At 65.5% G+C, this 44,191-nt stretch carries 38 protein-coding genes and 2 pseudogenes; 21 read left to right on the top strand and 19 right to left on the bottom strand.

All coding sequences use genetic code 11. The features are described 5' to 3' along the window. Positions 1–689: 689 nt before the first annotated feature. Positions 690–1,568 (bottom strand): hypothetical protein, encoded by an 879-nt coding sequence (locus tag ASG52_RS12650; RefSeq protein WP_056243473.1) that lies wholly within the window; start codon positions 1,566–1,568, stop codon positions 690–692. Between the two features lie 127 nt (positions 1,569–1,695). Between ASG52_RS12650 and ASG52_RS26305 the strand changes: the two genes are divergently transcribed. Further along, the gene (locus tag ASG52_RS26305; RefSeq protein ID WP_156383922.1) at positions 1,696–2,799 is read left to right on the top strand and encodes an AAA family ATPase; all 1,104 of its coding nucleotides are present in this window, start codon (positions 1,696–1,698) and stop codon (positions 2,797–2,799) included. Positions 2,800–2,815: 16 nt separating this feature from the next. Beyond that, complete coding sequence (locus ASG52_RS26300; RefSeq protein WP_082552527.1) at positions 2,816–5,065, top strand: S8 family peptidase; 2,250 nt, start codon at positions 2,816–2,818, stop codon at positions 5,063–5,065. Between the two features lie 252 nt (positions 5,066–5,317). Here ASG52_RS26300 and ASG52_RS12640 read toward each other — a convergent pair whose 3' ends face one another. Beyond that, positions 5,318–5,536 carry a hypothetical protein gene (locus ASG52_RS12640; protein WP_156383921.1) on the bottom strand — a complete coding sequence of 73 codons (219 nt, stop codon included), beginning with the start codon at positions 5,534–5,536 and terminating at the stop codon, positions 5,318–5,320. Between the two features lie 296 nt (positions 5,537–5,832). On the opposite strand from ASG52_RS12640, the gene ASG52_RS12635 reads away from it, so the two are divergent. The 6 genes from ASG52_RS12635 (at position 5,833) to ASG52_RS12610 (ending at position 9,319) form a co-directional block, all read left to right on the top strand. Further along, on the top strand, positions 5,833–6,684 hold the full coding sequence (locus ASG52_RS12635) for a universal stress protein (RefSeq protein WP_056243467.1): 852 nt from the start codon (positions 5,833–5,835) through the stop codon (positions 6,682–6,684). Between the two features lie 52 nt (positions 6,685–6,736). Next, on the top strand, positions 6,737–7,030 hold the full coding sequence (locus ASG52_RS12630; protein ID WP_056243465.1) for a hypothetical protein: 294 nt from the start codon (positions 6,737–6,739) through the stop codon (positions 7,028–7,030). A gap of 43 nt (positions 7,031–7,073) precedes the next feature. After that, entirely contained in the window at positions 7,074–7,721 is a 648-nt protein-coding gene (locus ASG52_RS12625) for a BON domain-containing protein (protein WP_056243463.1), read from the top strand. A 76-nt stretch (positions 7,722–7,797) separates the two neighbouring features. After that, complete coding sequence (locus tag ASG52_RS12620; protein ID WP_056243461.1) at positions 7,798–8,511, top strand: hypothetical protein; 714 nt, start codon at positions 7,798–7,800, stop codon at positions 8,509–8,511. Between the two features lie 32 nt (positions 8,512–8,543). After that, on the top strand, positions 8,544–8,981 hold the full coding sequence (locus ASG52_RS12615) for a GlcG/HbpS family heme-binding protein (protein ID WP_056243458.1): 438 nt from the start codon (positions 8,544–8,546) through the stop codon (positions 8,979–8,981). Positions 8,982–8,992: 11 nt separating this feature from the next. Beyond that, positions 8,993–9,319 (top strand): hypothetical protein, encoded by a 327-nt coding sequence (locus ASG52_RS12610; protein ID WP_056243456.1) that lies wholly within the window; start codon positions 8,993–8,995, stop codon positions 9,317–9,319. 91 nt (positions 9,320–9,410) lie between these two features. On the opposite strand, the gene ASG52_RS12605 is transcribed toward ASG52_RS12610, so the two are convergent. Further along, entirely contained in the window at positions 9,411–9,824 is a 414-nt protein-coding gene (locus ASG52_RS12605) for a hypothetical protein (RefSeq protein WP_056243453.1), read from the bottom strand. Between the two features lie 248 nt (positions 9,825–10,072). Here ASG52_RS12605 and ASG52_RS12600 point away from each other — a divergent pair, with 248 nt between their 5' ends. Together ASG52_RS12600 and cysQ are read left to right on the top strand one after the other, a co-directional pair. Further along, positions 10,073–11,983 carry a potassium transporter Kup gene (locus ASG52_RS12600; protein ID WP_056243450.1) on the top strand — a complete coding sequence of 637 codons (1,911 nt, stop codon included), beginning with the start codon at positions 10,073–10,075 and terminating at the stop codon, positions 11,981–11,983. 631 nt (positions 11,984–12,614) lie between these two features. Further along, entirely contained in the window at positions 12,615–13,433 is an 819-nt protein-coding gene (cysQ, locus tag ASG52_RS12595; protein WP_082552526.1) for a 3'(2'),5'-bisphosphate nucleotidase CysQ, read from the top strand. Here the strand turns inward: cysQ and ASG52_RS12590 are convergent. Beyond that, positions 13,386–14,954 (bottom strand): bifunctional aminoglycoside phosphotransferase/ATP-binding protein, encoded by a 1,569-nt coding sequence (locus ASG52_RS12590; RefSeq protein ID WP_082552522.1) that lies wholly within the window; start codon positions 14,952–14,954, stop codon positions 13,386–13,388. The genes cysQ and ASG52_RS12590 overlap by 48 nt on opposite strands. Before the next feature lie 161 nt (positions 14,955–15,115). After that, the gene (locus ASG52_RS12585; protein ID WP_056243447.1) at positions 15,116–15,934 is read right to left on the bottom strand and encodes a universal stress protein; all 819 of its coding nucleotides are present in this window, start codon (positions 15,932–15,934) and stop codon (positions 15,116–15,118) included. Between the two features lie 287 nt (positions 15,935–16,221). On the opposite strand from ASG52_RS12585, the gene ASG52_RS12580 reads away from it, so the two are divergent. Next, a complete protein-coding gene (locus tag ASG52_RS12580) occupies positions 16,222–17,040 on the top strand; it encodes a universal stress protein (RefSeq protein WP_056243445.1) in 819 nt (272 codons plus the stop codon). Between the two features lie 113 nt (positions 17,041–17,153). Beyond that, positions 17,154–17,684 (top strand): DUF1003 domain-containing protein, encoded by a 531-nt coding sequence (locus ASG52_RS12575; protein WP_056243443.1) that lies wholly within the window; start codon positions 17,154–17,156, stop codon positions 17,682–17,684. A 48-nt stretch (positions 17,685–17,732) separates the two neighbouring features. On the opposite strand, the pseudogene ASG52_RS12570 reads toward ASG52_RS12575, so the two are convergent. The 5 genes and pseudogenes from ASG52_RS12570 to ASG52_RS12550 form a co-directional block, all read right to left on the bottom strand. Next, positions 17,733–19,125, bottom strand: a pseudogene (locus ASG52_RS12570) (TAXI family TRAP transporter solute-binding subunit). Positions 19,126–19,320: 195 nt separating this feature from the next. Further along, complete coding sequence (locus ASG52_RS12565) at positions 19,321–19,557, bottom strand: hypothetical protein (protein WP_056243440.1); 237 nt, start codon at positions 19,555–19,557, stop codon at positions 19,321–19,323. A 78-nt stretch (positions 19,558–19,635) separates the two neighbouring features. Continuing rightward, entirely contained in the window at positions 19,636–19,953 is a 318-nt protein-coding gene (locus tag ASG52_RS12560; RefSeq protein WP_056243438.1) for a hypothetical protein, read from the bottom strand. 263 nt (positions 19,954–20,216) lie between these two features. Beyond that, positions 20,217–20,534: a c-type cytochrome gene (locus tag ASG52_RS12555; RefSeq protein WP_056243481.1), complete on the bottom strand. Its 318-nt coding sequence runs from the start codon at positions 20,532–20,534 to the stop codon at positions 20,217–20,219. A 119-nt stretch (positions 20,535–20,653) separates the two neighbouring features. Beyond that, entirely contained in the window at positions 20,654–23,188 is a 2,535-nt protein-coding gene (locus tag ASG52_RS12550; protein ID WP_082552521.1) for a phosphoketolase family protein, read from the bottom strand. 138 nt (positions 23,189–23,326) lie between these two features. Between ASG52_RS12550 and ASG52_RS12545 the strand changes: the two genes are divergently transcribed. After that, on the top strand, positions 23,327–24,505 hold the full coding sequence (locus ASG52_RS12545) for an acetate/propionate family kinase (protein WP_056243477.1): 1,179 nt from the start codon (positions 23,327–23,329) through the stop codon (positions 24,503–24,505). 64 nt (positions 24,506–24,569) lie between these two features. Here the strand turns inward: ASG52_RS12545 and ASG52_RS12540 are convergent, their stop codons facing one another. The 6 genes from ASG52_RS12540 to ASG52_RS27135 form a co-directional block, all read right to left on the bottom strand. Beyond that, positions 24,570–25,886 carry a hemolysin family protein gene (locus tag ASG52_RS12540; protein WP_056243436.1) on the bottom strand — a complete coding sequence of 439 codons (1,317 nt, stop codon included), beginning with the start codon at positions 25,884–25,886 and terminating at the stop codon, positions 24,570–24,572. Between the two features lie 76 nt (positions 25,887–25,962). Continuing rightward, entirely contained in the window at positions 25,963–28,683 is a 2,721-nt protein-coding gene (locus ASG52_RS12535) for a cation-translocating P-type ATPase (protein ID WP_056243435.1), read from the bottom strand. Beyond that, positions 28,680–29,327: a BON domain-containing protein gene (locus ASG52_RS12530; protein WP_056243433.1), complete on the bottom strand. Its 648-nt coding sequence runs from the start codon at positions 29,325–29,327 to the stop codon at positions 28,680–28,682. Before ASG52_RS12530 ends, ASG52_RS12535 begins: the two co-directional genes overlap by 4 nt. A gap of 100 nt (positions 29,328–29,427) precedes the next feature. Continuing rightward, positions 29,428–31,770: a glycoside hydrolase family 65 protein gene (locus tag ASG52_RS12525; protein WP_353612480.1), complete on the bottom strand. Its 2,343-nt coding sequence runs from the start codon at positions 31,768–31,770 to the stop codon at positions 29,428–29,430. Further along, positions 31,734–32,435 carry an HAD family hydrolase gene (locus ASG52_RS12520; RefSeq protein ID WP_056243475.1) on the bottom strand — a complete coding sequence of 234 codons (702 nt, stop codon included), beginning with the start codon at positions 32,433–32,435 and terminating at the stop codon, positions 31,734–31,736. Before ASG52_RS12520 ends, ASG52_RS12525 begins: the two co-directional genes overlap by 37 nt. A 29-nt stretch (positions 32,436–32,464) precedes the next feature. After that, a complete protein-coding gene (locus ASG52_RS27135) occupies positions 32,465–32,620 on the bottom strand; it encodes a hypothetical protein (protein ID WP_156383919.1) in 156 nt (51 codons plus the stop codon). 232 nt (positions 32,621–32,852) lie between these two features. Here ASG52_RS27135 and ASG52_RS12515 point away from each other — a divergent pair, with 232 nt between their 5' ends. From ASG52_RS12515 to ASG52_RS12495, 5 genes and pseudogenes are all read left to right on the top strand, one after another. After that, positions 32,853–33,503 (top strand): BON domain-containing protein, encoded by a 651-nt coding sequence (locus ASG52_RS12515; RefSeq protein ID WP_056243428.1) that lies wholly within the window; start codon positions 32,853–32,855, stop codon positions 33,501–33,503. Between the two features lie 70 nt (positions 33,504–33,573). Then, on the top strand, positions 33,574–33,960 hold the full coding sequence (locus ASG52_RS12510; RefSeq protein WP_056243426.1) for a hypothetical protein: 387 nt from the start codon (positions 33,574–33,576) through the stop codon (positions 33,958–33,960). A 45-nt stretch (positions 33,961–34,005) separates the two neighbouring features. After that, positions 34,006–34,209, top strand: coding sequence for a DUF2934 domain-containing protein (locus ASG52_RS12505; RefSeq protein WP_056243424.1), 204 nt, complete (start codon positions 34,006–34,008; stop codon positions 34,207–34,209). A gap of 104 nt (positions 34,210–34,313) precedes the next feature. After that, positions 34,314–34,424 (top strand): annotated as a pseudogene (locus tag ASG52_RS28325) (VIT1/CCC1 transporter family protein); the annotation flags it as partial. A gap of 241 nt (positions 34,425–34,665) precedes the next feature. Further along, a complete protein-coding gene (locus ASG52_RS12495) occupies positions 34,666–35,226 on the top strand; it encodes a recombinase family protein (protein ID WP_056243421.1) in 561 nt (186 codons plus the stop codon). Positions 35,227–35,472: 246 nt separating this feature from the next. Here the strand turns inward: ASG52_RS12495 and ASG52_RS12490 are convergent, their stop codons facing one another. From ASG52_RS12490 to ASG52_RS12480, 3 genes are all read right to left on the bottom strand, one after another. Continuing rightward, positions 35,473–35,652 (bottom strand): DUF2934 domain-containing protein, encoded by a 180-nt coding sequence (locus ASG52_RS12490; RefSeq protein WP_056243419.1) that lies wholly within the window; start codon positions 35,650–35,652, stop codon positions 35,473–35,475. 90 nt (positions 35,653–35,742) lie between these two features. Continuing rightward, complete coding sequence (locus ASG52_RS12485) at positions 35,743–38,727, bottom strand: hybrid sensor histidine kinase/response regulator (RefSeq protein ID WP_082552520.1); 2,985 nt, start codon at positions 38,725–38,727, stop codon at positions 35,743–35,745. A gap of 1,158 nt (positions 38,728–39,885) precedes the next feature. After that, positions 39,886–41,088, bottom strand: a complete 1,203-nt coding sequence (locus ASG52_RS12480) for a PDDEXK family nuclease (RefSeq protein WP_056243418.1) — start codon at positions 41,086–41,088, stop codon at positions 39,886–39,888. 493 nt (positions 41,089–41,581) lie between these two features. On the opposite strand from ASG52_RS12480, the gene ASG52_RS12475 reads away from it, so the two are divergent. From ASG52_RS12475 to ASG52_RS26280, 3 genes are all read left to right on the top strand, one after another. Beyond that, a complete protein-coding gene (locus ASG52_RS12475) occupies positions 41,582–42,736 on the top strand; it encodes a hypothetical protein (protein WP_056243416.1) in 1,155 nt (384 codons plus the stop codon). 5 nt (positions 42,737–42,741) lie between these two features. Then, positions 42,742–43,326: a hypothetical protein gene (locus ASG52_RS12470; RefSeq protein WP_056243415.1), complete on the top strand. Its 585-nt coding sequence runs from the start codon at positions 42,742–42,744 to the stop codon at positions 43,324–43,326. Positions 43,327–43,898: 572 nt separating this feature from the next. After that, entirely contained in the window at positions 43,899–44,132 is a 234-nt protein-coding gene (locus ASG52_RS26280) for a helix-turn-helix domain-containing protein (RefSeq protein WP_156383918.1), read from the top strand. Positions 44,133–44,191 lie beyond the last annotated feature (59 nt).

Raw genomic sequence — 44,191 nt, 5'->3', positions numbered from 1 at the left:
CGGAGGAGTCGAGAAAATCGGCGGGTTCGCCGGCGTGCCGCTCAAGCACCGCACCGTCGTACAGGAGTTCCGTCGAGAACGTCATGGCCACCGCCCTCACAAGGACGGGGGACGGGCCGGCGGGCGCTTGATGTCCTGCCAACGCGAACGTCCGGCGGGCGAGGCACGCCCCTTCATGCTTCCCGTCGCGGTCRGCTCCTGTGGCCGGATCTCGCTCGGCACGACATCGCGTGACAGTGGCATGTTCGGCCCGTTGGACCGGGCGAGGCGGCCGTCGTTTGAGGCGGCCTGCGCGCACGTCGCGGCGAGGACCGTCCCGAGCGCCGCAAGCGTCGTCATCAATCGGTGGTGTCTCAGTTTGAAAAATTCCGCAGCAGGCCTACCTCATAGGGTGCCCGACAGGGCATCCTTACAAACACACAAGGTAGGCAAACAATGCAAGAGATCACATACAGGATCGGAACATTAAACGACCCGTCCAACGTCGGCCGGACCGCTTCATCGCCGTATTTGGCCAAGCGCGCCGCTATATTGCTAGATAGATCGCAATGCTTGGCTTTAGAGAAGACGTTTTGGGAGGAGCGCGACAGGAAGCTTAAGGCCGTCCTGACTGTCATCGAAGATGCGGAGCACTTCCCCGGCGAGTGGGATTTGGACGAGAGACCTATCTAACAATATTGGAGGGCCGCTCAAGTGGCCCTCTTTTTGTACGGCCCACGCTTACTTGGCGTGGGCGCCGCTGCCTCAACGAGCGCGGCAACGTCTTCCATGCTCCACAGCCGATCTGACACGCCCGCCGCCATGGCTGGACTCATCCGATGCTTCTTGTGCAGCTTCACGAAGTTGTACCAGACGGTATAGAGCGCGACCATATGGGCGTGGTTCTCGAATTTCTTCGAAAAGGCGTTCGTGAGCCGGGTGAAGCGGCGCATCTGCATTCGCATCGTGAGGTTTTGGCGCTCGGCGTAGGATGTGCTGATGTGCTTCCGGTTGGGGCCGCCCTGGACCGGCACCTTGAGCGCGCCGATGCAGTCTGACGGGCTGTAGCGGCCTTTATGGGCCTCCGGCACGTCGCCGTAGATTTTCACGAGCTGCGCGTAGTCAACATCCGCGCCGAATGCCTCTTCCACCGCGTCGAGGTAGGCGCGGTGCCCGTCCGACGTGAGCTGGATGCGGTTGGCGACCCTGTCTTTCAGATCGCCGATGAACGCGTTCGCATACTCGGCATCCCGCCCGCCGATCAGGTACGAGATGATGAGCTTCGTGTCGGCTTCAATCGCCGTCCACGTCCACACGTCGCCCGCACCATCTGGTGCCCTCTTCGCGTCCGCGACGTTGGCCTGCTTCGCGTAGCAGAACGACCAAATCTCATCGACCTGCACGCGCTTGGCCTGCACGCCCCGCACCGTGTCGTCATGGAAGGCCGTACAGGCCCGTCCCGCGTCTTCCAGCAGCTTCGACACGGTGTTGATCGACACGTCCACCACGCGGCTGATGGAGCGCATGGAGGAGCCCTCGCAGAGCATGCTCAGGATTTGGACGCGCTTCGCGAGGGGCAGCTTGTTCATAGTGAAACTATGCTTGAGAGTCGAGACTCGGTCAAGAAGGGTGGACGATTTTTATAAGATCGTCTAAACTCGTCCATCCTAGGCAGTCGATCCTAGCAAAATCAATCACTTAGCAGGGCATATCCTGGTGGACGAAAAAGCGGTCTACGCCAAAGATGTCATCCAACTAGCGCGCCTTGGGCTGGTTGGTGATAGGAAGAACTTGGAGACGTACATCCGTCGTATCATGCGGCAGGCCCGCAATGATGACAGCCGTCTCGCCGACAAGCTCGGGGAGCTATTAGTCGCAAATCCCACACAAGATGCGCCACTGAGGGAGGCGGGAGGGTCATTTGCTCCCGTTGATCGCGATACTAGGTTGCAATTGGTTCGGCACGAGGATCCTGTCGTCCTAGAGTACGCACCAATTTTGGCAAGCAAGGTATATGAACCATTAAAGTTAGTGGTCGGAGAACATAACAACAAAGCATTGCTTGAAAAAAATAACCTCAGCCCGAGCAGGACGCTTCTTTTTACAGGGCGCCCAGGAGTTGGGAAAACACTATCAGCAAAATGGCTTGCCCACACGCTTGATCTCCCGCTTCTGACGTTAGACCTATCAACGGTCATCAGCAGCTTGCTTGGTCGAACGGGCATAAATTTGAAGTACGTTCTTGACTACGCTAAAAGCGTCGAATGTGTTCTTCTTCTAGATGAGTTTGATGCAATAGCAAAGCAGAGAGGCGACAACACAGAACTTGGCGAATTAAAGCGCCTCGTGACTGTCCTTCTACAGGAAATTGATCTTTGGCCATCAAGCAGCATTCTCGTTGCAGCCACAAATCACGGGGAGCTCCTGGACAGAGCTGTGTGGCGCAGATTCGACCAAGTTTTGGAGTTTCCTCTCCCGTCAAACGCAGAACTTGGAAGTATAATCGACCTCTATTTTGGCGAACAGTCAAAGGAATTGGGAAAGTGGAAATCGCACATTGTGTCAATAAGTCAAGGAAAGTCATTTAGCGATATACAGCGATTTGCTCACAGAGTCTTGCGCAAGTCTCTTATCAGTGACATCTCGATAGAAGATGCGGTTCAGTCAATTTTAAGCTCTGAATATGCTGACCTTGGTTTACAACAAAGAAAAGCAATGGCGATAAAGCTCAAGAAAGAAGGAATGTCAGACCGTAAAATCTCCTCAATGCTTGGAATAGCTAGGGACACGCTACGCAAACTAGAGCCGGAAACCAAATAGTACTGGAGAACCAATCATGGCCGAAAGAAATTATCTAATTGGTTTCGGGCAACGCCTAGCGCGCCCAATCAGTCTCAAAAAGGGAGGTGGAGACAAATTCTATCCCTATACTTTTGACGAGGCTAAGGCACGTCTAAGTGATGATCTAACTGAAACTATCGAAAGTATCGAAGCATTGCCTGATCTGGCTTGTCCAAGCGACCGGACAGTAATTTCGATTACGCTACATCCGTCTTTCTTAGCACGTTCCTACTACCCCACAGATTTGCTCCGAGACCTTAACTTGCGCGCGGTTGGTAGTCGCGCCAAGCCAGTTGTTGTTGAAAAAAGCAATAAAAAGCCCAAAGCAGGGCTGAAAGCGTTCATAGCACCTGAGTTGTTCGTCAGCGGACAGAGAGAAGACCTCTCGAACTTCGTTGATGACATGGCGCGATGGTATCCGGCTGCGTCTGTTCAAGATGACTTTCGCAAAATCGAAGCAATTTCCAACCTCAATGATAGTCGGTTGAAAGAGATCGAAACTGAAAATGAGATTGTTCCGCTCGAAGTTGTTCTTCATGCAAGTGAGGCCAATGGAGACGACTATATAATAGATGGATTTCGTAAATTTGCAAAAAAGATCGGAATTAAAGTTGATTTGGATCAAAGGCTGCATGCGGGCGGCCTGTGTTTTATACCGATGCGCGCTCCTCGCGATCTGCTGCATGAACTGACTGAATTCTCATTCATTCGGCTCGTCCGTCAAATGCCTAAACTTTCTCTCAATGAAACGGTTATTAGAACCGCGAGTCTGCCAGGTAGCTTTCAAGCAAAAATTCCAAGAGGCAATCCGGTAAATTCAGAAGTCAAAACTGCGATATTTGATGGCGGGATGCCCGACGAGCATCCGATTGGCTCGTTCGTCAACTCGCGTGACGCCGATGGTGTGGGGCCGGCAGTTCGCGCATACCAAGCGCACGGGTTAGGGGTCACGTCGGCGCTACTCTTTGGGCCCTTGGAACGCGGTAAAGAAGCTCCGCTTCCCTATTCAAAAGTAGACCACTGGCGCGTTCTTGATAGCAATACGCGCGGCGATGACTTTGAGCTATTCGCTGTTTTAAGGCGCATAATGAATGTTCTTAGACAACGGGAATACGATTATGTATGTTTATCAATCGGTCCCGCTCTGCCTATTGACGATGATCCGGTGCACATCTGGACATCTTCTATTGATACGTACTTATCATCTCGTAAGACCTTATTAGTAACCGCCTGTGGAAACACAGGAGAGGATGATTGGGAATGCGGTAAGGCCCGCATACAACCCTGCGCGGACGCTGTAAACGCTGTTGGTGTTGGCTCCGCTAATTCTGAGGGCCCGAAATGGCTGAGGGCGCCATACAGCTCTATAGGGCCTGGACGAACTCCGGGCTTTGTGAAGCCTGATGTAATCTCCTTCGGCGGCTCTGAGGAAGAACCGTTTTGGATCTTAGATGCCAAACGCAGCGGTTATACGGCTGGTAAGATGGGTACAAGCTACGCCGCTCCCAACGCTGCGCGACCTGCGGTTGGTATGCGGTCCTATTTTGGCGAGCAATTCTCTGGCCCTGCTATCAAAGCTCTGATGGTGCATCATGCTGCCAAATCTAGGCATCAACAACGCGAAGTCGGTTGGGGGCGGCTGCCCTCCACTCTCGATAGACTAGTTGTCTGCCCAAATGGCGAGGTTACAATTGTCTTCCAAGGATTGTTGGAGCCCAGTCAATACATCCGCTTTCCCGTTCCGGTGCCGACAGACCCTCTACGGTCCAAAATTCATATCAAAGCGACTTTTTGTTTCTTTTCTCCAATCGATAGCGAAGACTCACTAAACTATACAAGGGCCGGACTTGGGATTGTTTTTCGCCCATCAACTGCCGGTCATCCTGGTAATAATAAAGCTGGAAAGCCTCGCTCCGCTCACGAGGCCAAGCCTTTTTTCAAGAACGATGTATTTCATAGCGATGAATACGAGAAGCGAAGAGATGAACATAAGTGGGAAACCATTCTGCGTGCCGAGAAATCTTTTGATCCTGGGGTCCTTAATCAACCTGTATTTGACGTAGAGCACCACGCCCGCGTGCATGGTGGGCCAGCCGCGAGGCGCACCGACATTGCTTACGCACTCATCATCTCCCTTTCATCATCAACCGAGCCGAATTTATATAATAGAATTTTAGCGGCTTACCCAAATCAACTTGAAATTATGCAGCCAAATATCGAAGTTCCTGTCACTGTTCGACGTTAGACTTTGAACCCCAACGCTTCGCCGCTGCTTTTCTAGCAATGGCGGAGCGTTGTTCTGCGCTTAAAGAAGCCGCTCGCGATGCTCCGCCCTTCGCTCCTCCGAGTTGGCCCCGAAGGACAGCAGCCTCGTCCTTATCGGGCTTGGCCGGTCCGTAATCCTCCGGCTCTTCCTCCGTCGCAATCCGCATCACCTTCACGGCGTTGCCGATGGCGTCGGCGGGGCGCTTCTGGCCTTTAGGTCCGGTGGGCATACTCATTCCCAATTGTCATAGCGGCCTTGGATCGGCGCCAGCAGCACCGTTTCCAGCCTCATCCCGTGAGCCCTATCGCCCAACACGAGTTGGCAAACAATGATACGCCGCGCGATCTGCTCATCGTTAGCTCGGCGGATCGCCTCCCAACGGCTGTAGGCGTCAAAGCTTAGAATGGGACCGTTGCAGGCACGCCCGTATAGATGGGCCTCCCAGCGCATCGCTCCACCCTCCTGCTTGGCGCCAAGCATACGCCAGCGAGAGACGGATCGCGAGGGTACGGGACGGGAACACCGAGCGGGCCGCGCCGGGATCAAATTTCAAACTGAGACACTACCCATCAATCGTGACATTTGGGTTTGTCCCTTCGCAGGCGAGGCATCGACAGGCCCCACTGCGGAAGGGCCCCGTTCGAGTGGCACAATGCCCCCGGCCCTCGGGTCCGGCTTTGCGCTGGATCAAGGACTGAGCCCGGGCCGGGACTAGGGTCCGACCATCGGAAACGAGGACGCCTCCCATGCCGGCACTCCAGAACATCAAGAACGTCATCGTCGGCCTGACCGAGGAAGGTCAACGGGACGAGACCAGCGACGCCATCGGCTACGGCCTGTCGCTGTCCGTCGCCGCCGGGGCGCATCTCACCGTGCAGGCCGCCTCGCGTCGCATCGTCATGAACAGCGCGCTGGCGGGCGGCTTCGGACGGGGCCTCATCTCCGAGGAGAACGGGCGGACCGCCGGCCTGAGCCAGGCGGTGGCCGAGAAGGTCCGTGGCGACGCCGCCAGCGCCGGCGTCGCGTGCACCGTGGACAGCCCGCAGCTGACCCATCCGGACATCCTCGCGACATTCGCGGCCAAGGCGCGCCTTCATGACCTGATCATCCTGGATGCCGAGGAGCGCACCATCGACCTCGACCGCGAGTTGATCGAGGCGTCCCTATTCAACAGCGGTCGTCCGGTCATCGTCGTGCCCGCGGGCCACAACGCCTTCGCGGGCCGGCGCATCGTCATCGCCTGGGACGGCAGCGCCAACGCGGCCCGGGCCGTCAACGACGCGCTCCCGTTCCTGAAGGCTGCCGAGGCCGTTGAGATCGTTTCGGTCATCCGGGGCGAGGACCTTTCGAGATCGGTCGCAGGGGCCGAGCTCGCGCCGCACCTCGCCCGTCACGGCATCGCCGTCACCGTGGACGACCTGGCGATGCGATTGGATGGCGACATCGCAGAGACCCTCCGTGACGCGGCCAGCCGCTACCGCGCGGACATGATCGTCATGGGCGCCTACCGGCACGGCCCCATCCGGCAGTGGATCTTCGGCGGGCTGACCCAGTCCATGATGGCGGCGTGCCCGATCCCTCTGTTCCTGGCGCACTGAGCGCCCACGAACCCAATCGACCCACGAGAAAAGGCAGTCCAAAAAACCGAATCTGAAGCACTTCGCCCTCGCGGCGGGCCTCGCGCTCTCCGCCCTCGCCATGCCCATGTCCGCCGATGCCCAGGGCTTGCCGGGCGGCATGCGCCGCGGCGCGGCCGAGGGCGACCGCGTCGGCGGCCCTATCGGGGGCATCGTCGGTGGTGCGGTCGGCGGGGCCGTCGGCACCGTCAACGGTGCGCTCGGCATCGACCCGGGCCGTCGCGGCTACCGAAGCGGCATGCGCTCGCGCCGCCACTACCACCATCGCGCCTACCGTCACCGTCACCACGACCGCCGCCATCGCTAGGCGCATGCGGCACCCCCTTCAGTCCCCGACCCCGAAGCACATCATGACCATGGACAAAACCTTGCAGACCAACGTCCTCGCCGAGCTCGGCTGGGAGCCGAGCGTCACCGCCGCCCACATCGGCGTGACCGCCAAGGATGGCGTCGTGACCCTGACCGGGCACGTGCAGAACTACATGGAGAAGCACGCCGCCGAGAAGGCCGCCGGCCGGGTCAAGGGCGTACGCGCCGTCGCCGAGGAGATCGAGGTCCGCCTTCCCCTGCACGCCCGGAAGAACGACGACGAGATCGCCATCGCCGTGGTCCAGCGCCTGGACTGGAACGTCTCCGTTCCGGACGGGGCGGTGAAGGTGAAGGTCGAGAAGGGTTGGGTCACCCTGACCGGCGAAGTCGAGTGGCAGTACCAGAAGGCGGCCGCGGAGCACGACATCCGCGGGATGCTGGGCGTCGTCGGCATCATGAACCACGTCACCATCAAGCCGCGACCGAACGCGGCCACCATCGGCGCCGACATCACCGAGGCGCTCCATCGCAGCTGGTACGATCCGAAGACTATCAACGTCAGCACCAACGGCGGCGTCGTCCACCTGACCGGCACCGTCCACAATTGGTACGACCGCCAGACGGCCGGCTGGACGGCCTGGGGCGCTCCCGGCGCCACCACCGTCGAGAACGACATCCGCGTCGTCTGAACCCGCCTCGCACCGCGATGCATCGGGCGGCCATTCCGCGTCGCCCGATGCGACCTCACTCAGGAGCGCCCTCCCGATGATGCAGACCCGGATACACGGCCAGGACCGGACCACCCTGGCGTTGATCTTCAACCATCCGACCAGCGAGAACCTGGAATGGCGGGAGGTCGTGGCCTTCGTCGAGCGGATCGGGATCGCCGAGGAGAAGCCGAACGGCAATTGGAGTCTGAGCCTGGGCGGTCGGGTTTGGACCTTCCCCCAGCCGCCGCACAAGGACATGGATCCCCGCGAGGTCGAACGGCTGCGTCATCTCATGGAGGGCGCCGGACTATCCGCCCATTCCACCGAGTTGATGAGGCCGACCCCGGCCGCAACCGAGAGCGACGCCCTGATCGTCGTCGACCATCACGAGGCGCGGATCTATCGCTTCGATCCGGAGACGGTCGGTGAGGCGACGGAGATTACGCTCCGGCCGTACGATCCCCACGGCCACATCCACCACCTCGCCCACAAGGAGGGTGGGAACTTCCGCGGCCAGCGTGCCCCTGAGGACATGGCCTACTACGACGGCATCATTGCCTCGGTGAGGGATGCGCCGCGCATCGCCATCGTCGGCCACGGAACCGGCAAGAGCAGCGCGATGTCCGTCCTTTCACGACGCCTCCGCGAGCACCACCACGAAACCCGGGGACGCGTCGTGGCGACGGCCAACATCGACCTCTCCGCGGCGACGGACGGGCAGTTGCTCGCGCTCGGCCTCGAGATGCTGACCCGGGACGGCTCGCAGTGACCGCGCCCGTTCCTACGCCATTCGAGGGGGACATGACGCTGGCCGAGGCGACCGCGGTGGTCGGGCATGCCATCGGGGAGGCATCGCGTCTTGGGGTCTCCGTCAGCGTCGCGGTCTGCGGACCCGAGGGTCGACTCGTCGCCTTCTCCAAGATGGACGGCGCAGGGGGCATGACCGCGCGCGGGGCCATCGGGAAGGCCGTGGCCTCCGCGGTCTCGGGCCAGCGGAGCGAGTTCATGCCCCCTCCCGGGGACGACCTCTATTGCTCCGTCGTCGAGGGAGAGGGGACCGCCGCCCTGCACGAGCGCGGCGGCATCCCGTTGCGACGGGGCGGCTCGCTGATCGGCGCCATCGGCGTGTACGGCGATGCATCACGCGAACAGGACCTCGCCTGTGCATTGGCTGCCGCTGGCCTGGCCGGCTTGGCGACGGTCGATCCGCTGCCCCCGTACCTCGTCGCCGAACACTGAGGACGGATGGCATGGCAACCCTGGACGTGGTGTTCCTCGCCCCTGGCAGGCTCGGTTGGATCGACGAGACCCGCCGGCGGAGCATCCCCTTCGCGCCGGGCGAACCCGTGCCCCGCATCGGGGAATGCGTCGTGCTCGCGTTCGAGGCCGACGCCTGCCGCTGGACCGTCGAGGACGTGGCGCACGTCTTCGGAAAAGCCGGCCACGAGATCGCGGTCAGGCTGACATGGACCGCCGACGAGGCACGGAAGCCGGTCTCGGCGGGCCTCCAGGCGGACGCGCTGCCGCCCCACTCGAACGGGACGGTGAGGATCGGACCGAGGCCGGTCGGTCGCTGAACCGCAACTCCGTCCATCTCACACCGGCGGCGCATCAAGCGGGCTGCCGGTGTCCTGAAAGAAGGCACGCCACCGGAGGATGCCGACCCGGTCAAGCCATCTTCGGGCTGCCGTCGAACCATCCCAGTACCGGCTGCTCGTAGCCCCCCGATTCATAAACCTCCTCGTGGAGGGGGCCGACCCGCCCCGGGGAGAACGGACCCACGTCGACCAGGATCGCGACGCTTTCCGGGGCGTGGCGGTTCGGGACCACCACAGCGTCCCTCGCCTTGGAGGCAAGTTGCGACCCGGTGCCGGTGCCGTTCTCGGCGGCCATCTCAGCGGCGAGCCTGCCGACCACGTCCAGGGCGGCGCCGATCCTGTCGGCCTGCAGGCCGACCTCCGCCTCGTCCATCCGGCAGGCGTCGTTGCCGGTCCACCACCGCCCATTGTCGATCAGGCGAAGTAATTCGCCGAGGCGGTCATGCTGCTTGGTTAGGGCCTCGACGGCTCGGGGGCAGGGCATCTAGGGTTCCTTTTCGCCATGGCCGGACGCGGGGCGTCGACCGTGCAGCATGCGGCTCACCCTAAATGCCGGGCCTGCAGTGTCCTTGCGCTGGATCAAGCCAATTGCCGGAGTTCGTCCATACGTCTTGCCTTCGACGGGAGGTTCGGAGGCGACGTACATCGGTTCACCACGAACGAACCGCGAGCCTTGGCCGTTGTAACCCGGTCCGCGGAGTGTCCGGCGGTCCAACAATCGGAACGGAACCCGTGACAGCGAGCGTATCGACCCCCCTCCCGACGCCGGGGACACCCGCGCTCGGCCATGCGCCGCGGACCGGCTTCTGGACCCTCACCCTCGGCTCCGTCGGGGTCGTCTACGGCGACATCGGCACCAGCCCGCTCTACGCATTGAAGGAATCGCTCCACGCGGCCACGGGGGGAGCCGGACACCATGCGCTGACCCGCGAGATGATCTTCGGGGTCACCTCCCTCATCCTGTGGGCGCTCATCCTCATCGTCACGGTCAAGTACGTGCTGATCGTCCTGCGGGCGGACAACGACGGCGAGGGCGGCACGCTCTCCCTCGTCGCCCTGGCGCAACGCGCCCTGGGCCACCAGGGCGGAGCCGTCATCCTCATCGGCATGGTCGGGGCAGCCCTGTTCTACGGCGACGCCATCATCACCCCCGCCATCTCGGTCCTCTCGGCGGTGGAGGGGTTGAAGCTGGTCACGCCTGCCTTCGAGCCGTTCGTGCTGCCCCTGAGCGTGGCCATCCTTGTCGGCGTCTTCGTCGTGCAGAGCCATGGCACCGCCCGGGTAGCGGCCTTCTTCGGACCGATCACGGCCCTCTGGTTCCTGGCCATGGCCGTCGGCGGGTTGATCCATCTCGCCGACGACCCGGGCATCCTGCACGCCTTCAACCCGGCGTACGGCATCGGCTTTCTGCTGGGCCATGGCAGCGCGAGCCTCCTCGTCCTGGGCGCCGTATTCCTCGCCGTCACCGGCGCCGAGGCGCTCTACGCGGACATGGGCCATTTCGGCGGGGGCCCGATCCGCACGGCATGGTTCGGCCTCGTCTTCCCGGCCCTCGCCCTGAACTACCTCGGGCAGGGCGCCATGCTGCTCGCCCATCCGGAGAACATGGAGAACCCCTTCTTCCTGCTCTACCCTTCGTGGGCGCTGATCCCGATGCTGCTGCTAGCCACGATGGCGACCGTCATCGCGAGCCAGGCGGTCATCACGGGGGCGTTCTCGATCACCCAGCAGGCGATGCAGCTGGGGCTGCTGCCGCGCATGAGGGTCCTGCGGACCTCCGAGACCGAGCGGGGCCAGATCTACATCCCGCAGGTCAATTGGTGGCTGCTCGTGGCGGTCGTATTCCTTGTGGTGCTGTTCAAGTCCTCGACGGCGCTGGCCGCGGCCTACGGGATCGCGGTCACCGGCAATATGGTCATCACCACGGCGCTGGTGTTCGTCGTGGCCTGGAAGGCGTGGCGGTGGTCGCCCGTGCTCGCGGCCGTTCTACTCGCGCCGTTCATGCTCATCGAGGGCGTCTTCCTGACGGGCAACGCCCTCAAGCTCCTCGACGGGGGCTGGCTTCCCCTGCTGGTGGGCGCCGTGCTCATGACGATGATGTGGACGTGGCGCACCGGCTCCCTGTTCATCACCAGGGAGATCCACCGCGACCGACTCCCGCTGACCGACTTCCTCGGGACGCCCACGAACGGGTCGATGCAGCGCGTGCCGGGGACCGCCGTCTTCATGACCGGTACGCTCGGCGATACGCCCGGCGCCTTGCTGCACAACGTCAAGCACAACCGTGTGCTTCACGCGCACAGCCTGATCGTGACGGTCGTGACGGAGGACGTCCCGCGCATCGTCGGCGGGGAACGCGTCCGGGTCGAGCGTCTGTCGGAGGCGTTGAGCCGTGCCACCGTCCGTTTCGGCTTCATGGAACTGCCCGACCTTCCGGCGGCCTTGGCGGCCGCGGGCCTGGACTCGGGTGGGCTGTCCTACTTCCTGACCCGGCGCGTCCTCGTGGCGTCCGCCGAGACCGGGATGCCGGTGTGGCAGGACCGGATCTACATCGCGATGGCCCAGGCGGCCACGGACGCCTCGCGCTACTTCCGCATCCCCGTCGACCGCGCCGTGGAGATCGGGTCGCAGATCAGGATCTGACGACAATCGGCGTCGGGGCTCGCTCCTGGTCAATGTCCTCCTCCCCCGGGCGTGCCCGCGGAAGGTCACAGACCTGTCTCGTGACGGCGTTCACCGCATCTCGCCGGACGGGCCGCTGCCGCCCCTGCCAGGCGTGCGGTCAGACTTGCCGATGCGAGACCCTCGCACACGTCTCAAACGCTGAATGCATCCCCGAACTTCGGTGGCCGGTAGCCGCACCAATGATGGATGGAGGACCGACAAGACATCATCGTACAACCGCTGCCATGGGAACGTTTGCGACGAATTCCCGACCTGGGTGTGAACGATGATTAAATCCGCAGAAACCGTCTTTCCCGGCGGCACCGTAAGCTCCATGCGAGAGCACCGCGAGCCGTTGCGCGTCGCCTGGGCGTCACCCGGCACTACGGCGGTCGTGTACGAAGCGACGTTCGGTCCCAGCACTTCATGCCCAGCCCTGGTTTTCCGAAGACGAGAGGCAAACCGACCGTGATCAAGAGCCATCTCGATTGCGGCCATTCCACGAACGCCGAAGCGCCCGAGAGCCAGTGCGCCCCAATGGGCACCTCGTGAAGAACGGGTCCCGATACGATTGCCGTTGCTGATGCGGGTATCCGAGGGGATGGGTCCGATGCCGCCCGACACGCTGGCCCGATCACTGGTCCGTATCGCGATTGCCGCGGGCGGACCCGTGGCTTCCGTTTATTCCCGCGGTTGCGCGACGCGGTGGAAGGTGGACGGGTCCCCTGTCACCGAGGCCGATCTCGCGGCCGAACGCCTGATCCTGGAAAGGCTCTCCGCGGCGTTCCCGGGAATCCCGGTCGTCGCGGAAGAAAGCGTCGCGGCCGGGCACAGATCCGAACTTGGTCCGCGCTTCCTCCTCGTCGACCCCCTGGACGGGACCCGTGAGTTCATCGCGCAGCGCAACGAGTTCACGGTCAACGTCGCCATGATCGAGGATGGCAGGCCCATCGCCGGTGCCATCTACGCCCCCCTGCTCGGGCAGGCATGGTTCGGTGGAACATCGAGTTACACGGTCGCGGCCCCGCCCGGTTCGGAGGTCGCCGACCTGACCAGCGCTCGACGCATCAGGGTTCGCGTGCCACCCGACACGGGTCTCGTCGCGCTGGTCAGCCGCTCGCACGCGGATCCCGCGACCGAGTCCTACCTTTCGTGCCTGCCGCTGGCCGAGCGTCGTCCGATGGGGTCGTCCCTCAAGTTCTGCCGCGTCGCCGAGGGCATGGTGGACGTCTATCCCCGCTTGGGCGGCATCCGGGAATGGGACATCGCTGCGGGGCATGCAATCCTGCAGGCGGCTGGCGGGACCATGACGGCGCCGGACAGGGCGACACTGCGCTACGGCGACCCGACCGAGGGCTTTCGGCTGCCCGGGTTCCTCGCCTCAGGCGGGTTCAGCCTCCCGGCTTCCGATCCTGTCGTTGCCGCGTGAGGGAGAAGACGACAGGATCGCGTCCCTGGTCGTCGTCGGCTCGGCCTCCGCGGCGAGATGCTGCCAATCGATGTCCCCGCAATCGCGCCGGACCTGATCCATGAGCACCTCGGCGGTCGCGTCCGATGGGTCGTTCCGCCGGTCGGCGATCCGCGATGCCAGCAGCCCGGTGGTGGGCGCCTTAAGCCAGACGCCCTGGAACGCGACACCGGATTTCGCGGCTGTCGCCTCTATGGACGCGCGCTCGGAAGGCCGGTCGAACACAGCATCGGCGACGACCGCACACCCGGAGGACAAGGCTTGGCACGCCTCGTCCCGGAGGGAGGCGTAGACCGTTGCGGACACCTCCGGCAGATAGGCGGACGGGGGTAAGCGCGTCTCGGCTGAAACGCCGAAAGCAAGCTTGCGGATACGGTCGCTGTTGAGGATACGGGCGCCGGGCGGCGGACCGAGATGGGAAGCCACGCGGGCCGCCACGGTCGACTTGCCGGATCCGCTGAGGCCCCCGACAGCAAGCAACGTCGCGTTCGAAGGCGCCATCAGCGACAGCGCAAGGTCGTGATACGCCCGCGCCTCGATTAGCGTTCTTGCGGCTTTGCCCGGAGGCTGACCGGCCGCCTGGGCCGCCGTGACATGGGCACGGATGGCGGCGCGGATTGCCATGATGAAGGGCAAAGCTCCGATGCCGGCGGCCTCGTCCGTTTCGTCGAGGTAGCGATTGAACAGGAGATTGGCGAGGTCGCCCTGGTCGCGGTGCCAGAGATCCATCAGCAGGAAGGCGAGGTCGTAGAGGACATCGATGGTCGCGATGTCGTCGTCGAACTCGATGCAGTCGAACAGAGTCGGCACGTCGTCGACGAGGCAGATGTTTCGCAGGATGAGGTCGCCGTGACAGCGGCGCACCTTACCGGTCAGACGCCGCTTCTCCAGCATGGGAGCATGCCGTTCGAAGGCGCTTCGGAAGGCGGCGCGAAGGGCGTCCGCCGCCTCCTCCGGGACGAGCGCCACCGCGCGCAGCGAGCGGTCGTTCATGTCGAGGACCGCGGCGATTCCGGTTGCCCCGCCGTGATCGAGGCTGACCGCCGCACCGTGATGGAACTGCGCGATGCGGTGCGCGAGGTCGGTGATCAGTGCCGGGGTGAGCGCATCGCGCTGCGCCATGTCGTCGAGAATGTCGTGCTGCGCGAAACGGCGCATTTCCACGACCGCGTCGACGAGGAGACCGGTGCCGTCGAAGGCCAGCCGCCCGTCTGCCTCCCGGGTGATCCGGCGGACCCCGAGGTAGAGTGTGGGCGCCGTGCGGCGGTTCAGGACGAGTTCGGCCTCGCAGAAGGCCAACCGGCGCGCGGCTGTCGAGAAATCAAGGTAGGGAAAGCGAACGGGGCGCTTGAGCTTGAACGCACGGTCGCCGGCCATGAGGACGGTCGAGATGTGCGTCGTGATGGTGTCGACCGGAAGCCCCAGGAGGGCGGCCTCGCCTTTGAGGAAAGCGACGGTCTCGGCCTGATCCTCGATGGTCATGGACGCTTCACCGCGGTTGGTGGCGTCACGGTCGGCTCCGATCCCGAGCCGCGGACAGGAGTCCTCGACCGACGGCTCGACTTCATAATGATGAAACGGTCGCGCAACCAGCTCATCCAGGCCATTCCAAGCTCCCCCGCCATCCCTGGGCCTCACTCGGGTCAATGGGACATCAGGCAACAGACCGGGCTGTGATCGAGGAGGTTGCGCGTGACCCCGCCGAAAAACCATTCCCGAAGGCGGCTGTACCCGAAGGCCCCGCTGACGATCAGGTCAGCCCCGAAGCCCTCGGCGGCATCGAGGAGGGTTTCGGCCGTGCCGCCCCCGTTCGATGCCTTGAGGATTCCCGCGGCTTTCACACCGTGCAGGCCGAGAAAGGCCACGACGTCGTCCAACTCGACTCGGTCGCCGTCATCGGTGACCTGCATGACCTGGACCGCCTCGGCGAGCTTCAGCAACGGCATCGCGTCCGAGATCGCGCGGCGGCTCTGGAAGGTGTTCTTCCAGGCCACGACCACGCGGGACGCCGACAGCCGTTCCACGCCGCGCGGAACCACGAGCACGGGCCTGCCCACGGCCATCAGCGCGTCGCCAGGGCCCACGGCGGCCACCAAGTGGGGTCGGTCGTTCGTCCCCTGACGCCCGACCACGACGAGGTCGGCCGCCCGCGATTGCTCTGCAAGGAACGCGACGCTTTCCATGAGTTCGGAACGCCACTCGGTCCGCTCGGCCGGTTCGGACGCAAGGCGGAAGGCTTCCTCCGCCGCCTTCAGCTCATCGAGGGCCTTTTGGCGGATCTCTTCGACCCCGTATCCGGTCGGCACCGAGGTCTCGCCGAAACCCCGCGGGTAGTCCGGCCCCCAGGCCGCGACGCCAATGAGACGAGCATCGAGCCTTCGCGCGAGATGCGCCGCAAGCGTCACGCGTGGCGCCGCCTGCTCCCCGGGGTCAACGGCGACGATGATGCTGGGATACGACACGGGAGGGTTCCGGCAACGAAAGGGAGACCATGCCCGGGCATCGAGCGGTAATCGTTGATCCAGCACAAACCTATCCTCCGACGCAGCGGGCATCCGCAACGCGGGGGAGAAGCACGCGGACGTTGCCTCCCGTATCCCGGCATCGTCCTGGAAGCTGTGATCCATGCCGGGCAGGACCCGTTTCGCGGGGGAGCGGATCGGGGACACCGCGTTTGCGCTGGCTCAAAGACGTCTTCGGCCCGAACGGGCATCCCGAGCGTCCCGTATCCAATCGAGGCACGCCATCCATGACAGTCGCCAGCATCATGGTGTCCGTCGACCTCGCCGGCGACGCAGGCGCCCGGACATCCATCGCGGCCCATCTCGCGGACGCCTTTGATGCCCGGACGATAGGCATCGCCGCGCAGATGCCGGACCATGTCACGGCGCAGGTCGGACCGATGGGCGCCGCCGCGTTCCTTCCGGGCCTGACCGAACAGACCGTCCTCGTTGGGCTCGCCCGAGCACAGGACCTGTTCCGGGCGGCGGCCGGGAGCCGCAGCCGGGTCTCTTGGCGCTCCGCCGTCGAACCCGGGCTCGCCTACCTGGCAAGCCAGGCGCGGGCGGCCGACCTGATCGTGGTCGGTCAGAGGAACGCGAGCGAGGCGACCGGATGCATCAAACCGCTCGATCCTGCATCCGTCGTCCTCGCCGCGGGACGCCCGGTGCTCGTCGTGCCGTCCGGCATCGACTACCTCGAAGTCCGACGCGTGATGGTGGCTTGGAAGGACACGAGGGAAGCGCGCCGCGCGGTCTCGGACGCCCTGCCGATCCTGCGGTTGGCGAGGCGCGTCGACGTCGTCTCGGTCACGGGCGGCGACCAGACTTCCGGCGCCGCTGACGTGGCCGCCTACCTCTCGACGCACGGCATCGAAGCGACATCGTCCGAACATCCCTCGGAGGGCACGGGCGACGCGGATACCCTGCTGTACCTGGCATCGGAGCAAGCATACGACCTGATCGTCATGGGCGCCTATGGCCATGGCCGCTTGCGCGAGATGGTCCTCGGTGGCGTCACTCAAGATATCCTGCGGCACGCCCCGACCTGCAGCCTCCTGAGCCACTGATGGGCGAGCACGTCATGCCGGGCAGCGCGCCCCCCATAGTCGCGCGTGCCAAGGCTCAAGATGCCGGAAGGCCGCCCGCCGACGTCGCGGTCACTCAGCTCGCCCGTCAGTTGATGGAAGCGGGTCTTGAGGGACTTTCCGAACGCGAGCGGCGGGTGATCCTCCACATCGCGAAACGGCGTCACGTGTCCCGGGACGTGAACAGCGTCCTCGTCGAGCACCAAACGTTCGGCGAGCGTCTCGCGGACCGCGTCGCCCATTTCGGCGGCTCGTGGGGCTTCATCCTCGTGTTCACGGGGATGCTGGTCGCCTGGGTCGTGGTGAACACCGTCGTCCTCGGCCACGCGACCGGCTTCGACCCCTATCCCTACATCTTCCTGAACCTGATCCTGTCGATGGTCGCTGCACTCCAGGCCCCGGTGATCCTCATGTCGCAGAACCGGCAGGCTGCGCGGGACCGGGTGGCCGCCGGCCTGGACTACGAGATCAACCTGAAGGCGGAGGTCGAGATCATGGCCCTGCACGACAAGCTCGACCGAATCCGGATGGAGCGTCTCGAAGGCGTCCTGGCCGCGCAATCGACGCAGATCGAAGCCATCGCCAAGGCGGTCGGCATTGCCCCGGCAATGCCGGTCACGGATTAACGTGCACGCGCGGCGGCGGCGGACGTCTCGCCTCTCCTGCCTCCCAAGTCAGCCGCCCTCGCCATTCCTTGGTTGGACCGGCTCCGACCGGTCGGCGGCTGTGGCGATACCCATCTCCCCATGTCGTCCAAGCCGTCCAAGCCGTCCAAGCCGTCCAAGCCGTCGCGCGACGGTGGATCGCGCCGCATCGACGGCGAGCGCCGCGGCCGCCATGGTGTGGGGCTCGGCGGCCCTTCTCATCGCGTGACGGGCCACGCTGGCAGCGAGGTCGTCGGTCTCACCTGCCATCGCCTCCAGCTTGCCTCGGTCGGTTTCCCCACGGGCGTTCGAGCGGATCTCCAGGAGGCGCAAAGTCGCCACCTCGATGCGTTCGCGCCGGATGCGCCCGATCCGCTGGCGGAACCACGCCGCGACCGAGCCGAGGCCGCCGCCGAAGATGGCGACGAGGTAGATCCAGCTCTCATAGCGCTCAATGAAGCTCTCCTGCTCGCGCTCGTAATAGTCGATGGCCCCCGGGTGAATGGGCAGGCGCGCGCTGGTCGCCCCAACGGTTGTGTCGTAGGCTGGATGGGTGACGTCGTCGGCCGCGGGGGTCGCCTCGGCCAATGCGGCACGCATCTCGAACAGGTGCTGGGTGACCTCGGCGGCAATGCTTCGGGACAGCGTCGCGGGCCATCAACCGGTAGGACGCCCCCACGGTCGGTATGTCCTCGGCCGGCAGGAGCGGGGCACCATCGAAGAGCCCGGCGGGTACGGTGACGGCCTGGAGGCGCGGCATGCGTGCCAGGGTCGAGGCCACGTGGGATGCGCCGAACAGCGCCACCGCCGCGTTCGCGTCGGCGTCGCGCACAATCCCCACGAGGCGGCGCGCGGCGGGGGATGTCGGCGTCGTCAGCAGGATCACGGCGCCGATGCGCCCATCCGACAGGGCGCGTCCGAGATCGGCCTCCTCGACCGGGACCAACGCCACCGTCCCGGCGGGGACGGGTCCGCCCGGTACGCCGTCCACAAGGCTCAGGCCATGTCGCTCCACGAGGCTTCGCACGAGTTCGTGGTCGGCCTTGCGGGGTGCCAGGATGCCGAGCCGTTCCCCCCCCAGCGCGGGAAACCCGTCGATGCCGGATTGCTGGGGCGCGACGACGAGCGTCGCCTGCTCTCGCAGGACCGCCAGGGTCAGCGCGTTCCGGGGCATCAGGACGTCCGGGCGGACGACCGCCAGGTCGGCCCTGCCGTCCCTGAGCGCCTCCGCGCTCTCGCGCACGCCGCCGTAGGAGACCAGCCTCAACCGGATGGCCGCCTTGCTCCCGGCCAGGGCGTCCGCATAGGCACGCAGCAAGGCGGGCTCGCTGCCGCCCTTGGGCGCGACCGCGACCACGAGCGTCGTCGGGTGCGTGAGGTAGAAGTACAGCCCGCCGACCGCGGCCGCGATCAGCGCCGGCATGCAGAGCAGGATAACGCGCCAAGCCGGCGACCTCGACTGCCGCAATGAACCTACCCCCCGGCCGCCCCACGGGCCTCATTGTGGAGGTGGTTCGCTCCGGTCGGCTTTGCGAGGCGGTTGGACGAATGTCTCGCCTGTCCGCCGCGGACCCTGACGAGCCCCTCAAACCCCCGTTATCGTTTCATCGTACCCCGGTCACGGGGTGGGCTCGGATATCCCTGCAGACCCAAGTCCGGAAGGAGGCCGGTAATCGTCGAGGATCTCGCTTTCGAGCGCTCGGCGCTGGAGGTCCTCAAGTTCGGGGAGGATGTCGTTGTCCGAAGCGTCGTGCGCCGAGACCAGCCGGACCCCGGCGGTCCTCGTCTCGAACGTGACCAGGACCTCGGCCTGGGCGTACTGGTCCTGAGGGTCGATGCAGGCGTGCCTCGGCATGGTCGATCCTGTGGTGGCGCCAATCGGTCGAGGCGGTGGTGCCTCGACCCGCAGAGGGTGGGCTGATGCCCCGTTTCGTCATTTCGTGGGTTTGGTGGACCCGGTGACGATGTCCTCGTCGGAGAAGCGGATCATCCCTCCGGCGATCACGAGCTTGTCGCCTTTCTCCACCGAGCGGCCGTATCCGGACCCCGCGACGCGAAGCTCGCAGCCCTCCTTGCACTCGACTTCGGCCGAGGCCCCTGCCGCCAGCTTCTGGGTCGCCTGGGCCTCGCCCTTGTCCACCGTGAGGGTATGTTCGCCCTTGTCCTGATTGGTCACTGTGATCGCGAGCGCCGGGGTGGCGACCAGGATCGTGCAGGCCAGGAAAGCAGCCGTGATCGGGGTAAGTCTCATGTCTCGTCTCCGTCCGTAGGCGTGATGCCGTCGTGACGAGGATGTAGGGTCCGGCTGCCGCAACCCTCCCTGCAAACACTGCCATCGGCTGGAGTGATTTCGCGGACTAGCTATTCGAATTTGCGCAGCCGCCGTGACCAGCGTCGACGATTCCCGTTCCATGGGGATTGCGAGGCGGGCGTCGCCTCCCTCACGACCTGGGCGTTCGTCATCGAAGTCCCGCCTCCGGCTCTCGACGGGAAGGTTTCGACCTCCCGGTGCGATCAGCGCTCAAGGGACTTCAGATAGGCTAATACGTCAGTGATCCGGTCGGGTTCGAGCTGGAACTCCGGCATGGTCGGATGTCCGGTGGTGATGCCCTCCGCCAGGGCCTCGCCGAGGTCCTCGACCGGATACTTCGTGCGAAGGTCCCGGAACGCCGGCGCGATGGCCAACGGGCTCGCCCCGATCCGTCCCACGGCATGGCAGGTGGCGCAGTTCACCCCGACGAAGGTCTTGCCGCGTTGGACCTGTCCGTCGGTAGCCGCCGCCATGGTCTCCATGAGGCCGGTGAGGAGAAGCATCGATAACGCAAGGCGCATGGACACGTGAGGGCTCCGGTTAGGTGAGGCGTGGGATCCAGCGAGGGCCATCTGCACAACGGGCCGGGACGCATTCACGAACGAGCCTGCCGCCGTACCGACACCGGGGCTGCGAGGCCTCAAGACCTCTGGATTTCGGGACCGGTCTCGTACTCGACGACATCCCTCACCATCCGCAGGTCGACCGAGGCGGTGGTCGTCCTCGCCGGATTTGGTGTGAAGGCATGCTCCGCCCAGGCCCAGTCGCGGACCTGCGGCAGGTCCTCCCCGGTGCGGCAGACGTGCTCGCGGTGCAGCGCCAGCAGGTCGCGCAGTTCCTCCTCGGCATGCTGTACCGCCGGGCCAAGCCCGGACGACCACCTCAGGGCGGCGAGCGCGAGGTGGTAGCGGTCGAGACCGTTCAGCACCGCCATGTCGAAGGGGGTCGTCGTCGTCCCCTCCTCGACGAAGCCGTGGACGTGGACGTTCGCATGGTTGGTGCGCCGGTAGGTCAGGCGATGGATCAGCCACGGATAGCCGTGGTAGGCGAACACGACCGGCCGGACGCGGGTGAACAGGCTGTCGAAGGTGGCGTCGTCGAGCCCGTGCGGGTGCATGTCGGGCGACGGCAGTTTCATCAGGTCGACGACGTTCACCACCCTGATCCGGATCTCCGGGATGCGGTCGCGCAGCCACTCGACGGCCGCCAGGGTCTCCATGGTGGGCACGTCCCCGGCGCAGGCCATAACCACGTCGGGTTCGGTCGTGCCGTCGTTCGAGGCCCATTCCCAGACCCCGATGCCCGCCGCGCAATGCCGGGCCGCCTCGTCCACGCCAAGCCACTGCAGGGCGGGCTGCTTGCCGGCGACGACCACGTTGATGCGGTCGTGGGTGCGCAGGCAGTGGTCCATCACCCAGAGCAGGCAGTTGGCGTCCGGCGGCAGGTACACCCGCGCCGTGTCGCCCTTCTTGTTCGCGACGAAGTCGATGAAGCCCGGGTCCTGGTGGCTGAACCCGTTCTGGTCCTGGCGCCAGACGTGCGATGTCAGCAGGATGTTGAGCGAGGGCACGGGCTTGCGCCAGGCCAGGGCGCGGGACGCCTTCAGCCACTTGGCGTGCTGGTTCACCATCGAATCGACGATGTGGATGAAGGCCTCGTAGCAGGCGAAGACGCCGTGCCGGCCGGTGAGGAGGTAGCCTTCGAGCCAGCCCTCGCAGAGGTGCTCCGAGAGCACCTCCATCACCCGACCCTGGCGCGCCTGGTGTTCGTCGGTGAGAAGGATGGCGTCGCGCCAGACGCGGTCGGTGACGTCGAAGACGGCATCCAGCCGGTTGGAGAGGGTCTCGTCCGGACCCATCAGGCGGAAGTTGCGGGCCTCGGCGTTGAGGGCGAGCACGTCGCGGAGGTAGCGGCCGAGCACGCGGGTGCCCTCGGCGATGGCCGTCCCATGGGACGGCGTCGCGATGGCGTAAGCGGCGAGATCGGGCAGGCGGAGCGGCCGCGGATCGCGTCCGCCGTTGGCATGGGGGTTGGCACTCAGCCGCCGGTCGCCGCGCGGGTGCAGGGCGGCGAGGGCAGGCATGAGGCGGCCGGCATCATCAAAAAGCTCCTCGGGCCGGTAGGAGCGCATCCAGGTCTCCAGGAGCGCGAGGTGCTCCGGCTTCTCCCGCAGGGCGGCGACCGGGACCTGGTGCGACCGCCACGTCCCCTCGACGGGCTTGCCGTCGACCGTCTTCGGCCCGGTCCAGCCCTTCGGGCTTCGCAGCACGATCATCGGCCAGGCCGGCCGGCCGACGTCGCGGTGCGGGGCGGCCTCGCGGATCTCGGCGATCCGGTCGAGGGCGTAGTCGAGGGCCGTCGCCATGGCCTGGTGCATCGGGCCGGGCTCGTCGCCCTCCACGAAAAGTGGCTCGTAACCGTAGCCAATCAGCAAGCTGCGCAACTCCGCCGCCGGCATCCGCGCGAGGATCGTCGGGTTGGCGATCTTGTAGCCGTTGAGGTGGAGGATCGGCAGGACGGTGCCGTCGCCGACGGGGTCCAGGAACTTGGAGGCGTGCCAGGAGGCGGCGAGCGGTCCGGTCTCGGCCTCGCCGTCACCGACCACGCAGGCGACGATCAGGCCCGGGTTGTCGAGGGCCGCGCCGAAGGCATGGATCAGTGAGTAGCCGAGCTCGCCGCCCTCGTGGATGGAGCCGGGGAGTTCCGGCGAGGCGTGGCTCGGGATGCCGCCCGGGAACGAGAACTGCCGGAACAGGCGGCGCATCCCATCCGTGCCGGGGCAGACGTCCGGGTAGACCTCCCCGTAGGTCCCTTCGAGCCAGGCGTTGGCCACCAGGCCAGGCGCGCCGTGCCCCGGGCCCCACACCGCCATCATGTCGAGGTCGCGCAGGACGATGGTCCGGTTGAGGTGGGCGTAGATGAAGTTCAGGCCCGGCGTCGTGCCCCAGTGGCCGAGCAAACGCGGCTTCACGTCCGGCAGGGAGAGGGGCTCGCGTAGGAGCGGGTTGTCGAGCAGGTAGATCTGGCCGACCGAGAGGTAGTTCGCCGCCCGCCAGTACGCGTCGATGGCGTCCAGTCCGGTCGGTCCCAGGGGGCCAGGCACGAAATCGAGGCGGGACGGCTTATGGCCGAGATCCTGGACGACGTCAGGCTTCGGATCGCTCGCGACAGGCATTCTGGATTCCCGGGCTTTGCAGGACGACGCAGGCGTTTTCGATGGATGTCGTCGCATCCCTCGGTGCCCGGTTCTTTGATCTGGATCACGCCGCGCCTGCACGAGCCGTGGCACTCGGGACCTCGCCCGGAGATGCGCATGATCCTCATCCTCAATGCCGGCTCGTCCAGCCTGCGCTGCGCCCTGTTCCGGGACGGCCAGGACGCTGCCGTCTGGCGCGTTCACGTGGCCGGGATCGGCAATGCCCTGAAACTGACGGTCACGGGTGGGCTCGACCTCGCAGACGATCCACCGCCCGATGGCGACCTCGATGCGGTCGTCGGCTGGCTCATGGCGCGCATGCTGCGCCTGCCCGACCTCCGCCTGCGGGCGGTCGGGCACCGGATCGTCCATGGTGGCACCCGGCACGTCGGCCCCGCTCGCGTCGACGAAGGTCTGATCGCCGAGTTGGAAGCGTTGGCGCCGTTTGCCCCGGGGCACCAACCACAGGGGCTCGCCTGCATCGCCGCCGTCGGCGGGGCGTGGCCCGACCTGCCGCAGGTTGCCTGCTTCGACACCGCATTCCACCGAACCCAGGACCGCCTCGCGCAAATCGAGGCGATCCCGCGCGGCCTGACCGAGGACGGGCTCCCGCGCTTCGGCTTCCATGGCCTGTCGTACGCCCACGTCGCACGCATGCTACCCCGCCTCATCGGCAAGACGGCGAAGGGTCGTATCGTCGTCGCCCATCTCGGCCACGGCGCCAGCCTCTGCGCCATGGCGGACGGACGCAGCGTCGCCACAACGATGGGGCTTACGACCCTGGGGGGCCTGATGATGGGCACCCGGTCCGGCACCGTCGATCCCGGCCTCGTACTCCACCTGATCCAGTCGCGGGGCATGACCGCATCCGAAGTCGCCGACCTGCTCGAACGGCGCTCCGGCCTTCTCGGCGTCTCCGGCATCAGCGACGACGTCCGTGTCCTGGAGGCCAGCGAGGCCCCGGAGGCGCGTGAGGCCCTCGACCTGTTCGCCTACCGGATCGCGCGAGAGACCGGCTCCCTTGCCGTTGCCCTCGGCGGCCTGGATGCCCTCGTCTTCACCGGCGGCATCGGGGAGAACGCGGCGGCCATCCGAGCCGATGTCTGCGGAAGGCTGGCCTGCCTCGGTCTCGACCTCGATCCGGGGCGGAACGACCGAGGCTGCACGCGGATCGAGCGGGTTGGCGCGACGATCCCGATCCTGGTCATGCCGGCCGACGAGGAGCGGGAGATCGCCCAAGAGACGGAGGGCCTCGTCGGCACCCGAATGACCGCCTCCCCATCACCCCCATCGTAGTCGCCACATACGCTTGGCGATCCGTTGGCATCACCGGCGGTCAGAACGCGATGCGCCTGTCGGCTCAAACCACCCGGCAGGCGAGGATCTTGTCGATGCGGCGACCGTCGAGGTCGACCACCTCAAAGCGCCATCCCCCGGCATCGAAGGCGTCCCCGACAGCAGGTATCCGTCCCAGTTGGAAGATCACGTACCCCGCCAGCGTGGTGAACTCGTCGGAATCGGGGATTTCTGTGAATTCGAGACGCTCGAACGCCTGGCGCGCCGGCATCATCCCGTCGATCAGCAGCGACCCGTCTGCCCGCTCGACCACATCGGGCTCCTCCCCGTGCTCGGGAATGTCGCCGGCGATGGCCTCCAGCAGGTCGGTCTGGGTGACGATGCCTTCGAGGCTGCCGTACTCGTCCACCACCACGGCCATCCGCATCGGCTGGCTCTGAAAGGTCTCCAGCACCGCCAGGATGGTCATGCTCTCGTGGACGACGATGGGCGGCTGCGTGGCGCCCCCGATGTCGATCTCCTTGCCGTCGAGCATCTGGTCGAGCAGGTCCTGCTTACGCACCACCCCGACGATCTCGTCGACTACGGCGCGGCTGACCACGACCTGTGCGTGGTCGCAATCCCGGATGGCCTTGAGGACCACGTCCCGGGCATCGTCGACGTCCAGCCAGAAGACCTCGTGGCGCGGGGTCATGATGTCCCGGACCTTGCGCTCGCCGATGGAGAAGATGCGCTCGACCGCCTCCTGTTGGGCCTCCTGGATGAGGCCCCCCTCCTGGCTCGCCTGGATGAGAAGGTTGAGCTCGGCGGTCGAATGCAGCGAGCCCTCGCCATGCCCGGGCTGGAGGCCGCACAGGTGCAGAACGCCGTTGCCGAGCGCGTTCAGGAACAGGATGGCCGGTCGGAAGACGAGGAGGAACAGCCCAAGGGGACGGACGATGGCCAGCGCCGTCTGCTCGCTTCGCTGAAGGGCGAGGCTCTTCGGGGCGAGCTCGCCGAGGACGATGTGCAGCGAGGTGATGATGGCGAAGGCGATGACTACTGCGACCGTGTGGGAAGCCACCGTACCGAGGCTGTCCGGCAACCATGACAGGGCGGGCTCGATGAGGTGGGCGAGGGCCGGCTCGCCGACCCAGCCCAAGGCCAGGGAGGACAGGGTGATGCCGAACTGCGTCGCCGCCAGGTAGGCGTCGAGGCGGTCAGTCGCCCGCTGCAGGGCGGTGGCGTTCGCCTGCCGCTCCGAGACCAGCTCGGCGACGCGGCTTCGGCGGACCGAGACCAGTGCGAACTCGGCCGCCACGAAGAAGCCGTTGGCGAACACCAGGACCAGGACCGCGAGCAGTCCCAGCGCGGTCGACCATGCACCGTCGGAAATCGTCATACCCCTTTTCGAATGAAGGTCCGGACGTAGCGGCCCGACGCGATTCCCGCCTAATCGGAGAGGCGGGACGCCATCGCTAGCCGATGGGCCGGAACCAGGCCTGCCCGAGTTTGACGAGCTCGATCACGACGAACGGAGCGAACGCCCCCAACCCGACGACGCCCCAATCGGCCGTCGTCAACGGCACCGTGCGCAGCACCTGCATGAGCGGGGGGAAGTACACCGCGGCGAGTTGCAGGCCGACGCAGGCCGCCGTTGCCCCCCAGAGCCAGGCATTCGTGAACAGGCTCGACGTCAGGGCGGACCGTCGCTGCGAGCGGGCGCTGAAGGCGTGGACGACCTGGGTCATGGCGAGGGTCATGAAGGCGATGGTGACCGCGTGCCGAAGTCCCTCCTCGCCGACGCCGTACCACTCCATCCCAACAGCGAAGGCGGCGAGCGTGCATCCCCCGAGGAGCAGTCCCTGCCAGACGATCAGCCAACCGAAGGCCGGCGTCATCAGGGCCTGCTTCGGGTCGCGTGGCGGTCGCGCCATCACGTCGGGATCGGACGGCTCCAGCGCGAGCGCCATCGCCGGGAAGATGTCCGTGACGAGGTTTAGCCAGAGGATCTGCATCACGCCGAGCGGCATGGGCCACCCGATCATGACGGCGGCGAACACCGTGACGATCTCGGCGAGGTTGCAGGAAAACAGGTAATGGATGAAGCGCAGGATGTTGCTGACGATGACCCGGCCCTGCTCGACCGCGCCGACGATTGTCGAGAAGTCGTCGTCAGTGATGACCATGTCGGCGGCGTCCTTGGCCACCTCGGTGCCTCTGATCCCCATGGCGATGCCGATATCCGCCTTGCGCAGGGCGGGAGCGTCGTTGACACCGTCGCCGGTCATGGCGACCACGTTCCCGCGCCGCTGCAGGGCATCGACGATCCGTAACTTGTGTTCGGGTGATACTCGGGCGAACACGGCGGCGTCCGCCACCATGGCGAGCCAGCCGGCGTCGTCGAGACCGGCCAGGTCCCTGGCGTGGATGGTCTTGAGGGCGGTCCCGTCCGGGGCAACGTCCAGGCCGAGCTGGCGTGCGATCACGGCCGCTGTCGCCTCCTGGTCGCCGGTGATCATGACGGTGCGGATGCCCGCGGCGCGGCAGGTGGCGATGGTGGCCCTGACGCCCTCCCGCAGCGGGTCGCCCATCCCGACGAGCCCGACGAAGGTGAGGTCGCGCGTGAGGTCCGCCTCGACGAACCCTAGGGGCAGCACGCGATGGGCCAGCCCGAGGACGCGCAGCGCCGAGGCCGCGAGCGCTTCGTTCGTGGATTCGATGCGCGTACGTTCGGCTGGCAAAGACGATGCTATGCCGTCGGATCCCAGGACCGACGCGCTGGCTTTCATCACCTCCGCTGGCGCGCCCTTCACGTAGGCGACGTGCGTGCCCTCGGGCGTCACGTGCACCGTCACCATCAGCTTGGTGTCGCTGTCGAACGGGATCTCATGGGTTCGCGGATAGGCCCGTGCTGAGTCGGCGAGGTCCAGCCCGGCCTTCTCCGCCGCAACGATGAGCGCGGCCTCGGTGGGATCCCCGAGGGCCGTGGCAGCCTCTCCTGACCTGTCCACCCTGGCATCGTTGCACAAGGCGCCGATGCGCAAGGCGAGCCTCAGGGGCTCGTCCTGCCCGATGTCGACGGCTTCCCCGTCGAGGCTGAACCCACCCGCCGCCGCGTACCCCACCCCGGTCACCTCGAAGCGACGCGTGGCGACGTCGTAGGCCCGCACCGTCATCTCGTTGCGGGTGAGCGTGCCGGTCTTGTCGGTGCAGATCACCGTGGTGGACCCGAGGGACTCGACCGCCGGCAGCCGGCGGACCAACGCGTTCATGCGGGCCATGCGCTGCATGCCGATGGCGAGCGTCATCGTCGTCACCGCGAGAAGGCCCTCGGGCACGGCGGCGACGGCGAGCGAAATGCCGACCTCGACCATGTAGAGGAGCGCGTTGCCCCTGAGCCACCCGACCAGGATGATGACGAGGCAGAGGGCAAGGACGATGACGAGGAGGGCGCGGCTGAGCTCGGCGAGCTTCGCCTCCAGCGGTGTGCCGTGCTCGGCGACCCCCGCGATCAGCGCTCCGATCCGGCCGATCTCGGTGCGCGGGCCCGTGGCGGTGACAATGAAGCGACCGCGGCCGGCGGTGACCGTCGTGCTCCGGTAGACCATGCTCGTCCTGTCGCCCAGCGCCGCCCCGTGGTCTAGGACCGGGTCGGAGGACTTGGCGACGGGAAGGGACTCCCCTGTCAGCGCGGCCTCGTCGACCTGGAGGCGCGCCTGCTCGACCAACCGCCCGTCGGCATGCACGCGGTCACCCTCCGAGAGGAGCACGACGTCGCCGGCGACGAGGTCGGCCGTCTCGACCTGGTGGTCCCTGCCGTCCCGGACGACGCGGGCGAGCGAGACGGCCTGCTTGCGCAATCCGTCGAGGGCGGCGGCGGCCTTCCGTTCCGTGACGAAGCCGATGCCGGCGTTCAGCAGGATGACGACGAGGATGGCCAGTGCCTCGACGCGTTCACCGAGCGCCAGGGCGACGCCGCCGGCGGCGATCAGCAACGCCACCATCAGGCTCTGGAACTGATGCAGGAGGATTTTCAGCGCGGAGGCGGGCGCGGCCTTCGCGAGCGTGTTGGGTCCGTCGCGCGCCAGGCGCTCCGACACCTCGGCGTCGCTCAACCCGTAGGAGACGTTTGTGCCCAGGTCCCTTGCCGTCTCCGCGACCGAGTGTATCGGGAAGGGTATCACCAGCCCGGTCATGCTAGCATCAGGCGGTCGACCACCGCTCGCACTCCTGGTGCGGACCAGGCCGCTCGTTCGGCGACCTCGCGCTCGTGCCAGGCGTTCACGAAGCCTTCCAGGGTGACCTCGTCATCGACGACGGAGACCTGGATCGCATCGCCGTCCAGCTTGGCGTTCCGCTTCAGGGCCGCGAGGATCTTGGCCTTCACGTCGACCGCCTCGGCAGGGGGACGCACGGCGAGCAAGTTGAGCACGTCGGTCACGCCCGACAGCCTCCGGATGTCTGAGGCGGCGGCGACGCTCTGGAAGTAGTACGGGACGGACCCGTTGAGCGTGACGGCGCCCAGCTCGACCTTGACCTGGATGCCATGGGCCTGGATGCGCGAGTCCCAGGCGAGGACGTTCAGGACGCGTCCGGCGATCTCGACGTCGCCGGTCCTTTCCGTGTCCGGCCCGCGCACTTCGAGCGCCTCGGTAATGGCGCGTACGCCGCGCACCCTCTGCACGACCTTCTCGGCCGCGATCCTCTCGGCATAGGTCCCGACGCATCCGGACAGGCTGACGACGCCGTCATCCACGGCGACCCCGATATGCGCCGCGCCGACGCTCGGGTCGAAGTCGAGTTCGTCGAGGATGTGCTGTCGAAGCAGGGTGTCGTCCATGGTGATGCTCCCAGGTCGGCTGCGTGCCGATCCGACCGGGGACCTTCGTGAACGCGTGGGCGCCCTCGGTCTTTGCGCAGGATCAAAACGAAGCGACTGCTCAGGCTGCGACCAGTGATGGCAACGAGATAAGCCGGATGCTGATCGAGGCTCCGACGCCGAGGGTTCGCCGGCTGGGCCCGACCGAAACGACCATCGCGTCACCGCCCCTCAGGGTCGCGTCGAGTACGTTCCTCACGGGATCCACGGTGACGACAAGGTCTCGGCCCCGCCACTGCACCGGGAAGGAAAGCCTGGTCCAACCGGCCGGCAGCCGGGGCTCGAACGAGAGGCCGTCGGACCGGACCACGAGACCGGCGAACCCGAAGATCGCCACGAGCCAGATGCCGCCCAAGGCCGCGATGTGGACGCCGCCGGCAATGGCTACGTGGCTGTCGCCGAGATCGATGGCGGAGGTATCGCGAAGGTAGCCGAGCGCCACCTCCGACCGTCCCAACCGGGCGGCGGCGACACCGTGCAGGGCGCGGCTGAGGGAGCTGCCGTGGCCGCAGCGCGGGGCGTAGTGGTCAAAGTTGACCGTCCCCGCGTTGCCCGGGAACTCATCGGGGAGCAGGGCGAGCAAGGCGACGACATCGTCCTGCTTGACCACCTGCGAGGCCTGGGTGCGCTCGCGCCCGAGGACGACGTCCATCGGCACGGAGCGCCCGGCGTAGGCCGAGAGGTCGATAGGCTCCAGGTCGGAGTATCCCTCGAACTGCTCGAACAGGCCGGTTTCCGGATCAAGCCCGGTCGCCATCGCCGCGGCGGTCGTGCGCCAACCCTCCAGTTCGTCGGCGGACAGGCCGAGGCGTGTCGAGAGCCTAGCCCACCGGTCCGGCCAACGCTTGCCCATCAGCGCCGCGATGTCCAACCCGCGACGGAGGTTCCAGCGCGCCATAACGTTGGTGAAGGCGTTGTCGTCAATAGTCTCGTGGTACTCGTCCGGTCCGATCACTCCTCGGATGTGGTGGAGGCAATCGGCTTCGAGGCCCGCGCGGCTCCACCAGAACCGCGCCGTCTCCAGGATGATCTCGGCGCCGGCCTCCAGCAGGAACGCCGTGTCTTCGGTCGCCCGCCAATACTGCCAGACGGCGTAGGCGACGTCGGCGCTGACGTGCTGCTCCTGGGTGCCGCATAGGATGTCGACGATCTTGCGGTCTGGACCGACCACCTGGGCCGGGGTCGCCTCGTCACCGGTGTCGGCGGATTCCCAAGCGTAGAGCGCACCGCGCCACCCCATTTTGGCGGCCTTGGCCCGTGCCGCGTTGAGGGTGCGGAAGCGGTACGTCAGGAGGTCGCGGGCAGCCTGCGGCCACGTCATCGCGTAGAATGGCAGCAGGAAGATCTCGGTGTCCCAGAAGACGTGGCCGAGATAGTCGTCGCCCGTCAGGGCGCGGGCGCCGATGGACACGCGCTCGTCACCGGGGTCAGCCGCGCCGTTGAGATGGAAGACGGCGAACCGCAACGCCCTCTGCGCCTCTGGGTCGCCGTCGACGACGACGTCGCTGCGGTCCCATCGCTCGCGCCAGGCGGTCTCGTGGCGTTCGAGGAGACCGCGCCACCCGAGCCCTGTCGCGACGGCGAGGTCGGAGCGGGCGCGTCCGCCCGGATCGTCGACGGGTTCGTCGCCGCGCGCCACGGCGAGGATGCGTTGGAGCACGACGGTCTGGCCGGCCTGGACGCGCAGGCTCCAGGACCACCTGCCGGCGATTCGGACGGTGGGGAGTTGCGTCCGTCCATCGATGACCACCGCGGCATCGATGGCGATGGCCAGGGCCTTGCCGGATTGCCGCGTGCGCCAGACACCGAGGTCGGGGTCCGCCGTGACCGGGATGAGAAGGGGTGACGCCTCACCGGACGTCACGTCGAGGGTGATCTCACCCATACCCCGCTCGACGGCGAGCTCGATCAGTTGCAGGACGATGCCGCGCATATCCAGCGAGACAAGGCGAAGCGTGGATAGGCGGATGTCGAGGACCGCCCCGGGGGGCTGCCGGACCTGGGTAAGCAGGACGCCACGTCGCATGTCGAGGGTCACGTCGCGGGACGACGGGTCGGGGCAGGCGAGGTAGGGGCCGTCCGGCAAGCCGATGCGAAGCTGGAGCCAGTCGGGTGCTGGAAGGCGTTCGGGGATCGGGGCGCCCACGAGGGCCGTGTCGAACAATCCGGCGACGTAGGTGCGCGGAGGGAGCGTCCGGCACGCCCTGAGATCCGTCGCGAGTGCACCCCGGAGGCCGAGGAAGCCGTTGCTGATCGCGAAGCGGGTCTCGAAGCTGCTCTCGCGCAATGGGTCGTACCCGACCTCGCTGAGCAGCCAGGCCGGGTCGGCGGTCGGACGGAATGCATGGTTCATCGGGCGTGGTCCTGTCATGCGGCGGGCCGGTGCTTGGTGGATGCCGCCCACTCGGGGATGAGGACCTCATCAAGGCTCGCCACCACGCGCTCGGCGCCGACGGCGCGCAGCCCATCGGCGTCGTCGAGCCTTGCCACGCCGAGGGTGGCCATGCCGCCGGCAAGCGCCGCGGCGATGCCGGCCGGGGCGTCCTCGACCACGATGCACCGGGTCGGGTCGACGCCGAGTTCCGCGGCCGCCAGCAGGAAGATCCCGGGATCGGGCTTTCCGCGCGGAAGGTCTCGGCCGCAGACCGTGACGGCGAAGGCGTCGAACAGCGTCCCGCCGGGATCGAGGGCGACCGTGCGCATCATCGATTCCGCATTCCTGGACGACGAGGCTGCGGCGATGGGCCAGCCGTCCGCCCTCAGCCTGCGAACGAGGCGAAGCGCGTCCGGGAATGCGACCACCCCCTCCGTCCCGATAAGGTGCTCCAGGCATCGCTGCTTGGCCGCGGCATAGGCCTGAGCCACATGGTCGGCGTCTGGCACCCCCAGTGCGACCAGGGCGGAGCGTGCTCCGTCCCGCCTCGACCTGCCGGCCACGTCGGCCTGATACATCGCGGTGGTGAAGCGTCCCGGGTCGGCAATGCCATGGAGCGCGTCGCGCCAGGCACGCTCGTGGGGCGAAGCGAGCAGGACCCCGTCGACGTCGAAGATCCAGGCGTCGAGCCGCATCCTCGGTACGGCGACGCCCGCGACGGTCCTCAGGATACGAGCCACATGAGGCAGACGACGGCCGCCGATCCAATGACGGCGAGCCCCAGCATGCGGAAGCTTTCCGCCAATGGGTCGAGCGTCGCCGATACAGGTTTCACCTGTACGTTGGCGGCATCGGTCCACGATGCGATGTGCGTGTTCATGGCCGCATTGCCCTTCGATTGCCGGTCGTAACTGGTTCGACCGATCCCGACGCGAAGATGGCCGCATCATCCCGACCGATCCTTGCGCTGGATCAAGGATCGGGCCCGCCGCACCGCCTACGTTGGCCGGATGCTGGGACACGCCTCGACGTGGACGCCGGACAGCCTTTCACGGGGTAGGTCGCAAGCCGTCCCTGGCATCGTCCAAGCAAGCACGTCCCAGGAGACCATCATGTCCCACGACACCAGCTTGCAGCATCGCGTCACCGCCGAACTGATCTGGGATCCGGCGGTGACCTCCTCGGAAATCGGCGTCACGGCCAAGGACGGCGTGGTCGCCCAGTCCGGTCAGGTCGAAACCTACTACGAGGAGATCGCCGCCGAGGCCGCCGCCTGCCGCGTCAGGGGCGTGAGGGCCCTCGTTCAGGAGATCGAGGTCGTGGTGCCCTATGCCCGCAAGCGGTCCGACGAGGACATCGCCACGACCGCCATCGCCCGTCTCGCCTGGAACGTCGTCGTGCCGCCGGACCGCGTCTTCGTGAAGGTCTCGCAGGGCACCGTCACCCTGACCGGCGAGGTCGACCACCACTTCGAGGCCGAGGTCTCCGAACGGGAGATCCGACAGCTGTCGGGCGTCGTCGCGGTGAACAGCCGCATCGCAGTCAAGCCGCAGGTCGACCTCGAGGCCGTCAGCGACAGCATCAGCGAGGCGCTGGATCGCTCGTGGCTGTTCGACCCGAAGACCGTGACCGTCAAGGCGGATGGCGGGACCGTCTACCTCGGCGGAACCGTCCGCTCGATGCAGGAGCGGCGCGAGGCGGTCGGCGCGGCCTGGGCGTCCCCTGGCACCACGGCGGTCGAGAACCGCATCAGCGTTGTCTGAGCGGCGCGACGCCCATGCCGGTCCTCACCGGCCCGACAGTGGGCTTGAGTCCCGAAAAAGGAAATCGACCATGAGCAAGCCCCACCACGAGCACGGCCGGTCCCCGAACGGCGAGGATGCCTGCGTCGATGACGGTCGCCGCATCGAGGGTGCCACCGACGAGATCTTCTCGCGGGCCCATGTCGCTGTGCAAGACGTCGCGGACCAAGCGACGCACCTGGCGCAGGCTGCCCTGGAGCGTGGAGAAGCCGGTGTTCACAAGGTCGAGCAGTCGAGCCGCGGCGGGCATTCCCACGGAGGCCGACATCGCGGGACGTCTCCCTTCGCCACCGCGTTGGCCGTCGGCGCTATGGGCTACGCCATCGCCACCCTGATCCAGGGAAGCTTCCGGAAACGTCGTAGCCCCACCGCGCGCGCACTGCCGGACAAGGTCATGCCCGCAGCACCTGCGGAGTAGCCGCCATACTTCGCCATCGCCCCCGACCCTTGCGGAAAACAGAGCATGCCCACCGAGACGACGCGGACCGAAGGCGACATCCGTCTCCGAGCCTTCGAGCTCTGGAACCTGCGCGGCCGCCCGCATGGCTACGAGGTCGAAATTTGGCTCCAGGCCGAACGCGAGCTTGAGGGCAATAGGAGCGGTCGGCCGGTGCTACCCGACGGGGACTTCGTGAAAAGCGGGTCGGGGTCCGATTGCTGCTGCTGACCGGAGCGCCCGATCACCCCGGAAAGGGGTGACACCCGGCATGTTGACGGCCATCACCTGTCATGCCACGCCCCCACCGCGTCCATCGAGAAACCCTGATGCCGATGCGCCCGACCCACAGCGAAGACCACCTGATCGACCGCATCGGCTGGCTGCGGGCGGTGGTGCTCGGCGCCAACGACGGCCTCATAGCCTTTCGCGGGTCCTTGTCGGGTCCGTCGCAGACGCTGTACGGGCGACCAGTAAGTCCTGATGTCGTGACCGCCCTGAGAAGGTCCGCTTCTCCGCTCGGAGCAGACGCCTCGTCCGGCAAGCCGCTAGGTCTGCAAAGGGTCAAAAGGTACACCCTGTGAGCCAGCGAACAGCGTAGCCTCTGGGAGTGGATCAAAGGTGTTGATTTGTTCTGAGCCACCCGTCACGTCGTGAGCCATACCTTTTGAGCCAAGGCAGGGCGGGATGTCGACGATCGGGTACGTTAGGGTCAGCACGGGCGACCAGAGCGTCGAGGCACAGCGGCACAGCATCGAGCAGCGCTACCAGGTCGCGGAGTGGTTCGCCGACGAGGGCGTGTCCGGGGCCGTGCGCGCCCTGGAGCGGCCGGGCTTCTCCGATCTGTTCAAGTACGTCCGCAAGGGCGACACCCTGATCGTCGGCGCCATCGACCGTCTGGGGCGCAACACCCTCGATGTCCTCTCCACCGTCGAGGCCCTTCAGGCGAAGGGGGTCGCGATCATTAGCCTACGCGAGGGCTTCGATCTCTCCACCCCGATCGGTAAAGCCATGCTCACGATGCTGGCCGCCGTAGCCGAGCTGGAGCGCGCCAACAGCAAGGCACGGCAGTTGGCCGGCATCCAGCGCGCGAAGGCCGAGGGCAAGGCGCTTGGGCTGAAGAAGGCGATCGACGACCGTTCAGTGGTTGCATGGCGCCAGGAGAACAATGCCACCATCGCGGCTACGGCCACACATTTCGGGATCTCGACAGCCAGCGTGAAGCGCGCCTGTCGGCTTCCAGCATGACGCGCAATTAATGCGGGTGCGGCAGCTCGCCTAAATCTGGGCTGCCGCTGCTCGGAGGCGGAGTGTCTCGCATGGTTCTAGGGCAGATAGCTGCCTTCGATCGCAGGCATCTCCAGTCTGACGTATGGCGGCCTTCCGTGTCTCATGACCCCGCCTCGTTTGGGTATATCTGTCGCGTCGGTTCGACCTAACCCGTGCTCCTCAGCATGAACGTTCGGGCGTTGGTCGCCGGCCGTTGTGCAAGGCTCAGGAGGTTGAGGCCTTCTCCTGCCGGGATCGACGGGCTTGACGCTCAGCACGCAGCTCGCGCTCGGCCATCACCCAGAATTCGATCTCGAAGCCTTCCGGCCGGTGATTGCGCTCCCACAGCTCATAGGCGCGCTGTCGGATCTCGGCGGCAGTGATTGGCGGTTCATCCTGCGACATGGACACGAGATCTCCCTAGCCGCGGGTGAGGCAGCAGGCATTCCAAGCCCAAGCCGCTGCTTAGGGTCATTAAGGCCGAACTGGACGGTCTCACGCGCTGATCAGCTCGCGGATGCGGGCAGCCAGGGCGTCGACGGCGAACGGCTTGGTCAGCACCGCCATGCCCGGTTCGAGCTGACCGTTGTTGAACAGCGCGTTTTCCGCAAACCCGGTGATGAACAGCACTTTGAGGTCCGGGCGGCTCACCCGAGCCGCGTCCGCCATCTGCCGCCCGTTCATCCCGCCCGGTAGCCCTACATCGGTCACGAGCAGATCGATCCGCGCGTTGGATTGCAGCACACGCAGGCCCCCGGCGCCATCGGCGGCCTCGATCGCGGTGTAGCCGAGATCCCCCAGCACGTCGGTGACCAGCATGCGCACGGTCGGTTCGTCGTCGACGATCAGAACGGTTTCGCCGGCTTGGGCGAACGCCTCCACGGGTGCATCCGGCAGGGCCTCGTCGGGTTCCGCCTCACCCCGGTGGCGGGGCAGATAGATGCTGACGGTGGTGCCGTCGCCCTCCTTAGAGTGGATGCGCACCTGCCCGCCGGACTGCTTGGCGAACCCGTAGATCATCGATAGGCCGAGACCGGTGCCCTGGCCGATCGGTTTGGTGGTGAAGAACGGCTCGAACACCCGGGCGATCACCTCCGGCGGCATGCCGGTGCCGGTATCGGTAACGGAGAGGGCAAGGTACTCGCCCTCCGGCATGTCTTGCCGCAGGCTCGCCAGGCGGTCGATCCGGCGGTTGCCGGTCTCGATCGTGATGCGGCCGCCCTCCGGCATCGCGTCACGCGCGTTGATGCAGAGGTTCAGCAGCGCGTTTTCGAGTTGGGACGGATCGACCAGCGCCGGCCATAGACCGACCGCTTCGGCATGCTGCACCGCCACGCTCGGCCCGACGGTTCGCTGGATTAGGTCGAGCATGCCGGTGACGAGCTTGTCGACGTTGGTGGCCTTGGGGTCGAGCGTCTGCTGGCGCGAGAACGCGAGCAGGCGGTGGGTCAGGGCGGCGGCCCGCCTGGCTGCCCCCTGCGCCGCGACCATGTACTTCTCGACGTCCTTGATCCGGCCCTGGCCGATGCGGGTGTTCATCAGCTCCAGACTGCCAGCGATCCCGGCCAGCAGATTGTTGAAGTCGTGCGCCAAGCCCCCGGTGAGCTGGCCCACGGCCTCCATCTTCTGCGACTGGCGCAGGGCTGCCTCGGCCTGGGCCAGTGCTTCAGCCTGGTTTCTCTCCGCGGTGATGTCGCGTCCCATGGCGTAGGTCACATCGCCGGCCGGCGCCGCCACCCAAGAGATCCAGCGTACGGAGCCGTCCTTGTGGCGGTAGCGGTTGACGATCCGCGGTGAGCCGCCCTCGGCAGCCTCGACATAGGCGTCGACGGTCTCGCTATGATCGTCGGGCAGGACGAACGCGTTGACGTGGTGGCCGACCAGTTCCGCCTCCGCATAGCCGAGCATCCGCGTCCAGGCCGGATTGACGCGCCGGAACACGCCGTCGAAGTCGATCACGAGCAGGAGATCAGGCGAGGTTTCCCAGAGGGTGTTCAGCTCGAGGGTCCGCTCCTGCACCTGCTGTTCGAGCGTGTCGTTCAGCCGGCGCAACTCCTCCTCGGCCTGCTTGCGCTCGGTCACATCGGTGAAGAAGATCGCGATCTGCCGCTCCTCGGGATCCCCGACCGGCACGGCGCGGACATCGAACCAGCGTTTGAACGCTTCGGCGTAGCTCTCGAAGGTGGCCGGCTCCCGGCTCTTGGCGACCCGCCCGTAGGTGTCGAACCAGAACCGCTCCAGGTTCGGGGCGAACTCGGTCACCCACTTGCCGCGCAGGTTGACCCCGGCCTGCTGCTCGAAGGCCGGGTTGGCTTCGAGAAAGCGGTAGTTCACCGGCCGGTCGTCGGCATCGAACTTGACCTCGACGATCGCGAACGCGGCCTCGATCGTCTCGACGATCGTCCTGAACCGCTCCTCGCTGCGGCGGAGCGCGCTCTCGGCCGAGCGCATCCGGGTGACATCGAGCATGGCGCCGATCATCCGCACGGCCCCACCGTCGGCCCGGCGGATCACATGACCACGGTCGAGCACTTCGGCGTAAGAGTCATCGGCCCGGCGGAAACGGTACTCATCGGTCCAGGCGGTGTCATCGCCGTCGATCACGGCATGGATCTTGGCCTCTATGCGCGCCCGGTCGTCCGGGTGGATCTGGGCGATCCACCAGTCGCCGGTCGGCTCGATGCTCTCCGGTGTATGGCCGTAGGCCCGGGTCAGGGCCTCGTTCCAGCGCACGGTGTTGGTGCCGAGGTCCCATTCCCACACCGCATCGTTGGCCGCCCTGGCAGCCAGCCGGTAGCGCTTCTGGGTTTCCTCCAGCGCCTCGCCGGCCAGGTGCTCGGCGGTGCGGTCGCGCAAGATCTTGACGAAGCCGAGATGCGTGCCGTCGTCGGAGCGCAGGGCCATCATCTCGCCCGATGCCCAGAACCGCCGACCGTCCTTGCGCAGGTGCCAGCGCTCGTCGGAGGCGCGTCCCGCCTGCAGCGCCTGCGCCATCTCATAGTCAACCCGGCCCTGGGCGCGATCCTCGAGGGTGAAGAACCGCGACGCGTCCTGACCGCGCATCTCGTCGGCCGTCCAGCCCATGACGTGCACGGCACCGGGGTTCCAGTCGGTGATGGTCCCGGCCGGATCGGTCACCACCATGGCGAAGTCGATCGAGCTGTCGAAGATCGCCCGCTGCCGCGCCTCGCTTCGGGTCAGGGCCGCGCGACTGGCGGTGAGTTCGGCGACCAGATCCTGGGATATGGCCAGGTCCGAGGCGGCCTCGCCGATCTGGCGTGTATGCTCGCAGGCCGCCTGCGCGGCGCCGGCCTGCGCATCGCAGGTGTCCCGGTGGGCCTGGGCGGTCTCAGCCCGGCTGGTTGCCAGGTCGCTAAGGCGCTGCGCGTCGCTATCGGCTGCCTTCAGCGCCGCACGGAGGCGTGCATTCTCGGCCTCAAGCGCTTCGCGGGAAAGGGAATTTGGCACGGCCCCGGACACACAACGTTTTTTGCTTGTCGGCCAGCGTTTACCCGCAAGTTGTTTTGCACACAATCAAATCAGCTACGGCGCCGATGGCTGGCTGCCGCTGTCACCGGATGGCGTGGCTCTCGCAGGACGCTGCAGCCTTGGGTGCAACAGGCTTCAGCTGAGCAGCAGGCTACAAGGCGAATGCCGGGAAACTGGAACCACCCAGGCTAATCCGGCGCCCGGTATCGGGGCGTGTGCCGTAGTTCGGAGCCGCATAGGGGCGGCGTGAAAGATCGTGGAGCATCGTCCCGACCAGGTCGCCAGCCGCTTGATTCAGCCGGTCAGCCCGGCAGGTTGCTGCCACCCGCACGCCCAAAGCATGGGTGTGACTGCGACCGTAGAGCCAGACTGCCAAGCTCGCTCGGGTCGCCTCCGGAATGCCATCCAAGAGAGCGGCAAGGGTGTCGGGCTCAGCGCGGGTGAGGCGAGCGACGAGTTCGAACGGCACGGGGCAGGTGCCGGCGAAGTCTTCGGCGCTGACTAAGCGAGCTTGATGCACGGTTGTAATTCCAGAATACACTACCCTGATGTCCAGCGCTGGTTAACGGTTCGTCAACGCACCATTGTCCGAGAGAGGCTCGGGAGCCGGTAGGCGCATTGATCGGCCCCCTGTTGCCCAAGAGGCATTCGGCTCGGCGTGACCAAGCTGGGTCGTAGCCGCCGCACTCGACAGCACGAGGCCGGCGGCGATCAGAAGACGATAGAGGGGAAGGCCGATCATCGTTCGAGGTCAGTCGTGGGGGATGCGGGGAATCAGCGCGGCTGCGGCGCCGGCACATGGATCTTGACCATCTGGTCGCTGATCGGATCGAAGACGGTGATGGTCATCGCGAGGCTCCAGCATCGGCACAGGGTCGGATGTCCGGCTAACGCCTCGAAGCGTGACGGTTTCCGCGTCGTGTTTGGATGTGGTTAGCCCTTCGTTAAGCCTGATAATTGGTGCCCGAACCGCCTCGAAGCCATCAGAGCGCAAGGCCGAAAACGTGCGACTGCGCAGCATCGATTACGTCCGCTCTGCCGGACGGCGGCACAGTCCGGTGAGGTCCGCAATTAATTGCGCGAGCACAACGCGAGGGTGATGCTCGTGCTGGCACTCCCTGTCAGGCACCCTGAAGGCGAAGCTGGTCTCTAGCCAAGAGCGGATAGGCGCGGCCGAAAGGCTGACACGAGCCGATCGCTCGTGTGCGCCAACCATGCGAGCTGAGCCTCTTCGTCGATCGACACGAGGGCGTCCACGCTCATGGTTCCGCTGTCCGCATCATCCTTCCAGGAAGCTCCAATACGCATCCCAGTTTCGGCCTCGATGTCCGGCAGTTCCGCACACAGAGTGTCGTAAGCAGCCCGGCCGGCTTCGCCCCGCAGTCTGAGGAACATGCCACATCGGCTGCTTGGACCCTGGGGTCCTTTCTCGCGGTAGAGCGTCATGCTCGCGGACGGCAGAGCGAGGCGCACCCAGTTGTTACCCCCATGGCTCGGAGGCGGCTGGTCGGGATGCGAGAACTGAGCCGTGGCGATGAAGCGATCCCAGAATTGCCGGTTCGCTGACGCGGTGGGAGCCGAGGAGAGCGTGGGGGCTTCACGCGGCGTGTCTCCTGAGACCGGAGCCGTAGCCACCGCAGGAGGCGGACTGGCGGTGTAGGGGAGAGCTTGCTGCTCGATCACCTTCGTTCGCAAAGCGATCTGGGGCGTGAGGAGGATCTGCCCGGATGGATTGGTCCACGCCGCAACCTCGACCAGGGCGAGGCGCGATCGCAGACCAGCCGCGGCTTCGAGGAAACCGCGAACGGCTTCGATCTCCGAGCGGATGCCGTCCCCGAGCACCACGAGATCGAAGGCGCCCGCGCTCAAGCTTTCGCTGACGGCATCAACGAATGCCGCCTCATCGGTGAGGCTCAGCCGATCGCGGGCGAGTTCCCAAAGCAGGTTCGAGGCCTGTCGGCCGATGCGTGTGGCCACGAGAGCAGAGAGGTCACCGTAGCTCAGCCTCCGCATCAGGCCGGCATATTCGAGCACCTGCCCGATCACCTCTCGTCGCGCCTGCGGATTGCGCCAGAGCTTGCACTCCACGAGCACGAGGCGGCCACGCCGAGTGACCCCCAACATATCGAGGAAGACGGGTCCGGTTTGGCCACGCAGCGTGAGTTCGCGGCAGAGGGGGGCAACGGCGCCTGCACCGGGATCGATCTCCTCGATCGGGATGATCTCGGGATGCTCGTAGGCGAGCCGTTGGAGCTGGTGCTCCCGGCCGAACGCTTCAGCGGAAGCCATGGCACGCGTGAGGACGAGGGGCTCATTCGTTATACCCTCAGGAAACAACAGCGCACGCGTCATCAAGGCATCCAAGGCAACCGGCGGAGCGGGCTTGCTACGGGCTGCCCCTTGCTGCGCAATTAATTGCTGAAGCCAAACTGCCTCTGCGCTTTCATGCGGCGGTAGGCAGGATCAAGCAATACGACCCAATTTCGGTATCGTCTCGGGTTGAGCGCGCAATTAGATCGGCATTTAACATCAAGCCCAAGCTGGCCTTGTCCGTCTCCTACCAACACAATCGCATCCGCCGCGATGCGATTGGCGATGCCATTTCCGTGTCCGATTAGAGCTAGTATGCGAGGAGGCCACTACCCCCTGAAACGAGAGAAATCCTGCACAGTTGCCGGTTAAATATAACCTGGTACGGTATGGCGAGCCTTGTGAGTAGCTCATTCGGGTTGTATGCTACGGCCTACTCGAAGAAGGGCCGAACGGCCGTCCAAGAGTCTTGAATCAAGCCCTCGCGGAGCTCCGCGAGGGTTTTTTGTTGCCGTCACGCCTCCACGAGACACCAATGATCCCTTCGGACAGCCCACATGCCCGCATGTTCGACCTGTGCGGCGACCACATGGCCACGATTGTGCTGGAGCGCCTCGTTTACTGGTGGCCCCGCGGCACCCGGCGCCAGTTGTCCGAGGCGGAGTGGTTATGCAAGCCCCGGCAACAGCTCGAAATTGAGTGCCGGATGACGGCTAAGCAGTGCCGGATGGCGCTGGAGATCCTGAAAGCCAAGCACCTCGTCGAAACCACGGCGGCGAAGTGGGCTGGGTCGGTCGGCCCCCTCATGCATTTTCGGCTGTTACCCCGCGCGCTGGTGCTGGTCCCAAAGCCGGTTCGGGATGAATTTTCAACCGCATCAGGGGGTAAAAATACCACGTCCAAGACGGGCTCCGTTATGGCCCCAAAAGGCCAAGTCCTAGATCATATGGTGGGTATAGATACTAAACCCTCTTACGGTTTCTCTTACGAGAAACCTACAGAGTGTTTAGATGCAAAAATTTTTTCCTCGGGGGAGATTTCGGGCAAAGACGAGGGCGTTACGGAGGGGATGTCTCTCCCGAAAAAGAGTAAGAAAATTTCGAGCGCAGAGTGTGGGAAATCGACTCCGAAGCAGAGCTCCCCCAAAACCCCCTCACCGGCCAAGGTTGCGATGCAGGCGAAGCTCGGGATGTCGGCTCCCGCGATCCTTGGGGCCAAAAAGGTGGCTGGGGCCCTCCCGGTGCCTAAGGCCGCGAAGGGCAGCGGTAAGCCGTGGCTGGGGCTGGTATGGCGCGAGGCCTATGCCGAGGCTTTCCCGAACGCATTCCAGGCGCCGTTGACCAAACAGCAACTTGGTCAACTCAAGATGATCGCTGCGAAGCTGCAACCTCTTGACGCAAAGAGCGTGATCCGGAAGATACTCAACAATTGGGTTTCATTTTCGTATGCGGTTATGAACGAAGCTGGAGCTCTCAAGATACCTCAGAAGCCCGAGGTTGGTGTGGTGCTGAAGTTCGTGAACGTGGCGGCGAATTTCAAAACCCCCGTGGTCAAGGCCGCGCCTGTCGCAGAGACCGGCTACGCCCCAGCCCCGGCGCAATTAATTGCGCAGACTTCGGAAGGAGCGGAGCCGATGCCTTCGAAGGCGGAGGTGATGGCGATGCTCCTGGGCACGGATGCAAAGGGATAATCGCCATGGGCACCATTCTCGGAGTTGACCCCTACGCCTCGAAGGTGCTGGTGCCGTCCGTGCACGGCCGCCTCGTCGCGGACCTGAAATTCTACGCTGCCGACACGGGCATCACCCCGGATCGGCTGTGGACTTCGATGAAGTCGCAGAAGGATCTCACCGACATCGAGGTGAACTACATCACCTCCTTTCGCCGGCAGTCCCTCAATGGGAAGGCGGGCCTTGTGTTCGTCGGCGACGACCCGCACCGCGACATCACCGAGGCGATGAGCCTGATGGCGGCCGCCTTGGTGCGGAACTTCATTCGAGCCCGGGTAATGACCCTGCCGGAGGTGTTGCAATACGCGGAAGAGCACGGGTACCCCGAGCACACCGCGCTGATGATCCCCGACTTCCACTTCGAAGCGCTCAAAGTGGGCGCTGTCTCGAAACACAAGGTGAGCCGGCTCGTGGGGCTCCTCTTGTCGCGATACCAGCACGGCCTCCAGACCGTGATTTACGTGTCGGACATGGACCGATTGGCTATGGACTACGGGCGCATGATCGCCCGGCACATCGAGAAAAATTTCGTTCGAGTGGATGTGGGCTGATCAAACGGGGCAAACTCACTCTGATCACTGATTTGAAGCCGCAAGCGCATCTTCTATCCTCAGGCCGCAACGCGGCGCCTGGGAAACATCGGCACGTGAAGTGAATGGGGTGTTCCCGGGTGCTTGCCGCCGAAAGGGCATGAGGGGCCATGAAAATAGCCTCTAGAATGAGCTCAGATGGCCCAAGAACGGCCGACAGTACTCATCCGGCTACCCGACAGCGCATTTCACTCTGGCTGCCCTCAGGGGCCCGCTAATCGCATTTTTCTATTTCAGTGGTCGGAAAGGTCTGCCCACAGAGTGCTCACCCACTCGCGTACCAGGGGCCAAGCACGCACGCGCACGACGAAATGCCTCCCGATACCGTTGGCTGAAGCAACCCACTTGTAGCCCCTCCCCGCGCAATTAATTGCACGGAAGCATAGCTCCGGCGCCCGATCGCCCTCGTCAAGACAAGTCCAGCTGATCCCACTCGCGTTCGACTCTGCGGACTGATACGATCTCAACATGGGCCGTGTGGCGGTCCGTCCATAACTGAGCATGATCGGCAATTGTCGCTAGGGGAGGACATAATGGGTAGACCAAAGGGTGCTGGAGGCAACATCGTCCTCGGATTACGCATCGTCCAACTGCGCAGGTGCAAGGGACTGTCGCAGAAACAGCTCGGCGATGCTGTGGGTGTCTCCTATCAGCAGATCCAGAAGTACGAGCAGGGCATCAATCGGATCGCGTCCGACCGGCTCAAGGGCATTGCCGCCGCTCTCGGTGAGAAGCGGCGTGGAAAAAGAACCCGGCTGAAGGGCTGATCGGCGTCCAATTGGGACCCACCCCCCGGCAGCTCACGTCATGCTCCCATCCAGTCCAG

It is taken from the genome of Methylobacterium sp. Leaf456, from assembly GCF_001425465.1.
Classification (GTDB): domain Bacteria; phylum Pseudomonadota; class Alphaproteobacteria; order Rhizobiales; family Beijerinckiaceae; genus Methylobacterium.
Note: the sequence above shows the minus strand (reverse complement) of the source record. Positions and strands in the feature narration are given on the sequence as shown.

Coding starts and splice junctions, on each gene's coding strand:
- ASG52_RS12560 (WP_056243438.1), bottom strand. CDS start 19,953: ATGAGACTTACCCCGATCACGGCTGCTTTCCTGGCCTGCACGATCCTG.
- ASG52_RS12520 (WP_056243475.1), bottom strand. CDS start 32,435: ATGCGGCTCGACGCCTGGATCTTCGACGTCGACGGGGTCCTGCTCGCT.
- ASG52_RS12575 (WP_056243443.1), top strand. CDS start 17,154: ATGGAAGCGGGTCTTGAGGGACTTTCCGAACGCGAGCGGCGGGTGATC.
- ASG52_RS26300 (WP_082552527.1), top strand. CDS start 2,816: ATGGCCGAAAGAAATTATCTAATTGGTTTCGGGCAACGCCTAGCGCGC.
- ASG52_RS12565 (WP_056243440.1), bottom strand. CDS start 19,557: ATGCCGAGGCACGCCTGCATCGACCCTCAGGACCAGTACGCCCAGGCC.
- ASG52_RS12515 (WP_056243428.1), top strand. CDS start 32,853: ATGTCCCACGACACCAGCTTGCAGCATCGCGTCACCGCCGAACTGATC.
- ASG52_RS12535 (WP_056243435.1), bottom strand. CDS start 28,683: ATGACCGGGCTGGTGATACCCTTCCCGATACACTCGGTCGCGGAGACG.
- ASG52_RS12530 (WP_056243433.1), bottom strand. CDS start 29,327: ATGGACGACACCCTGCTTCGACAGCACATCCTCGACGAACTCGACTTC.
- ASG52_RS12505 (WP_056243424.1), top strand. CDS start 34,006: ATGCCCACCGAGACGACGCGGACCGAAGGCGACATCCGTCTCCGAGCC.
- ASG52_RS12470 (WP_056243415.1), top strand. CDS start 42,742: ATGGGCACCATTCTCGGAGTTGACCCCTACGCCTCGAAGGTGCTGGTG.
- ASG52_RS12625 (WP_056243463.1), top strand. CDS start 7,074: ATGACCATGGACAAAACCTTGCAGACCAACGTCCTCGCCGAGCTCGGC.
- ASG52_RS26280 (WP_156383918.1), top strand. CDS start 43,899: ATGGGTAGACCAAAGGGTGCTGGAGGCAACATCGTCCTCGGATTACGC.
- ASG52_RS12605 (WP_056243453.1), bottom strand. CDS start 9,824: ATGCCCTGCCCCCGAGCCGTCGAGGCCCTAACCAAGCAGCATGACCGC.
- ASG52_RS12615 (WP_056243458.1), top strand. CDS start 8,544: ATGACGCTGGCCGAGGCGACCGCGGTGGTCGGGCATGCCATCGGGGAG.
- ASG52_RS12650 (WP_056243473.1), bottom strand. CDS start 1,568: ATGAACAAGCTGCCCCTCGCGAAGCGCGTCCAAATCCTGAGCATGCTC.
- ASG52_RS12545 (WP_056243477.1), top strand. CDS start 23,327: ATGATCCTCATCCTCAATGCCGGCTCGTCCAGCCTGCGCTGCGCCCTG.
- ASG52_RS12620 (WP_056243461.1), top strand. CDS start 7,798: ATGATGCAGACCCGGATACACGGCCAGGACCGGACCACCCTGGCGTTG.
- ASG52_RS12640 (WP_156383921.1), bottom strand. CDS start 5,536: ATGCGCTGGGAGGCCCATCTATACGGGCGTGCCTGCAACGGTCCCATT.
- ASG52_RS12540 (WP_056243436.1), bottom strand. CDS start 25,886: ATGACGATTTCCGACGGTGCATGGTCGACCGCGCTGGGACTGCTCGCG.
- ASG52_RS12580 (WP_056243445.1), top strand. CDS start 16,222: ATGACAGTCGCCAGCATCATGGTGTCCGTCGACCTCGCCGGCGACGCA.
- cysQ (WP_082552526.1), top strand. CDS start 12,615: ATGCCGCCCGACACGCTGGCCCGATCACTGGTCCGTATCGCGATTGCC.
- ASG52_RS12610 (WP_056243456.1), top strand. CDS start 8,993: ATGGCAACCCTGGACGTGGTGTTCCTCGCCCCTGGCAGGCTCGGTTGG.
- ASG52_RS12555 (WP_056243481.1), bottom strand. CDS start 20,534: ATGCGCCTTGCGTTATCGATGCTTCTCCTCACCGGCCTCATGGAGACC.
- ASG52_RS12550 (WP_082552521.1), bottom strand. CDS start 23,188: ATGCCTGTCGCGAGCGATCCGAAGCCTGACGTCGTCCAGGATCTCGGC.
- ASG52_RS12495 (WP_056243421.1), top strand. CDS start 34,666: ATGTCGACGATCGGGTACGTTAGGGTCAGCACGGGCGACCAGAGCGTC.
- ASG52_RS12635 (WP_056243467.1), top strand. CDS start 5,833: ATGCCGGCACTCCAGAACATCAAGAACGTCATCGTCGGCCTGACCGAG.
- ASG52_RS12480 (WP_056243418.1), bottom strand. CDS start 41,088: ATGACGCGTGCGCTGTTGTTTCCTGAGGGTATAACGAATGAGCCCCTC.
- ASG52_RS12490 (WP_056243419.1), bottom strand. CDS start 35,652: ATGTCGCAGGATGAACCGCCAATCACTGCCGCCGAGATCCGACAGCGC.
- ASG52_RS12510 (WP_056243426.1), top strand. CDS start 33,574: ATGAGCAAGCCCCACCACGAGCACGGCCGGTCCCCGAACGGCGAGGAT.
- ASG52_RS12590 (WP_082552522.1), bottom strand. CDS start 14,954: ATGACCATCGAGGATCAGGCCGAGACCGTCGCTTTCCTCAAAGGCGAG.
- ASG52_RS12475 (WP_056243416.1), top strand. CDS start 41,582: ATGATCCCTTCGGACAGCCCACATGCCCGCATGTTCGACCTGTGCGGC.
- ASG52_RS27135 (WP_156383919.1), bottom strand. CDS start 32,620: ATGAACACGCACATCGCATCGTGGACCGATGCCGCCAACGTACAGGTG.